Raw genomic sequence first — 48,943 nt, forward strand, 5'->3', positions numbered from 1 at the left:
CTTCCAACGGGGAGAGTTCAGGAATTCGGACGCGTTTATCGCCTTTCTTGGTATGGATTTGCGCGTCAACAAGTCAGGACAGAAGGATGGTCGTCGTAGTTTAAGTAAGCGCGGCGACTCAGAAGCTCGGCGCCTGCTGCATAACGCAGCGATGGCGGCTAGCCGAACAGAGACATGGAAAGCGTTTTATCAAGCACAGAGGGCGCGAGGCTATAGCACCACACAGGCGTTGGTAATACTGGCCCGCAAGCTTGCTCGGGTGGTGTTCGCTCTGCTGAAAGGGCAAAGCGAATATCAGCCAAAAGTTGGTTGAGGGTTGCCCCTCAACCATAGAATCTCCCACAGTTTGATCGCGGGGCGTCAGATAGATAGGGGCCGGCTGTGAGGCCGTCATCGCAGGCAAGCCAACTCCCACAATTTGATCGGGTTGTGTCAGGTCGATAGGCTTCGGCTGCAGGCCGTCATCGCAGGCAAGCCAGCTCCCCCAGGTGATCGCATTTCAACGTGGGAGCGGGCTTGCCCGCGATGGCGTCAGCCCAGGCGACACAAGGCTTAAACCATCCCACCCAGCTTCAGCTCGCTTTTCAGATAGGCATAGTAAATCGGCCCCGCCACCACCCCCGGCAGGCCGAACGCTGCCTCAAACACCAGCATCGCCAACAACAACTCCCATGACTTGGCACTGATCTGCCCGCCGACGATTCGCGCGTTGAGGAAGTACTCGACCTTGTGGATCACGATCAAATACCCCAGTGCCGCCACCGCCACCCAGATCGACAGCGACAGCGCCACGATGGTGATCAGGGTGTTGGAGATCAGGTTGCCAATCACTGGCAGCAGACCGAGCAGGAAGGTCAGCACGATCAGGGTCTTGGTCAACGGCAGGTGAATGCCGCATAACGGCAGCACCACTGCCAGGAACACCGCGGTGAAGGCGGTGTTGAGCGCGGCGATCTTGATCTGGGCGAACACGATATTGCGAAACGCCTGGACCAGCAGGTGCAGGCGGTCGAACAGCGCGGCGGCCAAGGGTTTGCGCTTGGTCAGGTCGGGCACGCGCTGCAAGGCGATGATCGCACCCAGCACCATGCCGATCAGCAAGGTGACGAACATGTGGGCGGCGTCTTTGCCGACCAGTTGCAGTTCGCTCAAGTGCTTGCTTAGCCAATCGCCAATGGCCACGCGAAACTCCGCGGCGCTGGCGGGCAAATAGGCGTCGATGGACGGCGGTAATTGACCGCGCGCGCGGTCGACCACGCCCATGAATTTGTCCAGGGAAGCCCCCGGGTTTTCCGCTTCGTGGAGCAGGAAGCTGATGGCGCCAGCGAAGATCAAGGCCAACACGCTGACGATCAAGGTGCCCAGCAAGGCCACCGCCAGCCAACGCGCGCGCCGGCCTTCGATCAGGCGTTGCAGTTGAGGGGTGAGCATGTTGACCAGTTCATAGACCAACAGGCCGGCCAGCAGGCTGGGCAGCAATTTCAGCGGCAGTACCAGCAGCAACCCGCCGAAAATGATGATGTAGCTGGACAGCAACAACACATGACGCTGAGAAAACGTTGGCATACAGCCTCAAAACAAACGGCGTTGAAGGATGTTGTAGGAGCGAGCTTGCTGTGGCGAGGGAGCTTGCTCCCGCTGGGCTGCGAAGCAGCCCCAAACCATTGAGCCGGTGTGCACCAGGCATACTCGTCTGTTCGGTTTGGGAGCGCTTCGCGCTCCAGCGGGAGCAAGCTCCCTCGCCACACTTGCTCGCTCCTACAAAGGGGCTGTGTGCGAGTGTCGCAGCCTTCTATGGCCCGGGGCTATTATTTCTTCAGGCAGGTGCTCATGAATGTCTTGCGCGCATCACCGGTCAACGCCTTGGTTTTCGCCGACGCATTGCAGTCTTTCATCTTCTGCTGCTGCGGGGTCAGGGTCTTGGCGTCGTTGGCGGCAGGTGCCGACAGGCAGGTCTTCATGAAGGCCTTACGGTCATCGCCCTTGAGCGTCTTGGTGGTGGCCTCGGCATTGCAGGTGGTCATTTTGTTCTGCTGGGCAGTGGCGGCAAAACCCTGGGCACACATCAGCAGGCCCATCATCAACAACGGAATACGCAGCATCTTCATGGAGTTTTCTCCCTGTTACCGTGCCGACGGGCACGGCCTACAGCGCAGTGTAGTCAAAACCTGTTACAACTTCACCGGCCACGAATATTCGCCCGCCGGTATTGCTCCGGCGTGCAGCCGGCGTGGCGTTGGAACATGGCGATAAACGCCGAGGCGGTGCTGTAGCCCAGATCAAACGCCACGTGTTGCACACTGCGATCGCTGTCCAGCGCCTCGATGGCCGCCAGGTAGCGCAGGCGCTGGCGCCATTCGCCAAAGCTCATGCCCAGCTCGCGCACAAACTGGCGCGCCAGGGTGCGCTCGCTCACATGCACCTGCTCGGCCCATTGCGCCAGAGGGCGGTTGTCTCCCGGCTCTGCCTGCATGCCCTCCAAGACCCCAAGCAATCCCGGGTGGCGGGCGTAGGGCAGGAAGCAGTCGTGGACCGGCGCCTGCCTGAGCTGGTCCACCAGCACCTGGGCCAGGCGGATGTCGGCGTCGGTGCGCGGTGCATTGACATCGCGCAGGGCGAAATCCTTGAGGATCGCCTTGAGAATGTCGCTGATCGCCAGCGTGCAAGGCTGCTGTGGCAACTGCTCGCACAGCTGCGGCGCCAGCCCTACGGAGTGGTAGACAATCGCCTCGGCATTGTAGGAGCTGTGCTCAGTATGCGGCGGCACCCACACCGCGTATTGCGGTGGCGACATGAAGCGATTGCCCGCCACTTCCATGCGCATCACACCGCTGGCCGAGTAATCCAGCGAGCCCCATGTGTGCTGGTGGGGGGTGCATTCGGTGTCCGGGGCAAAATCGGAATACCGAAAGTACACCGGGCTTGGCAGGCGGGCGAAATCGGGCAGGCGTACGGTGTGTCGGGACATATTGTCTGGATTCAACGCTCAGTTGTCTGGATCGCAGTATAGGCTTCGATCCAGACAGAGGATAATCCTGCCTCGTCAACACACTGGGTTTCTTTTCAATGCAATACGCGTATCCGCTGCTGGCTATCTTTATCTGGGCCGGCAACACCGTGGTCAACAAATTGGCCGTGGGCTCGATCTTCCCGGCTGAAATCGGCTTTTACCGCTGGCTGTTCGCTGCGTTGCTGTTCACGCCGTTCATGCTCAAACCGGTGGTCGCCCACTGGCCGCAGATCCGTCCCAACCTGGGCAAGATCTTTATCCTCGGCGTGCTCGGCATGGCGGTGTATCAGAGCCTGGCCTATTACGCCGCAACGCTGACCAGCGCCACCAATATGGGCATCATCCTGTCTCTGATGCCGTTGATGGCGCTGACCGCCGCGATCATCAGCCTTGGCCAACGCCTGACCTTCGGTGCGCTGACCGGCGCGGTGCTGTCGTTCGCAGGCGTGGTCGTGGTGGTGTCGGCCGGCAGCCTGGGCGCGTTGCTGCAACATGGGGTCAACCTGGGCGACGGCATGATGCTGGTGGCAACATTGGCTTATGCGGTCTACAGCACCCTGCTGAAAAAATGGCAGCTGCGCCTGCCGCCGTTGGTGCTGCTGTATTTGCAGGTGCTGGTCGCGGTGATGGTGCTGCTGCCGCTGTATCTGTTCTCGGCCAAGGCCGGTTTGGGCTGGGCGAATATTCCGCTGGTGCTATATGCCTGCCTGCTGGCTTCGATGCTGGCACCGCTGGCGTGGATGCACTCGGTCAAGACCCTGGGGCCAAGCCGTACCACACTGTTTTTCAACCTGCTGCCTTTGATTACCGCGCTGATTGCGGCGGTGGTGTTGAAGGAAGAGTTGGCGCGGTATCACCTGGTGGGTGGCTTGCTGACCCTGGGTGGAGTGATCCTGTCGGAGCGCTGGACCACACCGGTCAGACGCCCTCAGGACACATCCTGTTAAATCCGATAAAACTTTTCGCCTGGCCCGGGACTCACAACCAATAGCGATCACGCCGGCAGAGCGTGGCGTACAACCGGATTAGCCCCAGGAGATTGAAATGACTCAAGCACAACTGACTGACGTTGCGACCCTGCGCAGCCGCGCCCGCCAGAACGTCGAAAACGGTGCCGTGACCGAAGGCTACGACGCCGACCGTCAGGAAATCATCCGACTGCTCAACGAGTCGCTGGCCACTGAACTGGTCTGCGTGTTGCGCTACAAGCGTCACTACTTCATGGCCAACGGCCTCAAGGCCAGCGTGGCTGCCGATGAGTTCCTGGAACATGCGACCCAGGAAGCCGAGCACGCCGACAAACTGGCCGAGCGTATCGTGCAACTGGGCGGCGAGCCGGAGTTCAACCCCGACCTGCTGTCGAAAAACTCCCATGCGCAATACGTGGCGGGCAACACCTTGAAGGAAATGGTCTACGAAGACCTGGTGGCCGAGCGGATCGCGGTAGACAGCTACCGCGAGATCATCCAGTACATCGGTGACAAAGACCCGACTACCCGTCGCATCTTCGAAGACATCCTGGCTCAGGAAGAAGAACACGCCGACGATATGGCGGATATTCTGCAGGATCTGTAATAACTAACACCGCAACATCCCCCTGTGAGCGGGCTTGCTCGCGATAGCGTTGGATCAGTTGATAAATCATTGACTGATACTCCGCTATCGCGGTCAAGCCCGCTCCCACAGTTACTTCACGGTCTTGGGCGCCTTGCCTTCCTTCATCTGTTGCAGCAACGGTGCGCACTCATTGGGCTCGCCACCGCTTGGGGCAACCAAGGCGAGCAAGCCAGCAGCAGGCCCGGCGATCACGCCGAGGGCGACCATGCCCGCACCGCGTAGCGCCAACGGAATGGCTTTCACGCCAGCATTGGGCTTGATGAAAGGTCCATTGACGTAGAGCGGTGAACGCAGGGAGAACAGGCGAAAGCCCTTGGATTCCGGCGTGATGGTCAGGTCCAACTGCTCGGTGGCCATATTCGCGGTGCCGTCGATGTAGATGATCGCGTTCTCGGTATCGAACACAAACAGCCGCGTGGTCGCCAGGCCCGTCTTGATGCCGAAGTCCGCCGCTGCGCAGTTGATCTTCACTTCCTCGTCGCCGAACAGGCGGCCGACCACGTAGTTGCCCACGTTGAGCCCGGCGATTTCCATCAGGCTTCGGCTGATGGCGCCATCGTTGATGAGCATCTTCAGGTCACCGTTGGACGTGCCCAACAGTGCCGCCACCGAGTTGCCGCGCCCGGAAATATCGGCATCGCCGTTGAGTTCACCGAAGCTGGTTTTCATCGGTTCGAAAGTCGGGAACAGCTGCTTGAGCTTGAAGTTGCGCGCCGTCAGCTTGGCGCGGCCCTCCATCGGCGTAGTGCGGCCGTTCAAGCGAATCTGCGCATCGAGCTTCCCACCGGCCACGCCAAAGCGCAGGGGTTCAAGGCTCAGTTGGCCGTCGTTGAGCACCAGGTGGGTGTAGAGGTCGGTAAAGGGCAAGTCGGCACTGTGCACGATACGCTTGCCGGTGAACTCCACATCGGCATCCATCTCGCGCCAGCGTTCGGTGCGGAACTCTTCAACCGGCAGCACTTTGGTCGCCGGTTGCTTGCTTTCACCGCCACGGGCTTTTTGCTCGGCATTGGAATCTGCGCCAATCAGCGGCGCCAGGTCATCCATCAGCAGTTGGTTGGACACCAGCGCGCCGCTGAGCTTGGGCCGTGGCTGGCTGGCAACATAGGCCAGGTCGCCGTGGATGTCGCTGTTGCCAATCTTGCCGTTGAAATTCTCGTAGCGAAAGGAGGCGCCGCTGGCCTCATGCAGTTTGGCGATCAGGTGGCCGTCGGTGGAATAGGCCGGCGAATCCGGCAGGGTCACGCCGGTCAACGGATACAGGTTGCCCAGGCTGCTGCCCGACAGTTTCAGGCGCAGGTCCAGGGCACCGAGGTTCAGCGGGTCGGTCAGGGTGCCGGCCAGGGCGATGCTGGTGTCCGCGATCTTGACTTGGGCTTGCAGCGGGAACGGCTTGGCCGCGTCCTGCAAGGCCAGCAAGCCACCGATCTTGCCCGTGCCCGCGAGTTTCTGGCCGTGGTACTGGCCTTTGACCTTGAGGCCGAACGCGTAGTCCTGGGGCGCCGAGCCTTTTTCCAGGGCTTTTTTGGCATCGGCATCGCCGACGATTTCACCGAAGGGAATCGGCTTGCCCAGCGGGTCGATGATCACATCCAACTGGGTCTTGAGGCTTTGATCGTCAAGGGTCACATGGCCTTTGTCAAAGCCGATGGCGCCAATATCCACCACCCAATTGGACGGTTCGGCGTTGGGGTCCTTGGGGTCGAACTTGAACGTCCAGTTGGCGCGGCCATCAGCCAGGCGCTGCAACTGGGCACTGGGTTCGGTGAGGTCGATGCGCGGGATCACCACACGCTGCACCAGCAAGGCCAGGGGCGAAATGCGCAGCTCAACCTTCTTGAGCGTGACCATCTGCGGTTGTTTCGACCAATCGGGGTTCCCCAGAGTCAGGTCTTCGGCAATCACATGGGGCCACGGCACCCAGGCGCGCCAGCCGCCTTCATCGGGCTCACGCTGCCACACCACGGCGAGGTTGCCGTTGATGGCGAACGGACGATGCAGTTCTTCGGAGACCTTGGCATTGAGGGGCGGCTTGATGCGGTTCCAGTCGAAGAACACCAACACCAGTACCACGATGGCAATCAACAGAACGAAGCTGGCGCAGCTCCAAGCGAGAATTTTACGAGTGCGCGTCATTGCACAGGACTCCTGAATACGACTGGCTGGGCAACAGCCTTTTAAACAGCTTATAGGACTACGACTGGCAAAGTGCCTGGGGGTTTAACGCAACCACGGATTTAACCGAAAAAAGCGATTTTCCTGATCAACCAGACAATTTTCCCCATCGACGACGCACCATTGTTACCCAGGTTCGTGTCGAAAATACCCACATCGGTGCAAAGCCGCGGGCTTGAGAGGCTCGATCTAGAGCCTCCGGCGAGAACAATCAATTCTGTTGATTATTACCATTGTGTTTATGAACTTTTATATCGACTTATCAAGGGTAACATTAGCCCTGTACCCACTTTATCGCCCTCCCTAGGAGCAACCATCATGAAACGCCAATTACTCGCTACCGTTCTGTTATCTGTCCTGGCTTCCAGCGCTTTTGCCCTGCCAGCTGCCGAACAGGCCACCCCGCAGAACAAAGCTCAAGCCGTGCAAACCAGCCAAACCGTGGCTCGCAGCGGTTCGCAAGAAGACGAAAACCGTGATTACGCCAAAGGCGCGGTAGCTGAAAATGGCTACAACCGCCTGCAAGAAAAAGGTCTGGTCGAAGGCGGTGCTGAACAAGCCAACAAACGCGCCTACACCGAAGGCGTTGCTGAAGGCGGTGCCGACCGTCTGCAAGAACTGCATCAAGCACAGAGCTAAGCCTGTGGTGGCCCAGAAAAAAGCCCGATCTGCCGATCGGGCTTTTGCTTTTATATAGAACGCATCACGCCCCGCCCCTGCCAAGTTCGACGCCGGCAAAGCGCTTTTGCTAGAGTGCGTCGCTGTACTTGCCGACAAAGCTCATCCGCTCATGCTGCCCCGCGCCGAACAGAAGCAACAGACCCGCCTCGCCCTGATGGACGCAGCCCGCCATCTGATGGAGTGTGGCCGTGGGTTTGGCAGCCTGAGTTTGCGCGAAGTGGCCAAGACCGCGGGTATCGTGCCCACCGGTTTCTATCGCCATTTCGCCGACATGGACCAACTTGGGCTGGTACTGGTAAGCGAGGTCGGCCAGACCTTTCGCGCCACGATCCGCCTGGTGCGCCACAACGAATTCGTGATGGGCGGCATCATTGATGCCTCGGTGCGCATATTTCTCGATGTGGTTTCGGCTAACCGCTCTCAGTTCCTGTTCCTGGCTCGCGAACAGTACGGCGGCTGCCTGGCCGTGCGCCAAGCCATCGCTGCCCTGCGCGAAGACATCACTCGCGACCTGGCCGCCGACCTGACACTGATGCCCAAACTTCAGCACTTGGATGCCGAAGGTTTGCACGTGATGGCCGACCTGATCGTCAAGAGTGTGTTCGCCACCCTGCCCGATATCATCGACCCACCGGCCCACGCCTTGCCGGCCCACCTTACGCCCCAGGCGAAAATCACCCAGCAGCTGCGCTTTATCTTTATCGGCCTTAAACATTGGCAAGGGCTGGGCAGTACCGAGTAAGTCAATCAACCCGCCGTGTGGAACCGTTTGGCGGTGGTGTAGTGCTTGTTCCAGTAGCTATTGCTCAATGAATCGATACGGATGGTTTTGCCGGTGCGCGGCGAATGGATGAATTTGCCCTGGCCGATATAAAGGCCGACATGGCTGACCTGGCCCCGCCCGTTGCCTTTGAAAAACACTGCATCCCCTGGCTTTAAAGCACTGCGTTTGATGGTTGTCGCCGATGAACGGTGCATGGCGGCAGTGGTGCGGGGTAGCTGGATATTGGCTTGGGTCTTGAACAAGTACACCAGGAAGCTACTGCAATCGAAGCCCTGCTCTGCCGATGTGCCGCCCCACTTATAGGGCGTACCCAGCAACTCATGGGCGCGGTCAATGACATCGTCGATAGAGGCCGGCTTGATGCTTTGCAGCGAAGAGCTGAAGGTGGCGCGGGGTTGAAAATTGGCCTTTGCCGATGAAATAAAGCAGGTCAGGCTGACAAGGCATACACAAAAAATTGATCGAAGCATGATGAACGTCGCGGTGGAATTAAACAGGCCGCATAGCCTAAAGAACCCGCAGGTAATCTCATGAGCTCCAAATCCTGATGACTCGTAGGAAAAATCCTAAAAAACACCAACAAAGAAAAAGATGAAAGAAACTTCATCAAACTGAGCGGCGCCATCAACGCAGAATGCCCTTCCCCGGTGCTATAAACCTCGGCACGCACCAAATTGATACACGCGCGGAAATCATCCGACGCCCTATTGAGCAGCATGCCTGCCTGACTACAGGGAATTCCTACTCGATTCCCTGATTGGCAAGCCCCTTGCTCTAGGTCTTTCATCGCTCACAGTTGGAAGCTCTCTGATGCTGGTGATACACCGCCGAATCGCCCCCCAAGCCCTCTGGGCCGCCGAGTTGCTGCTCAACTTCGAAGCCCGCAGCAAAAGCCGCCTGCGCTGTTTCAGTGCCGACGGTGAAGACGTCGGCCTGTTTTTGGAGCGGGGCCAGCCGCCCTTGCACGATGGTGAATTCCTGCAGGCAGAAGACGGACGCGTCGTACGGGTATGCGCCCGCCCTGAACAACTGCTGCACGTCACCTGCCGCAACGCCTTCGAGCTCACCCGTGCCGCCTATCACCTGGGCAACCGCCACGTGGCCCTGCAAGTCGGTGACGGCTGGCTGCGCCTGCTCGATGACTACGTGCTCAAGGCCATGCTCGAACAACTGGGTGCCGATGCGCAGACCCTCGAGGCGCCGTTTCAACCCGAGCACGGCGCCTATGGCGGCGGCCATCATCATTCACGGCATGGTGATGAAGACTTCAACTACGCGCCCAAGCTGCATCAGTTCGGCGTGCGTCTATGAACCCAGCCTGGGCGCTGCTGCGCCTGGCCAGTCCGCAACTGCCGATTGGCGGCTACAGCTATTCCCAAGGCTTGGAAATGGCGGTGGACAACGGCCGCGTGCAGGATGCCGCGAGCGCCCGGCGCTGGATCAGTGACCAGTTGCAGCTCAACCTGGCGCGTTTCGAAGCCCCGCTGCTGCTCGCCCACTGCCGCGCAGCCGTCGAACAGGACTGGGCCCAATTGGCGCAGTGGTGCGACGAGCATCGCGCCAGCCGTGAGACCCGGGAGCTGTATCAGGAGAGTCGTCAGATGGGCTATTCCCTGCAACAACTGCTCAACGGCTTGCCGGAACTGGACGACAGCGCCCGTGATTTTCTTGCACAACGCGACGAACCGCATCTGGCCCTGGGCTGGGCCTTGGGCGCGCGCGCCTGGCACATTAACCCCGGCGATGCTCTTGCCGCCTGGCTATGGAGCTGGCTGGAAAACCAACTGGCGGTACTGATGAAAACCCTGCCATTGGGCCAGCAAGCGGCCCAGCGGTTGACCAGCGAACTGCTGCCGCTGCTGCAACAAGCACAGCAGGATGCCGAACGCATTAACCCTAACCATTTGGGCAGCGCCGCTTTTGGCCTGTCCCTGGCGTGCATGGCCCACGAGCGCCAGTACAGCCGCCTGTTCCGTTCCTGATTCTGGAGAAGCACATGAACACACAACCCCTGCGCGTCGGTATCGGCGGCCCGGTAGGCTCGGGCAAGACCGCCCTGACCCTGGCCCTGTGCCTGGCGCTGCGCGATCGCTACAACCTGGCGGTGGTCACCAACGACATCTACACCCGTGAAGACGCCGACTTCCTGGTGCGTAACCAGGCCCTGGCGCCGGAGCGCATCATCGGCGTGGAAACCGGTGGCTGCCCACACACGGCGATTCGCGAAGATGCCTCGATCAACCTGGAGGCCGTGGACCAACTCAACCGCCGCTTTCCCGGCCTGGACCTGATTCTGGTGGAGTCCGGGGGCGACAACCTGTCGGCCACCTTCAGCCCGGAACTGTCGGACCTGACCATCTATGTGATTGATGTCTCTGCGGGCGACAAACTGCCGCGCAAGGGCGGGCCCGGTATTTGCAAATCCGACCTGCTGGTGATCAACAAGATTGACCTGGCCCCGCTGGTGGGTGCCTCGCTGGAACTGATGAACAGCGACACCCAGCGCATGCGCAACGGCAAACCCTTTGTGTTCAGCAACCAGAAGACCGGGGTCGGCCTGGACGACATCGTCGCCTTCATCGAGCGCCAGGGCCTGCTGACCGCCGCCTGATCAACCCATAAGGAACCTGTCCATGAGACTCAACAGACTTTTCGCCGCCGCCGCGCTGCTGCTCGCCCCTGCCTTGGCCTTCGCCCATCCGGGCCATGGCGACAATGGCCTGGTGGCCGGTATCAGCCACCCCTTGGGCGGCCTCGATCACTTGCTGGCCATGCTTGCGGTGGGCCTCTGGGCGGCCCAGCAAAAAGGCGCCGCGCGCTGGGCGCTGCCGTGCACCTTTGTCGGCACCATGCTGATCGGCGGGGTGTTGGGTTTCGAAGGGCTGCAATTGCCGGCGCTGGAAAGCGGGATTGCTGCATCGGTGCTGGCCTTGGGCCTGGCGGTAGCGTTGGCGGTCCGGCCGCCGCTGTTCGTGGCCGTGGGCGCCACGGCGTTGTTTGCGCTGTTTCACGGCGTGGCCCATGGCCTGGAACTGCCGGATATGACCAGCCCTTGGGCGTATGCGGCTGGGTTCGTGGGGGCAACAGCCGTGTTGCACGCTGCGGGTTATGCAGTGGTGCGCTTTTTGCCGGCAGCTGCGGCACCCTTGGTGCGAGTGGCCGGGGCTGCTTCGGCGGCGACTGGGATGTGGTTGCTGGCGGGCTGAGGAAAAGATCGTTCCCACGCTCCGCGTGGGAATGCAGCCTAGGACGCTCTGCGTCCCAAAGCATCACGCAGAGCGTCATAAAATGCATTCCCACGCAGAGCGTGGGAACGATCAGCCTGCTACCATGCGCGCCTACACCCCTGCCGTGACGACGCCAGCCAATGCCCATCGCTTCCCCCTCTTCCCTGACGCCTGTGCTCACGCACTTCCATGACCTGATCGTGCCCCTCTGGCAAGGCCCGGGCTGGAATGCCGACCTGGCACTGCCCTTTGAGGCACTGGATGCCGATCACCAGCCACTGCCCCCACAGCGCTATCGCGCCATGGCTTGCGCCCGGCAGTTGTACCTGTTCGCCAGCCTGATTGGCGAACCCGGCGCGGCTTTCGCCGAAGAACGTGCGGCTGCGCTGTTTCGCTCCCTGCAACGGCACTTTCATGATGCCGAACACGGTGGCTGGTTCTACAGCATCGACCCCGCCGGCCAGCCGCTGGACGAGCGCAAAGACCTCTACACCCACGCCTTCATTATCTTTGCCTGCGCCCATTACTGGGCCAAGGTGCGTGAGCCGTTGGTCGAGTCGGTACTCAACGCTGCCCTGGAAGTCGTCGCCCAACGCTTTGCCACCGGTGACGGCTTGTACGAGGCCGTACTGGAGCGCAACTGGGCCTCGCTCGACTCCGGCCCGTTGCAAAACCCGTTGATGCACCTGGCTGAAGGCTTCCTCGCCACCCTCGCGGTGCGTGAGGACACCCAGGTACAAGCGGCCCTGCTGGCACTGGCGACGGCCATGCAGCAACGCTTCATCGACCGCGAGCACGGCGTGATGATGGAGAAACCTTTGGGCGCTGTGGATAACTGGTTTGAGCCGGGGCACCAGTTCGAATGGTTCTTTTTGCTGGAATCTTCAGCTGTGCTGCGCGGCACTGCGCTGCATGAGTCGCTGACACGGGCATTTGCCTATGCCGAGCAAAAGGGTGTGGATAAGTTAAGCGGTGCGGTCAGCGGCATGCTGGCGCTGGATGGCACGGTGCGCGACGGTACCCAACGGATCTGGGCTCAGGCGGAGTACCTGCGGGCACTGACCTTGCGGCCAGGCAGCGAGGCGATGCTGCAGCGTCAATTGCAGGCGCTGCAACAGCGCTTTTTGCATGCCAAGGGTTGGCATGAATGCCTGGATGCCGAGGGTAAGGTGAGCCGACGGGATATGCCGTCGACTACGCCCTATCATTTGGCGACTTGCTATCAGGGTTTGGTCCAGTATCTGGGCTGACCTGCAGGGCTCCATCGCAGGCAAGCCAGCTCCCACAGTTGATTGTGTTCGCACATTTAAATGTGGGAGCCGGCTTGCCTGCGATAGCCTCACCTCGCTCTAACAGACTTTAGGCAATCCACTTGCGGTCGCCCGTAAAACTGATCGTCAACCACCGCGCCGCATCCGCCGCCCCCAGCCCTGTGGATATCTCTTCACGCAGCCCATCGAGGGTGGCGACGTTATCCACCGGGTAATCCGCTGGCAGCACCACATGAATCTCGATAAACCGCGCCCGCCCGTGCTTCTGCACATAGGACACGTAGTCGTCGAAACCATGCTTGGCCTGCGCCGCGTCCATCACCTCGCGGACCTTGTCGTCCAAGTGATCCGGCGCGATCCCCAACACTTCGCGCAGCGCCGGGCGCAGGATCTTGAACGCCGGCGCCAGCATGCTCAGGGCCAGCAGGATCAGGATCAACGGGTCCACGTAGACCGCCCACTCGCCATAGCCCTGGGACTTGAGCAACAGCGCCGCCAGGAAGCTGATCAGCAAGCCCACCGACAGCATCGCGTCCACCAGCCAGCTGATGTTGTCGAACTGGATCAATGACGATTTGAGTGTGCGATTGCGGTAGCGCACATAAAAGAAGTACGCGAACTCCACAACGGTAAATACCGCCGCATAAATGATCACCAGCCCCAACTCGATTTCGCGCCCGCCATTGATAATGCCGAACACCCCATTGAGGAACGCGTAGATGGCGATCAGCAGCAGGAAACTGCCTTCTATCAGCAGCACCATCGGCTCCAGGTGCCAATAGCCGAATTGGAAACGCTCGTTGCTTTTCTTGGCGATCAGCTTGGCCGTGATCAGCATCAGCACCTTGATGGCGGTGGCGATCAGCGAGAAAAAGCCGTCGAACAGAATGGATTGGGCGCCGGATATCACACCCGTGACAATCCCTGCGATCGCGACTGCGAACATCAGGATAGTCGATTGTTTGAGCAGTGCCTGCTCACCTCGGTTACTCACATTGCCTCCTGTCAAAACCTTTAAACCGCTGGGTGCGGTGGGGTTTTCAGGCGGGCAGTGTACCTTATGCCGCATTTTGACCGATTTGCCGCCACTGATCGTTCCCACGCTCCGCGTGGGAATGCATCGCATGACGCTCTGCGTCACCAGCAGAAAGCGGGGCGCAGAGCGCCCCCGGCGGCATTACCACGCGGAGCGTGGGAACGATCAGCGTGTGTGGCGCAGGCGCTTAGCCCTTGGCCCCACGCTCAATCGCAAACCCAGCCCAGGTCTGGCTCACCGGCATCAGCTCCAGGCGGTTGATGTTCACGTGCGCCGGGGTGTTCATCACCCAGAAAATCGTATCGGCAATGTCCTGCGGCTGGATCGGCTCTGCACCTGCGTAGGTGGCGTCATAACGCGCCTGGTCACCGCCGAAGCGCACCAGGGAGAACTCGCTTTCACACAAGCCCGGCTCGATATTGGTCACGCGCACGCCGGTGCCTTGCAAGTCGCAGCGCAGGTTCAACGAGAACTGCTTCACGAACGCCTTGGAGCCGCCATACACATGGCTGCCGGGGTACGGGTAGTTACCGGCGATGGAACCCAGGTTGATGATCCCCGCACCGCGGCCATGGGCAATCAGGCGCGGCAACAGCAGGTTAGTGGTGGTCAGCAGGCCCTTGATGTTGGTATCGACCATGGTTTCCCAATCGTCGAGGTCGCACTTGGGCGCAGGGTCGGTGCCCACGGCCAGGCCGGCGTTGTTGATCAGGCCGCGCAGCGTGGCGAACGACGCCGGCAGGTTGGCGATGGCCTCCTCCATGCCTTTGCGGTCGCGCACATCCACCACCAGGCCATGCACTTCGGTCTGCTTGGAAAGCTCTTCGACCAAGGCGTTCAAGCGCTCGGCACGACGACCAGTGAGCACCAGTTTCCAACCGGCCTCGGCAAAGCGACGGGCACAGGCTTCGCCGAAACCTGAAGTAGCGCCAGTGATAAACAGCGTGTCGGACATGGTGTTCTCCTTGCGGGCATCGGGGAAAAAAACAGCCAGCAGAATGCCCTTACGCCGCGTTTGCGGCAACCGCTGTGCACACACACGCATGCCTGGCTGATCATTTTTTAACCAATCCTCGCAAAGCCGTATAAACCGTAGCTTGCAGCCATATACGCGCAGGTTATCCACAACTGCGCCCACAGTCTTTGGGGGCAAGTGCAAACGGCTCAAAGCCGCTGTGTACAAGGGTTGCAGGCGGTTTTATAAAGTTTTTTGCTTGACCTGGGCGAGCGCCTATGTAGCCGCTGACAAATGCAGAAAAACACAACGATGGCTCCAGGCCAGTCATTCCGGCCCCTGCGCAAGTCTTTCCAGAGTTTAGTCACAGACTTATCCACAGGCTGGAAGGACTTATTTCGTTCATATACCTGTGTCTTTAAACAGGTTGACAAACCCTTGAGACGGTCGCGAAAAATACCCTGATCGAAAAACAACCAACACGCTACAAGCCACGTGGTTAAAGGCTTTCAGCCAGCTACTCCCACGTTACCCACAGCCGGTTCCACAGTGGATGGGGACAAGTCAAAACTGTGACAAAACAGGGATTTGCGGCGGCTATATGTCGCGCTTTTGAGGTGGGCTGGATTTGTTTTCCACAATTTGGTGGAGGGCTTGTTGACACCGCAAAAACAAATGTGGGAACCGGCTTTGGGTGGGCGCTGGCTTGCCTGCGATGCGGCCACCTCGGTATGTCAGCTAAACCGAGGTGATGCTATCGCGGGCAAGCCCGGCTCCCACATAAGGCCCGGTTCCCACAGGGTTGATGCGCCTGGATCTTGGGTCAGTGACCGCCCAGGTAGGCGTTGCGCACTTCCTCGTTCACCAGCAACTCCTTGCCGGTGCCTGTCAGGCGAATCTCACCATTGACCATCACATACGCCCGGTCCGACAGGCGCAGCGCATGGTTGGCGTTCTGTTCCACCAGGAAAATGGTCATCCCGGTGGACGCCAGCTCGCGCAGGGTGGAAAAGATCTGCTTCACCACAATCGGCGCCAACCCCAGGCTTGGCTCATCGAGCAGCAACAGCTTGGGCCGGCTCATCAGCGCACGGGCGATGGCGAGCATTTGTTGCTCACCACCGGACATGGTCATCGCCCGCTGGTTGCGTCGCTCCTTGAGCCTGGGGAACAGCTCGAACATGCGTTGCATGTCCTCGCTGGCGAACTTGTCGCCAATGGGGATGGTGCCCATCAGCAGGTTTTCCTCGACGGTCATGTCGGGGAACACCCGCCGCCCTTCCGGCGACTGCGCAATGCCGTTGGAAGCGATGTAGTGGGACGACTTGTGAGTAATGTCGACGCCGTTGTAGAGGATCTGCCCCGACTCGGCCCGAGGCTGACCGAAGATCGACATCAGCAACGTGGACTTACCCGCGCCATTGGAGCCGATCAGGCTGACGGTTTCGCCTTCGTTGATGTGCAGCGAGACTTTTTTCAGGGCCTGGATCGGGCCGTAGAACACGTCCAGGTCCTTCATTTCGAGGATAGGTGCGCTCATACCAGCTCCTCTTCGTCCGCGCCCAGGTAGGCGGCGATCACTTTCGGGTCGTTGCGGATCGCGTCCGGGCCGCCTTCGGCAATCACGTTGCCGTGGTCCAGCACTACAATGTGGTCGGAAATACTCATCACCATGCCCATGTCGTGTTCGATCAGCACCACCGTGAGGTCGTGTTCGTCGCGCAGCAGGCGAATCATCGCGCTGAGGGCTTCGGTTTCCTGCGGGTTGAGGCCCGCTGCCGGTTCGTCCAGGCAGATGATCTGCGGCCGCGTGCACATGGCGCGGGCGATCTCCAGGCGGCGCTGCTGGCCGTAGGAGAGCTCGCCGGCCAGACGGTTGGCGCAGTCCACCAGGTCGACCACTTCCAGCCAGTAGAACGCGCAGTCCAGCGCATCGCTTTCGGCCTTGCGGTAGCCCTTGGTGTTGAGGATGCCGGCAAGCATGTTGCGGTTGACCCACATGTGCTGGGCCACCAGCAGGTTTTCCAGCACCGACATTTCCTTGAACAGGCGAATGTTCTGGAAGGTGCGGGCCAGGCCGGCACGGTTCACCAGGTGGGTGCCGCCGAACATCTTGTAGTAAACGCGGCTGAGGAAGCTTTTGGGCGACACGAAGTCGGTGGCCTCAAAGCGCTCGCCGAGCAGTTGGATCACGTTGGTTTGCTTGCCGCGCACGTTGAGCTCGATCTTGCCGCCACTGGCTTTGTAGAAGCCGGTGAGGCAGTTGAACACCGTGGTCTTGCCGGCGCCGTTGGGGCCGATCAGGGCGAAGATCGAGTTGCGTTCAACCTTGAGGCTTACATCGCTCAAGGCTTTGATACCACCGAAGTGCATCATCAGGTGTTCGACAGACAGCACGACTTCCTTGCTCATGGCGCTACCCCTTTGCGTGGCGTCACACCGGTACGGCTAATCCGAATCAAGCCACGCGGTCGCCAGATCATCATCACCACCATCAACACCCCAAACAGCAGCACGCGGTACTCGGAAAAACTACGCAGCAGTTCCGGCGCCACGGTCAACACGAACGCTGCGATCACCACGCCAACCGTCGAGCCCATGCCGCCCAACACCACAATGGCGAGGATCAACGCCGACTCGAAGAAGGTAAACGACGACGGGTTGACGAAGCCCTGGTAGCTGGCAAAGAACACCCCGGCCAAACCGGCGGTGGACGCGCCGATGGTGAAGGCTGAGAGTTTGACCAGCACATGGTTCAGGCCCATGGAACGGCAGGCGATTTCATCTTCGCGCAGGGCTTCCCAGGCGCGGCCGACCGGCATGCGCGTCAGGCGATGCTTGATGTACAGCACGGCCAGCACCACCAGAAACAGCACGATGTAGATGAACATGAACTTGATGTTGGGGTTGTAATCGATGCCGAAAAACTCGTGAAACGGAATGCCGCCATCCTTCGCACGCTTGCCGAACTCCAGGCCCAGAAAGGTCGGTGACGGCACGGGCATACCGTTGGGGCCACCGGTGAAGGACAGCCAGTTGTTGAGCACCAGGCGAATGATTTCACCAAAACCCAGGGTCACGATGGCCAGGTAGTCACCGTGCATTCGCAGCACCGGGAAGCCGAGTATGCAACCCGCCAACGCCGCCGCGATGGCCGCCAGTGGCAGGACCGTCCAGAAGCCCAGGCCCAGGTATTGATAACCCAGCGCCAGGCCGTAGGCACCGATGGCGTAGAAGGCCACATAACCCAGGTCGAGCAGGCCCGCCAGGCCCACCACGATGTTCAGGCCCAGGCCGAGCAACACGTAGATCAGCCCCAGGATCACCACGGTGAGCAGGTATTTGTTGGCGAAGATCGGAAACACGATGGCGATCACGATCAGCGCCGGGATGATCCAGCGCAGCCGCGACTTGTAATCCGGTGGCAGCACGTGCACGCCGGAGCCGCTGCTCTCGAACCCCTGCAGGATCTTCACGCCCTTGGGTGTTTGCAGGAACAGGCTGAGGGCAAAGCGCCCGGCCATCACGATGGCGACCAGCACGGCAACCCGCGCAGGTTCCAGGTTGAAGCTGTAGCCGTCGAGCACCACGCCGACAATCGGGCCGAACACGATCAGCGAAATCAGCCCCGCGAGTACCGTATCGACCACACTTTTCTTGATATCAATGGATTTGGCAGCAGACATGTTTACACCTTCGCCACGAGTGGGCGACCAAGCAGGCCCTGGGGACGGAAAATCAGAATCACCACCAGCAGGGAGAAACTGAACACGTCTTTGTAGTCAGAGTTGATCAACCCCGCGAACAGCGACTCGGAGATACCGAGGATGATCCCGCCCAGCATCGCCCCAGGCAGGGAGCCGATGCCGCCGAGTACCGCCGCGGTAAACGCCTTGATGCCGATGATGAAGCCGGCATAGAAGTCGAAGGTGCCGTAGTTGAGGGTGATGAGCACGCCGGCCAGGGCGGCCATGGCGGCACCGATGACAAACACGTAGGAGATCACGCGGTCGGTGTTGATGCCCAGGATCGAGGCCATCTTGCGGTCTTGCTGGGTAGCGCGGCACATGCGGCCGAGCTTGGTGTATTTGATGATGTAGGTGAGCAAGGCCATGCCGGCAAAAGCGGCGACCAGGATGAACACTTTGGTGTAGGTCAGTTGCACGAACCCGGTGCCGATATCGACGCGCCAGGCGCCGGCCAGCAGGGTGGGAATGCCTTGTTGCTTGGCGCCCTGGGCGATCTGCGCGTAGTTCTGCAGGATCAGGGAGATACCGATGGCGCTGATCAGCGGTGCCAGGCGGGTGGAGTTACGCAGGGGTTTGTAGGCGACACGCTCAATCACCCAACCGTACACGCCGGTGACGACCACGGTGAAGATCAAGGTACCGAGAATGAGCAGCGGGAAGGATTCGATGCCGAAGTAAGCCAGCAGTGCCAGACTGATCGCCGCGAGGTAAGCGGAAATCATATAAACCTCGCCGTGGGCGAAGTTGATCATGCCAATGATGCCATAGACCATTGTGTAGCCGATGGCGATCAGGCCATAGACCGACCCGAGGGTCAGGCCGTTGACCAGTTGCTGCAGGAAAATACCATCCATAACGCAATCTCACGCGGTGAGCACCTGCACACCGGTGGGTGTGCGGCGCTTCTGGAGGAAAAGACAGGTTTGTTGCAATGGAGCAGGCAACCACGCCCTCTGTGGGAGCTGGCTTATGTGGCGAGGGAGCTTGCTCCCGCTGGGCTGCGAAGCAGCCCCAAACTGGGCAATCGAGATACATCAGATGTATTTCGGTAAGCGGTTGGGAGTGCTACGCACTCCAGCGGGAGCAAGCTCCCTCGCCACAGCAAGCCCCCCTAACCTTAGGCCCGTGGTGCTTGTACTTACTTCTGCTTTTCCAACTGATGGTATTTGCCGTCTTTGTCCCACTGGTAAACCACGTAGTCAGAGACTTTCAGGTCGCCCTTGGTATCCCAGGCTTTTTCGCCCATGACGGTTTTAACCGGGTTGGCCTTGAGCCACTTGGCAGCGTCTTCGCCCTTGTTGGACTTGGCACCGTTGAAGCCGGCGGCCAGGGCCTGGATCGAAGCGTAGGCGTACAGGGTGTAGCCTTCAGGCTCGGTGCCGTTCTTGCGAAACTCTTCCACCACGGTCTTGCTGTCTGGCAGCAGGCGCGGGTCGGCGCCGAAGGTCATGTACACGCCATCGACGTACTGCGCACCACCTGCGGTGGACACCAGCTCGTCGGTGACCACGCCGTCATCGGACATGAACTTGACGTCTTTCAAGCCCGCTTCGCGGATCTGGCGCACCAGTGGGCCGGCTTCCGGATGCAGGCCGCCGAAGTACACGACGTCGGCGCCCAGGGAGCGGATCTTGGTGACCAGGGCGCTGAAGTCTTTCTCACCTCGGGTCAGGCCCTCTTCCAGCACCGGCTTGACGCCGCGCTTGGTCAACTGGGCGGCGGTGGCGTCGGCCAGGCCTTTGCCGTAGGTGTCCTTGTCGTTGATCACCGCGACTTTCTTGCCCTTGAGCACATCGACGATGTAGTCGCCGGCGACGATGCCTTGCTGGTCGTCACGCCCGCACATGCGGAACATGGCGCCCAGGCCGCGTTCGGTCACTTGTGGGTTGGTGGAGCCTGGGGTGATGGCGATGATGCCTGCTTCGTCGTAAACCTCAGACGCCGGGATGGTATTGGATGAGCAGAAGTGCCCGACCACACCGATCACTTTGTCCTGGTCGGCCAGGCGGTTGGCCACGGCCACGGCCTGCTTGGGCTCGCAGGCGTCATCGCCCGCCACCAGCTTGATCTGCTCACCGTTGATGCCGCCGGCCTTGTTGATAACGTCGGCTGCCGCCTGGGCACCCTTCATGTACTGCTCACCGAAAGCGGCGTTGGCACCCGTCATCGGGCCCGCCACACCAATTTTCACATCAGCTTGAACAAACGTAGAAACACCCAGCGCCGCAGCAACGGCGAGGGCCAGAAAACCTTTCTTGTAAAACGTCTGGGACATGAGTGGTGCTCCGATATTTTTGATTTTTGGCACGACAACTTGCATTCAAACCTTTCACCGAAAGCTCAGAGCAAGCCGCGTGCCATTACTTTTTTATTCTTCAAAAAGACACGGTGTCATTGTTATTCCAGGCGTTTCGACGCCTTTTGCCAGGACGTGCAACCGTCTAGCGTCTAGAGGTGCAACCAACACTTCAAAAAAGTACAACCCTGGCAGGTCGCACCTGCAACCACAGGCATAAACGACAGTTCCTGCAGCTGTAACAATGTGCGTAACGGAACTGCACATTTACAGTGCGTGATTGCTACGACTTGCACCAATACAGATGGGTAGCCTGCTAAGAAAACGCAGGCTTTTGAGGGGTATTTCGCTGATCAGATCACGATCCTCAGGCATTGCCCGGCGTGATAGAGCGAGAAGCCGGCTTCATACAGGCAGCTGCGCAAGCCCACCGCGGCCAAGGGTTGCATGGGCGTAAAAGGGATCGGCAAGGCTTGGGTGTCCTGGTGACACAGGTAGTCGGCAAACGCCTTGCCCACCACGCTGCCGGTGGTCACCCCGCGTCCGTTATAACCGGTAACCGCCACCAGGCCGGGGGCCGGTTCGAACAGGCGCATCAAGTGGTCGGGAGTGAATGCGATGCAGCCGGTCCAGGTGTATTCCCACTGCACCGGTTTGAGGTACGGGAAGTAGTGTTGCTGCACCCGATCGGCCCACGCCTTGAGGAACCACGCCGGTTTCTGGTTGCCGTTACCCAGGCTGCCCAGCAACAGGCGGCCATCGGCATCGCGGCGAATGCTGCTCAGGACCTGGCGCGTGTCCCACGAACCCTGGCCGCCGGGGAGGATCTGCTTGGCCGCGTCATCGGTCAGCGGCGCCGAGGCCACCTGATAGTAATAGCCGGGGAAGAAGTTACGCCGCAGTTCGGTCCATTCGCCTTCGGTGTAGGCGTTGGAGGCGATCACCACCTGGGCGGCCTGTACCGCGCCCTCGGCGGTCTGCACCGACCAATCGGCCCCTTGGCGCTCAAGCTGGGTGACCGGCGAATGATCGAACAATTGCCCGCCCAACGCTGCGGCGGCATTCGCCAACCCAGTGGTGTAGGCCATGGGGTTCAAGGTGCCGGCGCGCCGATCCAGCAACGCGGCGGCGATTTTCCGGGTACCGGTGGCTTGCTCGCAGGCCTGGCCGGTGAGTAACTCAACCGGTGCGCCCCGGCGTTTCCACTGCTCCTCACGGCTGCGCAAATCCGCCTCGCCACGGGCGTTGTGCGCCATGTGCAAGGTGCCTTCACGGCGCAATTGGCAGTCGATGTTGTACTTGTCGATCAGGCTGAACACCAGGGACGGCGCCGCACCCAACATGCGGTTGAGTTGGCTGCCCACCGCCGTGCCGAAACCGGCCTCGATCTCGTCCGGTGGAATCCACAGGCCGGCGTTGACCAGCCCGACGTTGCGCCCCGAACCACCGTGGCCGGTGCGATGGGCTTCCAGTACGACGACGCTTTTACCCTGTTCCAGCAAATGAATGGCCGCCGACAAACCGGTGATTCCGGCGCCGATCACGCACACATCCACCTTGACAGCGCCCTTGAGCGCGGCTCGGTCGGGGCGGCCTGGAGTGAGGTGTTCCCATAAACATGTTTCGCGCAGTGCCATTGCCAGACTCCGGGATGAATTCACCACCGCTCGTTCCCGCGCTCTGCGTGGGAATGTAGCCTTGGACGCTCCGCGTCCGCATTGTCGTGACGCAGAGCGTCACAGGATGCGTTCCCACGCAGAGCGTGGGAACGATCAGTATCACCTGTGGGGGCTGGCTTGCCTGCTCCCACATTGATCTCACTCCGACCTGAGGCTCAGTCGAACGTGATGCCTTGTGCCAGAGGCAGCTCCAGCGAGTAGTTCACGGTATTGGTCTGCCTGCGCATATACCCGCGCCACGCATCCGAGCCCGATTCACGCCCGCCGCCGGTTTCTTTTTCACCCCCGAACGCGCCACCGATCTCCGCGCCGCTCGGGCCGATGTTGACGTTGGCAATGCCACAGTCGCTGCCCACCGCCGACATGAACTGCTCGGCTTCACGCACGTCAGTGGTGAAGATGCAGGATGACAAGCCTTGTGGCACGGCGTTGTTCAGGCGCAGGGCTTCGGCGAAGTCGGTGTAGCCGACCACGTAAAGAATCGGCGCGAAGGTTTCGCTGCACACTACGTCGCTTTGCTCGGGCATTTCCACGATGGCTGGCGATACGTAGTAGGCGTTGGGGAATTTGTCTTGCAGTTGGCGCTTGCCGCCGAACACTTTGCCGCCTTCGCTCAAGGCTTGCTCAAGGGCGTCCTGCATGTTGTCGAAACTGTGCTTGTCGATCAGCGGGCCGATCAGGTTGCCTTCCAGTGGGTGGCCGATGCGCACTTTGGAATAGGCGGCCTTGAGGCGGGTGACGATTTCTTCCTTGACCGACTCATGGGCGATCAGCCGGCGCAGGGTGGTGCAGCGTTGGCCGGCTGTGCCCACTGCGCTGAACAGGATAGCGCGTACGGCCATGTCCAGGTCGGCGCTTGGGCCGAGGATCATCGCGTTGTTGCCGCCCAGCTCAAGGATGCTGCGGGCGAAACGTGCGGCGACTTTGGGTGCCACTTCACGGCCCATACGCGTGCTGCCGGTGGCGCTGATCAGGACGACGCGCGGGTCATCCACCAGCGCAGCGCCGGCGTCGCGGCCGCCGATGATCACTTGGCTGAGGTACTCGGGGGCACCGTCGAATTTTTTCAGTACGCGCTCGAACAAGGCCTGGCAGGCCAGTGCGGTGAGCGGGGTCTTTTCCGACGGTTTCCAGATCACCGCGTTGCCGCACACCAAGGCCAGCGCAGTGTTCCACGCCCACACAGCCACCGGGAAGTTGAAGGCGCTGATCACGCCGACCACGCCCAGCGGGTGCCAGGTTTCACGCATATGGTGGCCTGGGCGCTCGGAGGCGATGGTCAAGCCGTACAACTGGCGCGACAGGCCGACGGCGAAGTCGCAGATGTCGATCATTTCCTGCACTTCACCCAAACCTTCCTGGGTGATCTTGCCGGCCTCCCAGGAAACGAGTTCGCCCAGGTCGGCCTTGTACTCGCGCAATACGTCGCCGAACTGGCGCACCAGCTCGCCACGTCGCGGCGCCGGCACTTTGCGCCAGGCTTCGAATGCATGCTCGGCGCGACTGACCTGTTGCTCCACCTCGGCGGCACCTTCCCAATGGACACTGCCGATACGGCTGCCATCAATCGGTGAATGCACAGGTTGTTTCCCAGCCTGGTACAGCGCCGGGTTTACCCCGAGACGATCAAGCAATGCGGCAACCATGGGTCACTCCTTCAAATCTGCGTAGAAAAATCGCGCCGCTGCTTGCACGGCGATCCTGAGCCTATTTGTAGCTGGCCCAAGACTTGCCAACAAACGACGATTAGGCGAGATATCATTCCCTTTATTCATGCAAAGAATAAAAAGAGGCATGCCGTGCTGAACAAAAGATATTTGCCCTCGATCACCGCCCTGCAGTGTTTCGAAGCGGCCACCCGCCACCTGAGCTTCACCCGCGCCGCCGAGGAACTGAACCTCACCCAAAGCGCGGTGAGCAAACAAGTAGCGCAGCTGGAAGAGCTGTTACAACACTTGCTGTTTCGCCGCGTGCGCCGCCGCTTGCAGATGACCCCGGCGGGCGACCTGTACCTGGTGGAAGTGCGCAAGATCCTCACCCAAGTGGAAATGTCCACCCACTACCTGCGCTCCTACGGCGGTGAAACCGAAGTGCTGCGCGTGTCCACGCCCTACACTTTTGGCGCACGCTGGCTGGTACCGCGCCTCAAGGGTTGGCGTTTGCGCCACCCGCAGATCCACCTGGACCTGTGCAACGAACAGGACCCGGACGAGTTACTGCAAGGCAAGGCCGACATGGCGTTCTATTTCGGCCAGGGCGCACGCCCCGGCACCGAGAGCCTGAAATTGTTCAGTGAAGAGCTGGTACCGGTGTGTTCGCCCGACAGCCTGCCCGCCCAGCCCTTCACCGACCCCACACAACTGAGTGAACTGGTGCTACTGCAAAACGCTTCGAGGCCCCAGGGCTGGCATGACTGGTTCGCCAGCCAGGGTTTCCATACCGAGCACAGCTACCATGGGCCGCGGTTCGACACGTTTTATATGTGTATTCGTGCGGCGCAGGTGGGATGCGGCGTGGCGCTGTTGCCGCGTTTTCTGGTGGAGGAGGAATTGGCCGAGGGCAAGTTGGTGATCCCCTGGCAACATGCGATGCCAAGCCAGGATGCTTACTACCTGGCGTATCCCGAGCATTCGGCGGAGGTGCCCAAGGTGCGCGAGTTTGTGAAGTGGATGATGGAGCAGGTGCTTTAGCGCCTGGAGAATCGCCATCGCAGGCAAGCCAGCTCCCACCGTTTGGAATGCACTCCAAATGTGGGAGCTGGCTTGCCTGCGATGGCGCCAGTGGCCTTAGTGAAAAAATCACTGGCAAAACCCCACAAGTCTATGCGCCACTAACCCCCTTCCTCAATTGTGCGTAAAGGCCGGCCTCCATCGCCGACCCGTCTGGAGATTCCCGTTATGAGCGAGAGTGTGTTTGCCGATCGCATCGTGCAGAACCTGCTCGACACCGACTTCTACAAGCTGACCATGATGCAGGCGGTGCTGCACAACTACCCGAACGTGGAAGTTGAATGGGAGTTTCGTTGCCGTAACAGTGAAGACCTGCGCCCTTACCTGGCGGAGATTCGTTACCAGATCGAGCGCCTCGCCGAGCTGAGCCTGAGCCCCGATCAACTGGGGTTCCTGGAACGCATCAGCTTTATGAAGCCGGATTTTCTGCGCTTCCTCGGGCTGTTTCGCTTCAACCTGCGGTATGTGCAAACCGGCATCGAGAACGGCGAGTTGTTTATCCGCCTGCGCGGGCCGTGGCTGCATGTGATCCTGTTTGAAGTGCCGATGCTGGCCATCGTCAGCGAGGTGCGTAACCGCTACCGCTACCAGACCGTGATCCTTGAACAGGCCCGCGAGCAGCTGTATCGCAAGTTCGACTGGTTGACCGCCAACGCCAGCAGCGATGAGCTGTCGGAGCTGCAAGTGGCAGACTTCGGCACGCGCCGGCGTTTTTCCTACCGGGTACAGGAGGAAGTGGTCAGCGTGCTCAAGCACGATTTCCCTGGGCGCTTTGTCGGCACCAGCAACGTGCACCTGGCGCGCGAATTCGATATGAAGCCGCTGGGCACCATGGCCCATGAGTGGATCATGGCCCACCAGCAACTCGGCCCGCGCCTGATCGACAGCCAGATCGCCGCCCTTGATTGCTGGGTGCGCGAGTACCGTGGCCTGCTGGGTATCGCCCTCACCGATTGCATCACTACCGACGCCTTCCTCGGCGACTTCGACTTGTACTTCGCCAAGCTGTTCGACGGCCTGCGCCATGACTCCGGTGATCCGATCCAGTGGGCAGAAAAAGCCATCGCTCACTACCACAAGCTGGGCATCGAACCGATGAGCAAGACCCTGGTGTTCTCCGACAGTCTGACATTGCCCAAAGCCTTGGAAATATTCCGGGCGTTGCGCGGTCGCATTAATGTGAGCTTTGGCATCGGCACCAACCTGACCTGTGATATTCCAGGGGTGGAACCGATGAGCATCGTGCTTAAAATGACAGCCTGCAATGGCCAGCCCGTCGCGAAGATCTCCGATGAAGCGGGCAAGACCCATTGCACCGACCCGAATTTTGTCGCCTATTTGCGTCACGTTTTCAAAGTACCTGCCCTATACAGCAAGGAGTGAATCATGCAAGCCGTACAGCGTGAGATTGCACAACAGCTCAAGGTGCAAGCCCCGTTCAAGGACCAGGCCGCACTCGAAGCCGAGGTTGCCCGGCGCGTGGCCTTTATCCAGGACTGCCTGCGCAATTCCGGGCTCAAGACCCTGGTGCTCGGCATCAGTGGTGGTGTCGACTCCCTGACCGCAGGCCTCTTGGCCCAACGTGCGGTGCAGGAACTGCGCGCCAGCACCGGCGATGAGGCGTACCGCTTTATCGCCGTGCGCCTGCCCTACGAAACCCAGTTCGACGAGCACGACGCCCAGGCCTCGGTGGACTTTATCGAGCCGGATGAACGTCACACCGTGAACATCGGCCCAGCGGTTAAAGCCCTGGCCAATGAAGTGGCCGCCTTTGAAGGCAAGGCCGCGGCGTCCCGTGACTTCGTGCTGGGCAACACCAAGGCGCGCATGCGTATGGTGGCGCAGTACACCATCGCTGGCGCGGCCGGTGGCCTGGTGATCGGCACCGACCATGCGGCGGAAGCGGTGATGGGCTTCTATACCAAGTTCGGTGATGGCGCGTGCGATCTGGCACCGTTGAGCGGGCTGGTGAAGCATCAGGTGCGGGCCATTGCCCGTCACTTTGGTGCGCCGGAATCGCTGGTGGAGAAGGTGCCGACCGCTGACCTCGAAGACCTGTCGCCGGGCAAGCCGGACGAGGCGTCACATGGGGTGACCTATGCCGAGATCGATGCGTTCCTGCAGGGGGAGCCGGTGCGTGAGGAGGCGTTCAGGATTATCTGCGAGACCTATCGCAAGACTGAGCACAAGCGGGTGATGCCGTTTGCGCCTTGAGGTGAACCCGATGGTTTTGCATTGATTGTCAGATCGCCATCGCAGGCAAGCCAGCTCCCACACTTGACCGGATTCCAACATGGGAATGCGGTCGAATGTGGGAGCCGTCTTGCCTGCGATGAACGGTAACGCGGTCTTACTTCAGGACCACAGCACCTTTCATCATCGAGATGTGGCCTGGGAACGAGCAGAAGAAGCTGTATTTCTCATCGGCCTTCAGCTTGGAGACGTCGAAGGTCACCGAGTCTTTCTCGCCGGCACCGATGATCTTGGTGTGGGCGATGATGCGCTCATCACCGGCTTTCAGGTAATCCTTGTCGATCCCCGCAGCCATGCCGTCGGTTGCTACCGGTTGCATATTGGCTTCGGTAGTCAGCACCCAGTTATGGCCCATCACGTTCTTGGGCAGGTTACCCGAGTGAGTCAGCTCAACGGTGAACTGCTTGCAGCTCTTGTCGATGGTGATTTCTTTAGTGTTGAACGACATTTGGTCGGTGGAGTCGACAGTGACCTTGCACTCTGCAGCAAGCAACTGGCCGCTCGCCAGAGTCAGCAGGGAAACAGCAACGAGTTTGGCAAACATGTGAATCTCCAAGGCAGGGTTTTAAAAACGCGGATTGCGGTAAGGGTGCCTCAATCAGGCTTGAGTTCTTATGATCTGAATCAACAGATTGTATACAACTTTAGGCTATCAGCTTCATCAACACAATCAACCAGCCAAACTGCCGCACCCTGATTATGATCGGCCCATCACTCACGGGAGTTCATGCCATGCACCTCAATCACCTGTTCAACGGCCTCCTGGCTGCCTACGCCTGCGGTAAGTGAAAGCAAACGCCCCCCCGAAGCTGCTACCATGACGACCCGAGGCAGCTGCGCGCCGCCCACCCTCACCTTCGACCCTAGAGGATCGCCCATGGCCAAACCTAATTACTCCTTCGCCAAACGTCAGAGAGACTTGGCCAAGGAACAGAAGAAAGAGGAAAAGCTGCAACGCAAGAAAGCCGCTGCTGAGGAAGAAGCCGGCGCGCTGAACCCGGATGCCGAAGGTGAAGCGGCACCTGACGAGACCGAAACCCCGAAAGCCCCAACTGAATGATCGTTCCCACGCTCCGCGTGGGAATGCAGCCCCGGACGCTCCGCGTCCCGCACCAGGCTTGAAGCCAGCGCAAGGGTGACGCAGAGCGTCACAGGAGGCATTCCCACGCAGAGCGTGGGAATGATCGTTTTTCACTCCAGCGGCATCACCGTCACCCGCACCTCCGGGTCGTGGCTGCCTCCCCCCAGAATCACCCCACGCAACGGCGACACATCGGAGAAATCCCGGCCCCAGGCCAGGGTAATGTGCTCCAGCGCCGGCTGTACATTGTTGGTCGGGTCAAAATCCACCCAGCCTGATACCGGGCAAAACACCGAGACCCACGCATGGGACGCATCCGCGCCAATCAGCCGTGGCTGGCCGGGCGGTGGCTGGGTCAGCAGGTAGCCGCTGATATAGCGCGCCGCCAGGCCCCGCGAACGCAGGCAGGCAAGCATCAGGTGAGCGAAGTCCTGGCACACGCCGCGACGGCGCTCCAGCACTTCAACCAGCGGCGTGGCGACCTGGGTGGCTTCGGCATCGAAGGTAAATTCGCTGAAGATCTTCTCCATCAATGCCTGCGTGCCCAGCAGTAAAGGCTCGCCGGGCGGGAAGCAGCTTTCGGAGAACTCGACGAAGGTTTTCTTCAGATGGACATAGGGCGACTCGAAGCGATAACGACAGGCTTCGATCAGTTCGGCGCTCAATGCCTGGCTGCTGTAAGTCAGGCTGTCGCGGGTGTGGTCCCAGGGCGGCGACCGCTGGAAGTCCAGAGCGGGTCGCGCCAGCACTTCCACGGTGAGCCCGGCGTTCACCAGCAATTCATCATGGGGCCGTTCGAACGCCAGGCGAGTGATCGGGTTGCCGAATACGTCCAGTTCGTCGCGGCGCGAGGTGGGTTCCGGGCTGATATCCAACTGCTGCCAGGTGCACTTCTGCCAGGCGCACGGCCTTGGCCAGAGGTGCGCCAGTTGCTGGGCCAGGGACACCGGGCTGTCATAGTGGTAATGGGTATCGTGGAAAATCTGGTAGCGCGCGCTCATTACACCGACACCGTTTGCTGGCTGACATCATCCACGTGGGCAAAATGGCGCAGCGCCAGGCGATCCGACACTTGCCCGCTTTCATCGGCCACCGCTTGCAACAGGTCGGCCAGGCCGTCCAGCGCGGCACGCACGCTGGTTTCGCCAAACAGGCCGTTCTCCAGACAGCCCAGGTCAAAACGCGCCAGGCACTCGACCAAAGGCGCCAGCCCGGTTTCACGGGGCACGCCAAAATCATCATTGAGACGGCGCAGGGTGCGGCTCACCAACTTGAGCTGGAACAGCACCGCATGGGGGTTCTGCTCGTCGAGCAGCAGCAGGTCGAGCACCGGGATCAACTGCGGCACCGCCAGGTAGCGCGAGCGGTAGGTGATACTGCTGTTGCCCAGCTCCAGCAACCATTCCAGCCCGGCCTGATCGAACACCGCCACGCCACGCAGGAATGCCGCAAGGCTGCTGCTCAGAAATTGCAGACGCTCGATGCGCCGGCCCATCATCAAGAAGCGCCAGCCTTCATCGCGGGTCATGTCGTCGAGGGCAAAACCGGACAGTGCCGCCAGGGACATCACCAGGCGATTGAGAAAGTCGAGCAGCTCGCCAAAGTCTGCAGTGTCGCTTTCCAGTTCCATGGCTTCGCGTTGCAGCTCCACCAGGGCCTGCCAGTTTTCCCTGGACAACTTGCCGCGCACCTGGGACGCCGCCCACTGCAGACGCTGCAGGTTGGCGCGCAGACTTGAAGGCCAGTCATCACCCAGCAAGGCGGCGAGCAGGCGCTCAGGCAGCTCGCCCTCCTCCGGCAACAGGCGCAGGCTTTCGCCCAGTTCGACGGCGGCCTGCAACGCCAGCGGATCGTCGCCGTCGACATACCGCGCCAGCACAATGCGCAGCCAGCGCGCACTGTCGTCGCAGCGCTCGCAGTAACGACCGAACCAGAACAGGTTTTCCACCACGCGCGAGGGCAGATAGGGATCGCGGCGCACCAGGTCATAGGCGCCAATGGTGCGTTGGGCGCGCCACTGCTCGCCACCCGGCACGCGTTCGCCGAGTACCCAGGTGTCCTTGCTCGCCCCGCCGCGCTGCATCGACACCACCTCGGCATCGGCGTCGGCCGCCACGCGAGTCAGGCCGCCGGGCAGTACCCGATAACCGTCTTCACTGGCCACGGCGTACACACGCATACCAATGGCACGGTGTTGCAGGTGGTCATCCACGGTGTGCCATACCGGCGCCTGAGACAGTTGCGCCAGCTCTTGGGCGACATAGGCATAGGGCCGCGCACGCATGCGTTCAGCCAGGGCCTGGCGCTGTTCGTCGTCAAGGTCGCGACCAAACACCGGGGCGAAACTTTGTGAGGGAAATGCCGGCTTGATCAGCAGCTCCGGGAGTTTTTCCAAGGCTTCGGCAAGCACCGGCGCTTCGCCGCACCACCAGGTGGCAATCGACGGCAGGATCAAGGCTTCACCGAACAAAAACTCGTTGATCTTGGGCAAAAAGCCCAGCAACCCCGGGGACTCCAGCACGCCGCTGCCCAAGGCATTGGCCACCAGCACATTGCCTTGGCGTACGGCGTCGAGCAGGCCCGGCACGCCGAGCGCGGAGTCGGTGCGCAGCTCCAGCGGGTCGCAGAAATCATCATCAAGGCGACGCATGATCGCGTGCACCCGGCGCAGGCCGCTAAGGGTTTTCAGGAACACGGTGCTGTCGCGCACGGTGAGGTCGCCGCCCTCTACCAAGGGGTAGCCGAGCTGGCGCGCCAGGTACAGGTGTTCGAAATAGCTTTCGTTGAAACGCCCCGGCGTGAGCAGCACGATCAGTGGCGGCTGGTCATCGCCAGGGGCCTGACGCGCCAGGGTTTCCTGCAGCGTGCGAAAGAAACCGGTGAGGTGCTGCACCTGCATATCCCGGTACAGGTCCGGGAAGGCGCGGGACACGATGGTGCGGTTTTCCAGGGCGTAGCCGGCGCCCGATGGGGCTTGGGTACGGTCGGCGGTGACCCACCAGCGGCCGTCCGGCGTGCGCGCCAGGTCGACCGCGTACAGATGCAGGAACGCACCGGCGGGCGGCTGGATGCCCTGGCACGGCCACAGAAAATTGTTATGCCCGAACACCAGTTCGGCCGGCAGCAAGCCTTCCTTGATCAGGCGCTGCGGGCCATACAGGTCGGCCAGCACCGCATTGAGCAGGCGCGCACGCTGGGCGATGCCGGCCGACAGTTGCTGCCACTCCTCGGCGGCCAGCACATGGGGCAACAGGTCCAGCTCCCAGGGGCGGTCGGCGCCCTTCGGGTCGGCGTAGACGTTATAGGTGACGCCGTTTTCCTGGATCTGACGCGTCAACAACGCCTGGCGCTGGGCCAGTTGTGCGGGCGTGCTGCGTTGCAGGTGATCGAACAAGCCTCGCCAATGGGCACGCACCGCGCCGCTGGCGTCCAGCAGTTCGTGATAGGTGCCCGCGGTGAGCGGGTAACGGTCGAGCAAGTCGGACATGGAACGCTCGGCAGAGGCAAGGGAAGTCAGGTTAACTCAAATTCACTACGATCCAATGTGGGAGCTGGCTTGTTGTGGCGAGGGAGCTTGCTCCCGCTCGACTGCGCAGCAGTCGCCTGCTATTGGGGGCGCTTCGCACCCCAGCGGGAGCAAGCTCCCTCGCCACAAAAGCCCTCCCACACTTGGATCATGTTCATTCCTTATTTTTTGTGAAGCGCCGCAAATCCAGGGTCATTGGCAACTCATCGTTTACCGTTACAGTCGGCACTGGCAGCTTGCCCGGGCTATGCCCCAAGCGGAAAAACCGCGCCATGCGCCGGCTCTCCGCCTCATTGGCGTTCACCGGCAGGCTATCGTAATTGCGCCCGCCCGGGTGCGCCACATGGTATTGGCAGCCACCCAACGAACGCTGCATCCAAGTGTCGAGCAGGTCAAATACCAGCGGCGCATGCACGGGGATGGTCGGTTGCAAGCAGTTGGCCGGTTGCCAGGCGCGGTAACGCACGCCCGCCACGAACTCGCCGACGCGGCCGGTTGGTTGCAGCGGCACCGGCACGCCATTGCAGGTCAGCAGGTAGCGTTGCGGTGGCAACCCGCTCAACTTCACTTGCAGGCGCTCCAGGGACGAATCCACATACCGCACCGTGCCACCCACTGCGCCCTCCTCGCCCAGCACATGCCAAGGCTCCAAGGCCTGGCGCAGTTCCAGTTCGATACCGCTGACGGCGTAGTCGCCCACCTTGGGGAAACGAAACTCCAGATGCGCCGCGAACCATTCGGCACGCAGCGGGTAGCCGGCCGCGTTCAGCTCGACGATCACGTCGGCAAAGTCCTGCTCGATAAAGTGCGGCAACAGGAAACGGTCATGCAGTTCAGTGCCCCAGCGCGCCAGCTTCGGCGGCGCATAGGGCTCGCGCCAGAACCGCGCGACCAGCGCCCGCAGCAACAACTGCTGGGTCAGGCTCATGCGCGCATGGGGGGGCATTTCAAAGGCGCGCAGTTCCAGCAGCCCCAGGCGGCCAGTGGCGCCGTCGGGTGAGTAAAGTTTGTCGATACAGAATTCGGCGCGATGGGTATTACCCGTCACGTCGATCAGCAGGTTGCGCAACAGGCGATCCACCAACCACGGCGGGCACTCCTCGCCCGGTGCAGGCATCTGCGCGAAGGCGATTTCCAGTTCATACAGCGCATCGTTGCGCGCCTCATCTACCCTGGGCGCCTGGGAGGTGGGGCCGATAAACAGTCCGGAGAACAAATAGGACAACGACGGGTGGTTGTGCCAGTAGCTGATCAGGCTGCGCAGCAGGTCCGGTCGGCGCAGGAAGGGCGAATCCTTGGGCGTCGCACCGCCCAGTACGAAGTGGTTACCGCCACCGGTGCCGGTATGGCGCCCATCGATCATGAACTTCTCGGTGGTCAGGCGGGTTTGCCGGGCCTCTTCGTAGAGGAATTCGGTGCGTTCTACCAACTCGTCCCAGGTGGCGGACGGCTGTACGTTGACCTCGATGACACCGGGATCTGGCGTGACCCGGAAATTGCTCAGGCGCGTATCCGCTGGCGGCTCGTAGCCCTCCAGCAGTACCGGGCAATGCAGCTCTTCGGCGGTGGCCTCAATGGCAGTCACCAGCTCCAGGTAATCCTCGATGCGCTCCAGCGGCGGCATAAACAGGTACAGGCGGCCTTCCCGTGCTTCGGCGCACAGCGCGGTACGGGTCAGCCAGTCGGCGGACTCGTCGACCTTGGGCACACGCTCGTCGTCCGGGGCCGGCTCGCCATGGCTGCGCAATTGCGCCGCAGTGGGAAGCTCGGGCTGGTCCTGGTTCGGGTCGGTGGGGTGTATGAACGGATACTCAGCCGCCGTCACCCAGGGCTGGGAAGCCAAGGGCAGCCGGTAACCCAGCGGCGAATCACCCGGCACCAACCGGCAATGGTTGTCGCGCAGGTACCAACGCCCACTCTGCCAGCGGTCATTGGCCGCAGTACGTGCCAGCGGCAGCACCTGGCCGATGACTTTATCCAGGCCCTGGCTGAACACTTTGCGCAGGCGCTCACGCTCCAGGTCGTCGCTCAGGCGCGGGTCCTGGGCGGTGACGTTCTGGGGCAGCGCCCCTTCGCGCCACAGGTAGTAGAAATTGTCCTCGAACGCCGGGAACACAAAGCGCGCCGGCAGTTTCAGGCGCTCGGCGACGCTGGCCAGGAAACGCCCGGCCATCACCCCATCGGCGCCGTAGTCTTCTTGCTCATCGGCGATCAGTGCGCTGTTGTGCCAGATCGGCACGCCGTCGCGGCGCCAGTAGCAATTGAGCGACCAGCGCGGCAGTTGCTCGCCGGGGTACCACTTGCCTTGGCCGAAATGCACCAGGCCCTTGGGCGCATAGTGCTGGCGCAGGCGCTGGAACAGCTCGGCCGACAGGCGACGCTTGTCCGGGCCCAGGGCTGCGGTGTTCCATTCGCCGCCGTCTGGGTCGTCGATAGAGACGAAGGTCGGCTCGCCGCCCATGGTCAGGCGTACGTCGTCCTTGAGCAGGTCGCCGTCGATCTGCCGGCCCAGGGCCTGGATCGCCAACCATTGTTCTTCGGTGTAGGGCTTGGTCACCCGTGGCGCTTCCCAGATGCGCTCCACCGACATCTCATGGGTGAACTCGCATTCGCACGGCTCAACCAACCCACTGATGGGCGCGGCAGACGATGGATCGGGGCTGCAGGCCAAGGGGATATGCCCTTCACCGGCGAACAACCCGGACGTGGCATCCAGGCCAATCCAGCCAGCGCCGGGCAGATACACTTCGCACCAGGCGTGCAGGTCGGTGAAGTCCACCTCGGTACCGGACGGGCCGTCGAGGGCTTTGACGTCAGCGGTGAGCTGTATCAGGTAACCAGAGACAAATCGAGCCGCCAACCCGAGGTTGCGCAGCAATTGCACCAACAACCAGGCCGAGTCGCGGCAGGAGCCGGACGCGTTTTCCAGGGTAAATTCCGGGGTTTGCACACCCGGCTCCATGCGAATCAGGTAACCGATATCGGCGGCCAGGCGCTGGTTGAGGCCGACCAGGAAATCCACAGCAGGCAGCGGCGTGCGATCGATACCGGCCAGGTAAGCGGCAAACCTTGGCGTCAGCGGCAGGGTTTCCAAGTACGGCGCCAGCTCGCGCTGCTCATCGGCGGCGTAGCTGAACGGGATTTTTTCGGCGTAGGGCTCGAGGAAAAAATCGAACGGATTGAACACCGCCATCTCGGCGACCAGGTCGACCTCAATGCGCAACTCGTCAGTCTTTTCCGGGAACACCAGGCGCGCCAGATAATTGCCCTGGGGGTCTTGCTGCCAGTTGATGAAATGCTGCTCGGGCAACACCTTCAGCGCGTAGGACAGTATTCGCGTACGGCTATGGGCTGCCGGGCGTAGCCGAACGATCTGTGGGCCGAGTTCGACAGCACGGTCGTAGCGGTAATGCGTAACGTGGTGCAACGCGACATGAATCGACACGGCGGCCTCCTGCGAGCCAGGGCATAAGCACAACGCGCGCAAGACTTATGCCACAGCAGCAGTCATTGCACTAAAACGTCAGGCCCGGTGCAGTACAGCACCAAAACGGCGCCAACGTTGTGGCTATGGTGCAGGCGCTGCACACATTTGTAGCGCCGGGCTGAGGGCAGGTGGTGAATCTACCCAATCAATGGTGTTTGTGTTGGGCAATCATGGCCTGGCGCAGGCAGCGGACTTCGACCAGTTTCTGGCGCATTTCACGGTGGCGTTTGCTGTTGAACAGCAATAGCCCAATTAATGGAAACACCAGGCTCAAGGCATATACCACCCCGTTCGGTTGATCATTGAGTGTTGGCAATACACCCAGAAAGCATACCCCCAGCAGCAACACTAGCGGCCAAATCCATTGGGGACGCCCGCGTGCGATCATGAAATTGCAGTGCACAATGACTAGCGTGAGTGCGATACCCGCCAGGAAGGAGTATTTGGCATTATCTGCCATGGACAGGCTTGGCATATAGCTATCGAAGAACACCGGAACCGCAAACACGAGGGTGAAAATGCAGACGAATATCGCCCCCATAAAGACGGGGAAATACGTCGACAGAAAACTGCGAATGCTAGGCAGCTCGTTCATTGTTCGGCCTCCTCATACAGACCTATGGCAATTGTGCGTACGTTCCCTGACACCGCACTACCGGTAAAACCGATGGCTGCGCCCAACGCGTCCTTGATCTGCGTGACCGTTGCATGCTTGACCTCGGTGGGCGTGAACCGCTTAGGCAACTCGCCCGACAACTGCTTTAACTTGATCATCTTGGACGTCAAGCGTGGGTCGTTGATGCTCAGCAGCTCTTTGGTCAACTTGGCGCGCTCCTGTCGATTCAGGCCCCTGAGCACCTCTCTCACACTTTTCCCGGTAGAGGCCTTATTCAGCCGCACCAGCTTGACCGTTGCCAATGCCGATGAACCCACCCCAACCAACGACGCCGCATCCAGGGCAATCATGGTGTATTGGTACCACTCCTCACTGTCGAGCTGATCATTGCGCGCGGGGTTGCGGATCTCATTGACGGTGCGATAGCCGCTGGCAAAGCACTGCACAGAACTGGCTGCCGCGGCCGTATAGCCGAGCGCCACGACCACCGAACTGGCCCCCGCCGAAAACGGAACTGCGACGGAACCACTGAGCACCACGATCCAACCGATAACCGCGCCGGCACACGATAGCGTGGTATTGACCGCTTCGCCCACCAAGCGGGACTCACGCGGATTGTCTTGCACCTGCTGAGCGAATTGCGTTGGCGCGATGTACTTCTGCGCCTCACGCAGGATCAAACGCTTGGGTGCGATGCTGCAGATGGGCTGAAATTCGCGCAGGGTGACAACGTTGAAATCGGCATCGATATACACAACACCTGCACCGACAATGGCGGGGGCTGCATCGATGGCGGCGAACAGCCGTGGCAGGTTGATCAGGCTCTCGATACGCTGGCGCGCCATAAATTGAGAGCGGTTGGAATCCATGCCGATGTTGAACAAGGAGCTGCCCATAAGTGTTCTTCCTTGAAATTGAAAGTGCCCAAACCGGCCTCATCGCAGGCAAGCCAGCGCCCACACTTGAAATGCATTCCCCTGTGGGAGCTGGCTTGCCTGCGATAGCAATCTGATGAGCGCCCCCCTAACAAACAGGCCACCTACCGCCAATAAACCTATCTAATCAACGGGTCTTGCGTTGCGCAATCGCCGCCCGACGCAGGTGACGTATTTCGAGTAATCGCTGACGCATTTCACGATGGCGCTTGCTGTTGAGCAGCAGCAAACCCAGCAGCGGAAACAGCACCGCCGAGCCGTACACCAGGGTATTGAGGCCGTATTGAATCATCGGCAAAACGAACAGCAGGCAACACACCAGATAGCCCGCCACCAGCCGGGTCGCCCAGGGGTACCCGCGTGCAATCATCACATTACCAAACACCAGTACCGCTACCAGCACCAGTATTGCAGCCCCGGAGTAGTTGGCCTTGAGCGCCGGTTCAACCCCGCGCAAATAGGTTACGCCCGCCGTGGAGACAGCCACCGAACCAGAGAAAATCGCCATGAAGATGGTGCCCATGAACACCGGAAAATAACGCGCAAGGAAACTGCGCCTATCGGGAAACCCCTTCATTCCGTCAGTTCCTCATACAGGCCAATGGCAAGCGTCGACGCCGAGCCAACGTGACCGGTTCGATAGCTGCCCCAGATACCCAACATGCCGCCCAAGGCGTCCTTGAGCTGGGTGAGCGTGGCATGACGAATTTCCGTGGAGCTGTAGCGCTTGGGCAACGTGCCGGCGCGCTGCTGCAACTTGAGCAACTTGGGGGTCAGGCTTGGGTCTTTGAGACTGAGCAATTCCTGGGTCAACTTCTTGCGCTCCTGGCGATTCAAGCCCTTGAGCAATTCATACCAGCTCTTGCCCAACGCAGCGGCTTTTTTGGCCTTGAGCAGCCTTAATGTGGTGAAAGCTCCCGTTCCGATCCCGACCAACGACGCGGCATCGAGAATCGGTGACACCGCGCCATACCACTGGGCGTCGTCCATGCGGTCGTTGGCATCTGGGTCAAGGATCTCGTTATAGGTCCGGGCCACGCCAAACCCGCACTGAGCGCTGCTGGCCAGCGCCGCCGTGACACCGATACCCACCACAAAAGCACTGGCACCGGCGGTGAACGGTACGGCGACGCTGCCACTGAACACCACGATCCAGCCGATCACCGCCGCCCCACAGGAAAGCCCCATGTCAAAGGCCTCCTTCTGGAGGCGCCCTTCACGGGGGTCGGTCTTCACCTGCTCGACAAACTGCGCCGGCGAGATGTACTTCTGCGCCTCGCGCAAAATGACGCGCTTGGGTTTGATGCTGCAGATGGGTTTGAATTCGCGCAGGGTGATCACGTTGAAGTCGGCGTCGATGTACACCACGCCAGCGCCGACGATGCTGGGGTCGGCGTCAATGACGGCGAACAGCCGCGGCAGGTTGATCTGGCTCTCAATGCGCTGGCGCGCCATGAATTGGGAGCGGTTGGAGTCCATGCCGATGTTGAGCAAGGGGTTGCCCATAAGTGTTCTTCCTTGAAATCGAGAGTGCCCAGACCGGCCTCATCGCAGGCAAGCCAGCTCCCACGCTTGAAATACATTCTCTTGTGGGAGCTGGCTTGCCTGCGATAGCAATCTAATGGGCGCCACCTTACCAAACAGACTCACCACCGACCAGAAAGCAAAACGCCAGCACGAGGCTGGCGTTTTGCATTTCAGACGTCGATCACCGCGGTACAACCGGCTTGCGCGTAGGCTTGCCGCCCTTGCCCTTGGCCGCATCGCTGCGCTCTTTGGCCGCCTGCTTATTGCGCGCCTGGGCCGCAGCCTTGGCTTGCTCGCGCTTGTCCCACGGGTTGCTGCCGTCGCTGCCACGGGGTGGCAGGCCGGTGTGCTGGGTGAGAATCCTGGTGGTGGTTTCCTTGGCGACCTTATGGCTGCCGGCCGGCGTCGAGTTCTTGCGCCGGGCGCTCTGGTAGCTGTCGGTGGACGGCTGGTGCAGCGGGATCAACTGGTCCTTGCCCGACCCGATCAGGTCGGCACGGCCCATGCGGGTCAATGCTTCACGCAGCATCGGCCAGCCCTTCGGGTCGTGGTAACGCAGGAACGCCTTGTGCAGGCGGCGCTGCTCCTCGCTCTTGACGATGGTCACCGCGTCGCTCTTGTAGGTGACCTTGCGCAACGGGTTTTTGCCCGAGTGGTACATCGCGGTGGCGGTGGCCATCGGCGACGGGTAGAACGCCTGCACCTGGTCGGCACGGAAGCCGTTGCCCTTGAGCCACAGGGCCAGGTTCATCATGTCTTCATCGGTGGTACCCGGGTGGGCGGCGATGAAGTACGGGATCAGGTACTGCTCCTTGCCCGCTTCCTTGGTGTACTTCTCGAACATGCGCTTGAACTTGTCATAGCTGCCAATGCCCGGCTTCATCATCTGGTTGAGCGGACCTTCCTCGGTGTGTTCCGGGGCGATCTTGAGGTAACCACCGACGTGGTGGGTGACCAGCTCTTTGACGTATTCCGGCGACTCGACGGCCAGGTCGTAGCGCAGGCCGGAAGCGATCAGGATCTTCTTCACACCCGGCAACGCACGGGCGCTGCGGTACAGCTGGATCAACGACGAGTGGTCGGTGTTCAGGTTAGGGCAGATGCCAGGGAACACGCACGACGGCTTGCGGCACGCGGATTCGATTTCCGGGCTCTTGCAGGCGATGCGGTACATGTTCGCCGTCGGGCCGCCGAGGTCGGAGATCACGCCGGTGAAGCCCGGCACTTTGTCGCGGATCTCTTCGATCTCGCGAATGATCGACTCTTCGGAACGGTTCTGGATGATGCGGCCTTCGTGCTCGGTGATCGAGCAGAAGGTGCAGCCGCCGAAGCAGCCACGCATGATATTCACCGAGAAACGGATCATGTCGTAGGCCGGGATCTTCTCCTTGCCATACGCCGGGTGCGGTACGCGGGCATAAGGCATGCCGAACACGTAGTCCATTTCTTCGGTAGTCATCGGAATGGGCGGCGGGTTGAACCACACGTCAACTTCACCGTGCTTCTGCACCAGGGCGCGGGCGTTGCCTGGGTTGGTTTCCAGGTGCAACACGCGGTTGGCGTGGGCATAGAGCACCGCGTCGCCGCGGACTTTTTCCACCGATGGCAGGCGGATCACGGTCTTGTCACGGGTCATGCGCGGGCTGGCCAGGATCTGCACAACCTTGGCTTCTTCCGGATCATCCACCGGCCCCTTTTCCTGCTCGATGGCGCAGGCCTGGGTGTCCTGGGTGTTGACGTACGGGTTGATGATCTTGTCGATCTTGCCCGGACGGTCGATGCGCGTGGAATCCACTTCGTACCAACCGGCCGGCGTATCACGGCGGATGAACGCGGTACCGCGCACATCGGTGATGTCTTCGATCTTGTGGCCCCACGACAAACGCTGGGCAACTTCGACGATGGCCCGCTCGGCGTTGCCGTACAGCAGGATATCGGCGGTGGCGTCGATCAGGATCGAGTTGCGCACGCGGTCCTGCCAGTAGTCGTAGTGGGCGATACGACGCAGGGAAGCTTCGATGCCGCCAAGCACGATCGGCACGTTCTTGTAGGCTTCCTTGCAACGCTGGCTGTACACCAGGCTTGCACGGTCGGGACGTTTGCCGGCCATGCCGCCAGGGGTATAGGCGTCGTCGGAGCGGATTTTCTTGTCGGCGGTGTAGCGGTTGATCATCGAGTCCATGTTGCCGGCCGCGACGCCGAAGAACAGGTTCGGCTCGCCGAGCCTCATGAAGTCGTCTTTGGACTGCCAGTTCGGTTGCGCGATGATCCCGACGCGAAAGCCCTGGGACTCCAGCAGCCGGCCGATGATCGCCATGCCGAACGATGGGTGGTCAACATAGGCATCACCGGTGACGATGATAATGTCGCACGAATCCCAGCCAAGCTGATCCATCTCCTCCCTGCTCATCGGCAGGAATGGCGCAGGACCGAAACATTCGGCCCAGTACTTGGGATAGTCAAATAACGGCTTGGCTGTTTGCATGACGGTGACCGGTGTGAAGATGAAAAATCGCGGGCGCGGAATATAGCACAAATTTTGACCAATTCCGACGGTAGTAGTCGGAATTGTGGTGGCCCCATCGCAGGCAAGCCAGCTCCCACAGGGGAATGCATTCCAAATGTGGGAGCTGGCTTGCCTGCGATGAGGCCCTTACAGGCGCTTGAAACTACTCGTCGTCGTCGAAGTTGTAGCTACCCGGCGCCAGGTTCTCGAAACGCGTGTACTTGCCGATGAACGCCAACCGGATAAACCCGATCGGGCCGTTCCGCTGCTTGCCGATGATGATTTCGGCAATGCCCTTGTGTTCCGTCTCGGGGTGGTACACCTCGTCGCGGTACACGAACATGATCACGTCGGCGTCCTGCTCGATCGCTCCGGATTCCCGCAAGTCGGAGTTCACCGGACGCTTGTTGGGACGTTGTTCCAGGGAACGGTTGAGCTGGGACAACGCCACCACCGGGCAGTTGAATTCCTTGGCCAGGGCCTTCAAGGAACGAGAGATTTCAGAAATCTCGTTGGTACGGTTGTCGCCACTGGAACCGGGGATCTGCATCAACTGCAGGTAGTCGATCATGATCAGGGCGATGTCGCCATGCTCACGCACCAGGCGCCGGGTACGCGCGCGCATTTCGGACGGGCTGATACCGGCAGTGTCATCGATGAACAGCTTGCGGTCGTTGAGCAGGTTGACCGCTGAGGTCAGGCGCGGCCAGTCGTCGTCTTCAAGCTGGCCGGAACGTACCTTGGTCTGGTCGATACGCCCCAGCGACGAGAGCATACGCATGATCAGCGATTCACCTGGCATCTCAAGGGAGTACACCAGTACCGCCTTGTCGCTACGCAGAACGGCGTTTTCCACCAGGTTCATCGCAAAGGTGGTCTTACCCATGGACGGACGACCGGCGACGATGATCAAGTCGGACGGCTGCAGGCCGCTGGTCTTTTCGTCGAGGTCGGTGTAACCGGTGGAAATACCGGTAATCGCGGCATCGGTGTTGAACAGGGTGTCGATGCGGTCGATGGCTTTGGTCAGCAGGTCGTTGACGCTGACCGGGCCGCCGGTTTTCGGACGGGCCTCGGCGATCTGGAAGATCTGGCGCTCGGCTTCGTCAAGGATCTCGGCAGCGGTGCGGCCTTCGGGGTTGAAGGCGCTGTCGGCGATTTCGGTGCTGATGCCGATCAACTGGCGCAACGTGGCGCGCTCGCGGACGATCTGGGCATAGGCCTTGATGTTGGCGACGGACGGCGTGTTTTTTGCCAGCTCACCGAGGTAGCCCAGACCACCCACTTGGGAGGTCTGGCCTTCCTTGTCCAACTGCTCGGCCAGGGTTACCACGTCGATCGGTGAGTTCTGGTCGGCCAGCTTGGCGATGGCGCGGAAGATCAGGCGGTGGTCATGACGATAGAAGTCACCGTCCGAGACTTGATCCAGCACGCGTTCCCAGGCGTTGTTGTCCAGCATCAAGCCACCGAGCACGGCCTGTTCGGCCTCGATGGAATGCGGCGGCACCTTCAGGGCAGCGGTTTGCAGATCGTATTGCTCAGGAGCGGAGATTTCGTTCATGGCCACTTGGAATTTGGGGTGTGTAGAAAAACAAAAGGCACGACCTGTAAACAGGATCGTGCCCGATGTTAACCGGCTGGCACGCGAGGTGCCAGTCAGTTAGGTGCGACTTAAGCTGCTACCACGACAACGCGTACGGTGGCTTCAACTTCGGCGTGCAGGTGCACGGCTACGTCGAATTCGCCTACGTTGCGGATGGTGCCGTTCGGCAGACGAACTTCGCTCTTCTGCACTTCAACGCCGGAGGCGGTCAGGGCATCAGCGATGTCGTGGGTACCGATCGAACCGAACAGCTTGCCTTCGTCACCAGCGGTGGCAGTGATAGTCACTTCCAGCTCAGCCAGTTGGGCAGCGCGAGTTTCGGCCGACGCTTTTTTGTCTGCTGCGGCTTTTTCCAGCTCAGCACGACGCTCTTCAAACGCAGCCAGGTTGGCAGCGGTTGCAGCGGTGGCTTTGCCGTATGGCAGCAGGTAGTTACGACCGTAGCCGGCCTTAACGTTCACTTTGTCGCCCAGGTTGCCCAGGTTGGCGACTTTTTCCAGAAGGATCAGTTGCATGTGAAAATCCTCTAACTTTTAACCTTCACCGTTCGCGTTATCGGCGTCTTTCGACGCCAGACGACCGCGAAAATCAATCAGGCTGTCAACAATGGCCAAGACCACGAGTAACGGATAGATCAGCTGCATGAACAGCAACAGCGTGACGTACAACCCCACCAGCCAAAACCTGGCCAGTCGCTTTTGCGCGGCAAGCCCATGAATCAGGGCCAGCCCGGCAAACACCAGCGGTACGCTGCAAATCGGCGCCAGCAAGGCCATCTGTGGGCCGAAGTTCGGCCCGACAACCATGCACGCCAGCAGCAACATCGCCGGCCCCGCTGGGATTCTGATACTGCGAAACTCGCGACCAAAACCACCCGGGTTGTACAACAACGCCTGCCAATAACGCCCAAGAATCAGGCTCAGCACGCTGACGACCTGCAACAAAGCCGCAATCAGGCCGGTCAGGACCGGGGCAATCAGTGACGCAAACCGCGCTCGCTCATCTACCGACAAATGCTGGTAGAGATCCCCGAGGGCCAACGGCAGGATCTTGACGATCTCCTGCGCCAGCGCCTCGATCTGCGGGCGGAAAGCCGCGCCAAGCATCACTGAGTACACCAACCCCAATGCCACGCTGACCAGCAGCGTGCGGACCCAGGACTCACTTGCGCGCAAAACCAACGCAAGGCTCGATGACCCCAGCAGTACCAGAAGTACCCGTGGATCACCCATTTGCAGCCACCAGATCAAGGCCGGCAACAAACCCAGGGCAAGAACGCCAAGGGCGTCCTTCAAACCGCGCCGCAGTAGCACAAGGCAACCTGCGGCAGCACCCAACCAATAAAGCAACGGCAATGCCGCACATCCAGCCACTACCAGAGTGGCCTGCACGCGACCGCGCATGATGAACTCAGCTAAGGCGCGCATGCATTCAATCCCTTACTACTTGTCGACTGCCCGGTCTCAGCGGCCGTGGCTGTCGGTGTAGGCCAGCAGGGCCAGGAAGCGGGCGCGCTTGATAGCGGTGGCCAGCTGACGCTGATAACGTGCTTTGGTACCGGTGATACGGCTTGGAACGATTTTGCCGGTCTCGGATACGTAGGCTTTCAGAGTGTTGAGATCTTTGTAATCGATCTCTTTCACGTCTTCAGCGGTGAAGCGGCAGAATTTACGACGACGGAAGAAACGTGCCATTTGATAGGCTCCTTAAAAGGTCCGTGGATTACTCGTCAGCGTTATCGCTGTTGTCGCTGTCATCACTATCAGCGCTATCAGCGCCTTCGTGCTCAGGACGGTCGCGACGCTCACGGCGCTCACTGCGGTTTTCTTCAGCCTTGAGCATCTCGGATTGGCCAGTAACGGCTTCTTCGCGACGGATGACCAGGTTACGGATCACAGCATCGTTGTAGCGGAAGTTGTCTTCCAGCTCGGCCAGGGCCTTGCCAGTGCACTCAACGTTCAGCATCACGTAGTGAGCCTTGTGAACATTGTTGATTGCGTAGGCCAGTTGACGACGGCCCCAATCTTCCAGACGGTGGATTTTGCCGCCGTCTTCTTCGATCAGCTTGGTGTAACGCTCAACCATGCCGCCGACTTGCTCGCTTTGATCCGGGTGGACCAAAAAGATGATTTCGTAATGACGCATGAATGCTCCTTACGGGTTGTAGCCTGCCGCTCAAAAACGGTCAGACAAGGAGTGAATGACACTTATGGATCTTGCCGCAGGGGAGGCACATCGGTGCCTGCCAGGAAGGCAAGGGGCGCAATTGTAGAGAAGGGGGAGAAGCGGCGCAAGGCAATTGGTGATTATTTGAACAACCCCAAGCACCACAAACACAAATGTAGGAGCGAGCTTGCTCGCGAAAAACTCACAGACACCGCGCTCATTCAGGAAGCCCGCGTTATCGTTGACGTTTTTCGCGAGCAAGCTCGCTCCTACATCAGGATTGGGGCAAGCCCCACATGGTGATTACTTCTTGGGCTTGGCCTTAGCCTTGGCACCACGCTGACGCTGGGCTTCAAATAGGCACACGCCCGTCGCCACCGACACATTGAGGCTGCTGACACTACCGGCCATCGGCAGGTGCACCAGATAATCGCAATGCTCACGGGTCAGGCGGCGCATGCCTTTGCCTTCGGCGCCCATGATCAGGATGGTAGGGCCGGTAAGGTCCTGGTCATAAATGCTGACCTCAGCCTCCCCCGCCGTGCCCACGACCCACAGGCCGCGCTGCTGGAGCTTCTCCAGGGTACGCGCCAGGTTGGTCACGGCCACCAGCGGAATCACTTCCGCCGCACCGCAGGCGACTTTACGCACCACCGGCGTCAGGGTCGCCGACTTGTCCTTGGGCACGATCACTGCCAGCGCACCGGCAGCATCCGCCGAACGCAGACAGGCGCCGAGGTTGTGCGGGTCGGTCACGCCGTCCAGCACCAAGAGCAACGGTGCACCTTCGGTACGGTCGAGCAGCTCGTCGAGCATCGCCTCGCCCCACACCTGGCTCGGACTGACGTCAGCCACCACACCTTGGTGAACGCCTTCGACCCACACGTCCATTTCACGACGCTCGGCCTGGCCGATGGCAACCTTATTCTGCGTGGCCAACTCGACCAGCGCCTGTACGCGCGGCTCGCTGCGACCTTCGGCCAACCACACCTGCTTGACGCGCTTGGGATGGTGACGCAGCAGTGCTTCTACGGCGTGCACGCCGTAGATTTTTTCCAGACTCATGACTTGGCCTTAGGTTTGCGCGACCCGCCGCTTTTTGCGGGAGCCGAACCCGCTTTTGGCGGGCCTTTACGGTGTTTACTTGGCTTGCTCGACGGCTTTTCCGCCCCGTGGGACTTTCCCCCAGACGCCGCTTTACCACCGCTTTTGGCTTCGTTGAGCAACTGCTGCTTCAACTCGCGGCTCTTGCGCAGCTCGGCGTTTTTCGCCGCCGCGTCGCTTGGGCGGTAGGCTTCAGGGGCCTTGTCCTTGGCGGAAGAACGACGACCAGCCTTGGCAGGTGCAGGCTCGGCCGTGGTTTTTGCGGTGGCCGCTTTGCCTTTGGACGCAGGCGCTGTGGTTTCACCACGCTTTTTACGACCCGCAGGCTCAGCCGGCTTGTCAGGCATGCCGAAGTCGATCTTGCGCTCGTCGAGGTCGACACGCATGACCTGCACTTCAACGGTATCGCCCAAGCGGAAGCTACGACCGGTGCGCTCGCCCGCCAGGCGGTGGTGCACAGGATCGAAGTGGTAGTAGTCACCCGGCAAGGCGGTGACGTGCACCAGGCCCTCGACGTAGATGTCGGTCAGCTCGACGAACAGGCCAAAGCCGGTCACGGCGGTGATGACACCCGGGAACGACTCGCCCACGCGATCCTTCATGAACTCGCACTTGAGCCAGTTCACCACGTCGCGGGTGGCTTCGTCGGCGCGGCGTTCGCTCATGGAGCACTGCTCGCCCAGTTGTTCCAGGGCCGCTTCGTCGTACGGGTAGATCCGTGCTTTCGGAATGGTCATGGCACCGGCGCGCTTGACGTGCGGGGTGTTCTGCTTGGAATGGATCACGCTGCGGATCGCCCGGTGCGTGAGCAAGTCCGGGTAACGCCGAATTGGCGAAGTGAAGTGGGTGTACGCCTCGTAATTCAGGCCGAAGTGGCCCTGGTTATCGGCGCTGTACACCGCCTGGCTCAGCGAGCGCAGCATCACGGTCTGGATCACGTGGTAATCCGGACGGTCCTTGATGCTGGCCAGCAGGGCCTGGTAATCCTTCGGCGTCGGGCCGTCCTTGCCTTTGTGCAGGGACAGGCCGAGTTCGCCGAGGAAGGCGCGAAGTTTTTCCAGGCGCTCCGGCGGCGGGCCGTCGTGCACACGGTACAACGCAGGAATTTCGTGCTTCTTGAGGAACTCGGCAGTGGCCACGTTGGCCGCCAGCATGCACTCCTCGATCAGCTTGTGCGCGTCGTTACGGGTGGTCGGGGTGATCGCCGCAATCTTGCGCTCGGAGCCGAAGACAATGCGGGTTTCCTGGGTTTCGAAATCGATCGCGCCGCGGGTATGACGGGCACCCAGCAACACCTTGTACAGCGAGTACAGCTGCTTGAGGTGCGGCACCACGCCAGCGTACTCGGTGCGCAGGGCCTTGGCTTCGCTGGTCTTCGGCGTTTCCAGGATGGTGCTGACCTTGTTGTAGGTCAGGCGTGCCTGGGAGTGGATCACCGCTTCGTAGAACTGGTAGTCGGTCATTTCGCCGGTTTTGGAGATGGTCATCTCGCACACCATGGCCAAACGGTCGACTTTCGGGTTCAGGGAGCACAGGCCGTTGGACAGCTGCTCGGGCAGCATCGGGATCACGCGCTCTGGGAAGTACACGGAGTTGCCGCGCACCTGGGCTTCGTTATCCAGGGCCGAACCGATCTTCACGTAGCTGGACACGTCGGCAATCGCGACGTACAACTTCCAGCCGCCGGAGAACAGGCGCAGCTTGCCAGGCTTGGCTTCGCAGTAGACCGCATCGTCGAAGTCGCGGGCATCTTCACCGTCAATCGTGACAAACGGCAGATGACGCAGGTCGATGCGTTTTTCTTTGTCTTTCTCTTCGACTTCCGGCTTGAGCTTGGCGGCTTCCTTGAGCACGGCCTCAGGCCAGACGTGAGGGATATCGTAGGTGCGCAAGGCAACGTCGATTTCCATGCCCGGCGCCATGTAGTTGCCGACCACTTCAACGATATCGCCCTGGGGCTGGAAGCGCGCCGTTGGCCAGTGGGTGATTTTCACCTCGACGAACTGGCCGACCTTGGCGGCGCCATTACGGCCCGGGGTGATCAGCACTTCCTGCTGGACCTTCGGGTTATCCGGCACAACGAAGCCGATGCCGCCTTCTTCGAAGTAACGGCCGACGATGGATTCGTGGGCGCGGGACACCACTTCGACGATCACGCCTTCACGCCGACCACGGCGGTCGAGGCCAGAAACCCGCGCCAGGGCACGGTCGCCATCGAACACCAGACGCATTTGCGCCGGGCTCATGAACAGGTCGTCGCTGCCATCGTCCGGGATCAGGAAGCCGAAGCCGTCACGGTGGCCGGCAATGCGACCCAGGATCAGGTCCAGCTTGTCGACCGGCGCGTAAGTGCCACGACGGGTGTAGATCAATTGAGCATCGCGCTCCATCGCACGCAGACGGCGGCGCAGGGCTTCGAGCTGGTCTTCGGTGGTCAGACCGAATTCTTCAACCAGTTGCTCACGGCTAGCAGGCGAACCACGATCGGCGAGGTGCGCCAGGATCAGTTCGCGGCTAGGAATAGGGTTTTCATATTTTTCCGCTTCACGAGCGGCCTCGGGATCGAGGGACTGCCAATCGGCCATTAGAGAGTTTTCACCTTGTCTATATGCGGGTTAGTTTGGCATACGCGTATTGAAACGGGAAATTTCAGGTATCAACAAGCGTTTAAAAGCCCTTTGCGGCCCCCGGAGCGCACCTTGCACGACCACTGGCGAAATTTTCCAGGCTTTTTTCATGGCAGGGGTTTACAGCTCAAATATCGCTCCGTATAGTGCGCGCCATCGACGACGGCAACGTTGTCAGATAATGCCCAGGTGGTGAAATTGGTAGACACGCCAGCTTCAGGTGCTGGTGATCGCAAGGTCGTGGAAGTTCGAGTCTTCTCCTGGGCACCAAATTCAGATCAAACCCGCGAAAGCGGGTTTTTT

The 48,943-nt window shown here is 60.6% G+C and carries 44 protein-coding genes and 1 tRNA gene; 15 read left to right on the forward strand and 30 right to left on the reverse strand.

Features of this window, described 5'->3' with window-relative positions; translation table 11 throughout:
• Positions 1 to 313, forward strand: a 313-nt coding sequence (locus GIW79_RS21570) for a transposase (RefSeq protein WP_236455282.1), incomplete at its 5' end; no start/stop codon positions are given.
• Positions 314 to 552: 239 nt separating this feature from the next.
• Here GIW79_RS21570 and GIW79_RS21575 read toward each other — a convergent pair.
• The 3 genes from GIW79_RS21575 to GIW79_RS21585 form a co-directional block, all read right to left on the reverse strand.
• The gene (locus tag GIW79_RS21575) at positions 553 to 1,566 is read right to left on the reverse strand and encodes an AI-2E family transporter (protein WP_003188124.1); all 1,014 of its coding nucleotides are present in this window, start codon (positions 1,564 to 1,566) and stop codon (positions 553 to 555) included.
• A gap of 242 nt (positions 1,567 to 1,808) precedes the next feature.
• On the reverse strand, positions 1,809 to 2,108 hold the full coding sequence (locus GIW79_RS21580; RefSeq protein WP_072445911.1) for a PsiF family protein: 300 nt from the start codon (positions 2,106 to 2,108) through the stop codon (positions 1,809 to 1,811).
• A gap of 71 nt (positions 2,109 to 2,179) precedes the next feature.
• Positions 2,180 to 2,968, reverse strand: a complete 789-nt coding sequence (locus GIW79_RS21585; protein WP_034125676.1) for an AraC family transcriptional regulator — start codon at positions 2,966 to 2,968, stop codon at positions 2,180 to 2,182.
• A 98-nt stretch (positions 2,969 to 3,066) separates the two neighbouring features.
• Here GIW79_RS21585 and GIW79_RS21590 point away from each other — a divergent pair, with 98 nt between their 5' ends.
• Together GIW79_RS21590 and GIW79_RS21595 are read left to right on the forward strand one after the other, a co-directional pair.
• Entirely contained in the window at positions 3,067 to 3,957 is an 891-nt protein-coding gene (locus tag GIW79_RS21590; RefSeq protein WP_014716699.1) for a DMT family transporter, read from the forward strand.
• A 97-nt stretch (positions 3,958 to 4,054) separates the two neighbouring features.
• Positions 4,055 to 4,585 (forward strand): ferritin-like domain-containing protein, encoded by a 531-nt coding sequence (locus tag GIW79_RS21595; RefSeq protein WP_014716698.1) that lies wholly within the window; start codon positions 4,055 to 4,057, stop codon positions 4,583 to 4,585.
• A 111-nt stretch (positions 4,586 to 4,696) separates the two neighbouring features.
• On the opposite strand, the gene GIW79_RS21600 is transcribed toward GIW79_RS21595, so the two are convergent.
• Positions 4,697 to 6,763: an AsmA family protein gene (locus tag GIW79_RS21600; protein ID WP_034125673.1), complete on the reverse strand. Its 2,067-nt coding sequence runs from the start codon at positions 6,761 to 6,763 to the stop codon at positions 4,697 to 4,699.
• 357 nt (positions 6,764 to 7,120) lie between these two features.
• Between GIW79_RS21600 and GIW79_RS21605 the strand changes: the two genes are divergently transcribed.
• A complete protein-coding gene (locus GIW79_RS21605; RefSeq protein ID WP_003188116.1) occupies positions 7,121 to 7,441 on the forward strand; it encodes a hypothetical protein in 321 nt (106 codons plus the stop codon).
• A 151-nt stretch (positions 7,442 to 7,592) separates the two neighbouring features.
• Positions 7,593 to 8,225: a TetR family transcriptional regulator gene (locus GIW79_RS21610; RefSeq protein WP_003188114.1), complete on the forward strand. Its 633-nt coding sequence runs from the start codon at positions 7,593 to 7,595 to the stop codon at positions 8,223 to 8,225.
• A 5-nt stretch (positions 8,226 to 8,230) separates the two neighbouring features.
• Here the strand turns inward: GIW79_RS21610 and GIW79_RS21615 are convergent, their stop codons facing one another.
• A complete protein-coding gene (locus GIW79_RS21615; RefSeq protein ID WP_034125672.1) occupies positions 8,231 to 8,737 on the reverse strand; it encodes a C40 family peptidase in 507 nt (168 codons plus the stop codon).
• A 340-nt stretch (positions 8,738 to 9,077) separates the two neighbouring features.
• Here GIW79_RS21615 and ureE point away from each other — a divergent pair, with 340 nt between their 5' ends.
• From ureE to GIW79_RS21640, 5 genes are all read left to right on the forward strand, one after another.
• Positions 9,078 to 9,578, forward strand: a complete 501-nt coding sequence (gene ureE, locus GIW79_RS21620; RefSeq protein WP_054896372.1) for an urease accessory protein UreE — start codon at positions 9,078 to 9,080, stop codon at positions 9,576 to 9,578.
• A complete protein-coding gene (locus GIW79_RS21625; RefSeq protein WP_072445904.1) occupies positions 9,575 to 10,249 on the forward strand; it encodes an urease accessory protein UreF in 675 nt (224 codons plus the stop codon). Before ureE ends, GIW79_RS21625 begins: the two co-directional genes overlap by 4 nt.
• 14 nt (positions 10,250 to 10,263) lie before the next feature.
• Positions 10,264 to 10,878, forward strand: coding sequence for an urease accessory protein UreG (gene ureG / locus GIW79_RS21630; RefSeq protein WP_003188109.1), 615 nt, complete (start codon positions 10,264 to 10,266; stop codon positions 10,876 to 10,878).
• 22 nt (positions 10,879 to 10,900) lie between these two features.
• The gene (locus GIW79_RS21635; protein ID WP_057977783.1) at positions 10,901 to 11,473 is read left to right on the forward strand and encodes a HupE/UreJ family protein; all 573 of its coding nucleotides are present in this window, start codon (positions 10,901 to 10,903) and stop codon (positions 11,471 to 11,473) included.
• Positions 11,474 to 11,634: 161 nt separating this feature from the next.
• Complete coding sequence (locus tag GIW79_RS21640) at positions 11,635 to 12,744, forward strand: AGE family epimerase/isomerase (RefSeq protein ID WP_089042130.1); 1,110 nt, start codon at positions 11,635 to 11,637, stop codon at positions 12,742 to 12,744.
• Between the two features lie 109 nt (positions 12,745 to 12,853).
• On the opposite strand, the gene GIW79_RS21645 is transcribed toward GIW79_RS21640, so the two are convergent.
• The 9 genes from GIW79_RS21645 to amaB all read right to left on the reverse strand — a co-directional run bounded on the left by GIW79_RS21645 (position 12,854) and on the right by amaB (position 24,126).
• Positions 12,854 to 13,759, reverse strand: a complete 906-nt coding sequence (locus GIW79_RS21645) for a cation diffusion facilitator family transporter (RefSeq protein WP_003188105.1) — start codon at positions 13,757 to 13,759, stop codon at positions 12,854 to 12,856.
• A 229-nt stretch (positions 13,760 to 13,988) separates the two neighbouring features.
• Positions 13,989 to 14,756: an SDR family oxidoreductase gene (locus tag GIW79_RS21650; RefSeq protein ID WP_034125868.1), complete on the reverse strand. Its 768-nt coding sequence runs from the start codon at positions 14,754 to 14,756 to the stop codon at positions 13,989 to 13,991.
• Positions 14,757 to 15,579: 823 nt separating this feature from the next.
• Positions 15,580 to 16,296 carry an ABC transporter ATP-binding protein gene (locus GIW79_RS21655; protein ID WP_005784287.1) on the reverse strand — a complete coding sequence of 239 codons (717 nt, stop codon included), beginning with the start codon at positions 16,294 to 16,296 and terminating at the stop codon, positions 15,580 to 15,582.
• On the reverse strand, positions 16,293 to 17,168 hold the full coding sequence (locus tag GIW79_RS21660; RefSeq protein ID WP_005784285.1) for an ABC transporter ATP-binding protein: 876 nt from the start codon (positions 17,166 to 17,168) through the stop codon (positions 16,293 to 16,295). The genes GIW79_RS21655 and GIW79_RS21660 overlap by 4 nt, the downstream gene beginning before the upstream one ends.
• Positions 17,165 to 18,442, reverse strand: coding sequence for a high-affinity branched-chain amino acid ABC transporter permease LivM (gene livM, locus GIW79_RS21665; RefSeq protein WP_003188100.1), 1,278 nt, complete (start codon positions 18,440 to 18,442; stop codon positions 17,165 to 17,167). Before livM ends, GIW79_RS21660 begins: the two co-directional genes overlap by 4 nt.
• A 2-nt stretch (positions 18,443 to 18,444) precedes the next feature.
• Positions 18,445 to 19,359, reverse strand: a complete 915-nt coding sequence (locus GIW79_RS21670) for an ABC transporter permease subunit (RefSeq protein WP_034125666.1) — start codon at positions 19,357 to 19,359, stop codon at positions 18,445 to 18,447.
• A gap of 284 nt (positions 19,360 to 19,643) precedes the next feature.
• Entirely contained in the window at positions 19,644 to 20,780 is a 1,137-nt protein-coding gene (locus GIW79_RS21675) for a branched-chain amino acid ABC transporter substrate-binding protein (RefSeq protein ID WP_034125665.1), read from the reverse strand.
• Between the two features lie 374 nt (positions 20,781 to 21,154).
• Positions 21,155 to 22,438 carry an L-pipecolate oxidase gene (amaA, locus tag GIW79_RS21680; RefSeq protein ID WP_054918839.1) on the reverse strand — a complete coding sequence of 428 codons (1,284 nt, stop codon included), beginning with the start codon at positions 22,436 to 22,438 and terminating at the stop codon, positions 21,155 to 21,157.
• Between the two features lie 197 nt (positions 22,439 to 22,635).
• Positions 22,636 to 24,126, reverse strand: a complete 1,491-nt coding sequence (gene amaB, locus GIW79_RS21685) for an L-piperidine-6-carboxylate dehydrogenase (RefSeq protein ID WP_236455283.1) — start codon at positions 24,124 to 24,126, stop codon at positions 22,636 to 22,638.
• Positions 24,127 to 24,279: 153 nt separating this feature from the next.
• On the opposite strand from amaB, the gene GIW79_RS21690 reads away from it, so the two are divergent.
• The 3 genes from GIW79_RS21690 to nadE all read left to right on the forward strand — a co-directional run bounded on the left by GIW79_RS21690 (position 24,280) and on the right by nadE (position 27,423).
• Positions 24,280 to 25,170: a LysR family transcriptional regulator gene (locus tag GIW79_RS21690; RefSeq protein WP_034125663.1), complete on the forward strand. Its 891-nt coding sequence runs from the start codon at positions 24,280 to 24,282 to the stop codon at positions 25,168 to 25,170.
• A gap of 207 nt (positions 25,171 to 25,377) precedes the next feature.
• Positions 25,378 to 26,592, forward strand: a complete 1,215-nt coding sequence (gene pncB, locus GIW79_RS21695; RefSeq protein WP_236456370.1) for a nicotinate phosphoribosyltransferase — start codon at positions 25,378 to 25,380, stop codon at positions 26,590 to 26,592.
• A gap of 3 nt (positions 26,593 to 26,595) precedes the next feature.
• Positions 26,596 to 27,423 (forward strand): ammonia-dependent NAD(+) synthetase, encoded by an 828-nt coding sequence (gene nadE, locus GIW79_RS21700; RefSeq protein WP_014716685.1) that lies wholly within the window; start codon positions 26,596 to 26,598, stop codon positions 27,421 to 27,423.
• A gap of 136 nt (positions 27,424 to 27,559) precedes the next feature.
• Here nadE and azu read toward each other — a convergent pair whose 3' ends face one another.
• Positions 27,560 to 28,006 carry an azurin gene (gene azu / locus GIW79_RS21705; protein WP_003188091.1) on the reverse strand — a complete coding sequence of 149 codons (447 nt, stop codon included), beginning with the start codon at positions 28,004 to 28,006 and terminating at the stop codon, positions 27,560 to 27,562.
• A gap of 333 nt (positions 28,007 to 28,339) precedes the next feature.
• Between azu and GIW79_RS21710 the strand changes: the two genes are divergently transcribed.
• Positions 28,340 to 28,522, forward strand: a complete 183-nt coding sequence (locus GIW79_RS21710; RefSeq protein WP_034125662.1) for a hypothetical protein — start codon at positions 28,340 to 28,342, stop codon at positions 28,520 to 28,522.
• A gap of 131 nt (positions 28,523 to 28,653) precedes the next feature.
• Here the strand turns inward: GIW79_RS21710 and GIW79_RS21715 are convergent, their stop codons facing one another.
• The 15 genes from GIW79_RS21715 to rnr form a co-directional block, all read right to left on the reverse strand.
• Positions 28,654 to 29,544, reverse strand: a complete 891-nt coding sequence (locus tag GIW79_RS21715) for a transglutaminase family protein (protein WP_020301622.1) — start codon at positions 29,542 to 29,544, stop codon at positions 28,654 to 28,656.
• Complete coding sequence (locus tag GIW79_RS21720; RefSeq protein ID WP_236456368.1) at positions 29,544 to 32,030, reverse strand: circularly permuted type 2 ATP-grasp protein; 2,487 nt, start codon at positions 32,028 to 32,030, stop codon at positions 29,544 to 29,546. The genes GIW79_RS21715 and GIW79_RS21720 overlap by 1 nt, the downstream gene beginning before the upstream one ends.
• A 193-nt stretch (positions 32,031 to 32,223) precedes the next feature.
• A complete protein-coding gene (locus GIW79_RS21725) occupies positions 32,224 to 35,514 on the reverse strand; it encodes a transglutaminase family protein (protein WP_236452548.1) in 3,291 nt (1,096 codons plus the stop codon).
• 187 nt (positions 35,515 to 35,701) lie between these two features.
• A complete protein-coding gene (locus GIW79_RS21730; protein ID WP_034125658.1) occupies positions 35,702 to 36,151 on the reverse strand; it encodes a hypothetical protein in 450 nt (149 codons plus the stop codon).
• Positions 36,148 to 37,068, reverse strand: coding sequence for an NAD synthetase (locus tag GIW79_RS21735; RefSeq protein WP_089042125.1), 921 nt, complete (start codon positions 37,066 to 37,068; stop codon positions 36,148 to 36,150). The genes GIW79_RS21730 and GIW79_RS21735 overlap by 4 nt, the downstream gene beginning before the upstream one ends.
• Positions 37,069 to 37,234: 166 nt before the next feature.
• A complete protein-coding gene (locus GIW79_RS21740; RefSeq protein ID WP_034125656.1) occupies positions 37,235 to 37,684 on the reverse strand; it encodes a hypothetical protein in 450 nt (149 codons plus the stop codon).
• Positions 37,681 to 38,613: a hypothetical protein gene (locus tag GIW79_RS21745; protein ID WP_014716676.1), complete on the reverse strand. Its 933-nt coding sequence runs from the start codon at positions 38,611 to 38,613 to the stop codon at positions 37,681 to 37,683. The genes GIW79_RS21740 and GIW79_RS21745 overlap by 4 nt, the downstream gene beginning before the upstream one ends.
• Before the next feature lie 202 nt (positions 38,614 to 38,815).
• Positions 38,816 to 41,119: a YgiQ family radical SAM protein gene (locus GIW79_RS21750; RefSeq protein WP_054896277.1), complete on the reverse strand. Its 2,304-nt coding sequence runs from the start codon at positions 41,117 to 41,119 to the stop codon at positions 38,816 to 38,818.
• A gap of 184 nt (positions 41,120 to 41,303) precedes the next feature.
• Positions 41,304 to 42,701 (reverse strand): replicative DNA helicase, encoded by a 1,398-nt coding sequence (gene dnaB / locus GIW79_RS21755; protein ID WP_003188079.1) that lies wholly within the window; start codon positions 42,699 to 42,701, stop codon positions 41,304 to 41,306.
• 110 nt (positions 42,702 to 42,811) lie between these two features.
• The gene (rplI, locus tag GIW79_RS21760) at positions 42,812 to 43,258 is read right to left on the reverse strand and encodes a 50S ribosomal protein L9 (protein WP_003171376.1); all 447 of its coding nucleotides are present in this window, start codon (positions 43,256 to 43,258) and stop codon (positions 42,812 to 42,814) included.
• Between the two features lie 18 nt (positions 43,259 to 43,276).
• Positions 43,277 to 44,170 carry a hypothetical protein gene (locus GIW79_RS21765; protein ID WP_034125655.1) on the reverse strand — a complete coding sequence of 298 codons (894 nt, stop codon included), beginning with the start codon at positions 44,168 to 44,170 and terminating at the stop codon, positions 43,277 to 43,279.
• A 36-nt stretch (positions 44,171 to 44,206) separates the two neighbouring features.
• The gene (rpsR, locus tag GIW79_RS21770) at positions 44,207 to 44,437 is read right to left on the reverse strand and encodes a 30S ribosomal protein S18 (RefSeq protein WP_002551829.1); all 231 of its coding nucleotides are present in this window, start codon (positions 44,435 to 44,437) and stop codon (positions 44,207 to 44,209) included.
• A 28-nt stretch (positions 44,438 to 44,465) separates the two neighbouring features.
• A complete protein-coding gene (gene rpsF / locus GIW79_RS21775) occupies positions 44,466 to 44,888 on the reverse strand; it encodes a 30S ribosomal protein S6 (RefSeq protein ID WP_003236224.1) in 423 nt (140 codons plus the stop codon).
• A gap of 324 nt (positions 44,889 to 45,212) precedes the next feature.
• Positions 45,213 to 45,974: a 23S rRNA (guanosine(2251)-2'-O)-methyltransferase RlmB gene (gene rlmB / locus GIW79_RS21780; protein WP_003188074.1), complete on the reverse strand. Its 762-nt coding sequence runs from the start codon at positions 45,972 to 45,974 to the stop codon at positions 45,213 to 45,215.
• Complete coding sequence (gene rnr / locus GIW79_RS21785; RefSeq protein WP_060764587.1) at positions 45,971 to 48,598, reverse strand: ribonuclease R; 2,628 nt, start codon at positions 48,596 to 48,598, stop codon at positions 45,971 to 45,973. The genes rlmB and rnr overlap by 4 nt, the downstream gene beginning before the upstream one ends.
• Before the next feature lie 225 nt (positions 48,599 to 48,823).
• Between rnr and GIW79_RS21790 the strand changes: the two genes are divergently transcribed.
• Positions 48,824 to 48,910: transfer RNA gene (locus GIW79_RS21790), tRNA-Leu, on the forward strand.
• Positions 48,911 to 48,943: the final 33 nt, after the last annotated feature.

The organism is Pseudomonas sp. PA-7-1E (assembly GCF_021605325.1).
Lineage (GTDB): Bacteria > Pseudomonadota > Gammaproteobacteria > Pseudomonadales > Pseudomonadaceae > Aquipseudomonas > Aquipseudomonas fluorescens_BV.

Bases quoted from the DNA above. Each gene is read 5' to 3' on its own strand.
- GIW79_RS21715 (WP_020301622.1), bottom strand. From the start codon at position 29,544: ATGAGCGCGCGCTACCAGATTTTCCACGATACCCATTACCACTATGAC.
- GIW79_RS21575 (WP_003188124.1), bottom strand. From the start codon at position 1,566: ATGCCAACGTTTTCTCAGCGTCATGTGTTGTTGCTGTCCAGCTACATC.
- pncB (WP_236456370.1), top strand. From the start codon at position 25,378: ATGAGCGAGAGTGTGTTTGCCGATCGCATCGTGCAGAACCTGCTCGAC.
- GIW79_RS21740 (WP_034125656.1), bottom strand. From the start codon at position 37,684: ATGAAGGGGTTTCCCGATAGGCGCAGTTTCCTTGCGCGTTATTTTCCG.
- GIW79_RS21660 (WP_005784285.1), bottom strand. From the start codon at position 17,168: ATGAGCAAGGAAGTCGTGCTGTCTGTCGAACACCTGATGATGCACTTC.
- rlmB (WP_003188074.1), bottom strand. From the start codon at position 45,974: ATGAGTCTGGAAAAAATCTACGGCGTGCACGCCGTAGAAGCACTGCTG.
- GIW79_RS21610 (WP_003188114.1), top strand. From the start codon at position 7,593: ATGCTGCCCCGCGCCGAACAGAAGCAACAGACCCGCCTCGCCCTGATG.
- GIW79_RS21675 (WP_034125665.1), bottom strand. From the start codon at position 20,780: ATGTCCCAGACGTTTTACAAGAAAGGTTTTCTGGCCCTCGCCGTTGCT.
- GIW79_RS21710 (WP_034125662.1), top strand. From the start codon at position 28,340: ATGGCCAAACCTAATTACTCCTTCGCCAAACGTCAGAGAGACTTGGCC.
- rplI (WP_003171376.1), bottom strand. From the start codon at position 43,258: ATGCAACTGATCCTTCTGGAAAAAGTCGCCAACCTGGGCAACCTGGGC.
- azu (WP_003188091.1), bottom strand. From the start codon at position 28,006: ATGTTTGCCAAACTCGTTGCTGTTTCCCTGCTGACTCTGGCGAGCGGC.
- GIW79_RS21730 (WP_034125658.1), bottom strand. From the start codon at position 36,151: ATGAACGAGCTGCCTAGCATTCGCAGTTTTCTGTCGACGTATTTCCCC.
- GIW79_RS21750 (WP_054896277.1), bottom strand. From the start codon at position 41,119: ATGCAAACAGCCAAGCCGTTATTTGACTATCCCAAGTACTGGGCCGAA.
- livM (WP_003188100.1), bottom strand. From the start codon at position 18,442: ATGTCTGCTGCCAAATCCATTGATATCAAGAAAAGTGTGGTCGATACG.
- ureE (WP_054896372.1), top strand. From the start codon at position 9,078: ATGCTGGTGATACACCGCCGAATCGCCCCCCAAGCCCTCTGGGCCGCC.
- amaA (WP_054918839.1), bottom strand. From the start codon at position 22,438: ATGGCACTGCGCGAAACATGTTTATGGGAACACCTCACTCCAGGCCGC.
- GIW79_RS21670 (WP_034125666.1), bottom strand. From the start codon at position 19,359: ATGGATGGTATTTTCCTGCAGCAACTGGTCAACGGCCTGACCCTCGGG.
- GIW79_RS21625 (WP_072445904.1), top strand. From the start codon at position 9,575: ATGAACCCAGCCTGGGCGCTGCTGCGCCTGGCCAGTCCGCAACTGCCG.
- GIW79_RS21635 (WP_057977783.1), top strand. From the start codon at position 10,901: ATGAGACTCAACAGACTTTTCGCCGCCGCCGCGCTGCTGCTCGCCCCT.
- GIW79_RS21655 (WP_005784287.1), bottom strand. From the start codon at position 16,296: ATGAGCGCACCTATCCTCGAAATGAAGGACCTGGACGTGTTCTACGGC.
- GIW79_RS21595 (WP_014716698.1), top strand. From the start codon at position 4,055: ATGACTCAAGCACAACTGACTGACGTTGCGACCCTGCGCAGCCGCGCC.
- GIW79_RS21585 (WP_034125676.1), bottom strand. From the start codon at position 2,968: ATGTCCCGACACACCGTACGCCTGCCCGATTTCGCCCGCCTGCCAAGC.
- rpsF (WP_003236224.1), bottom strand. From the start codon at position 44,888: ATGCGTCATTACGAAATCATCTTTTTGGTCCACCCGGATCAAAGCGAG.
- dnaB (WP_003188079.1), bottom strand. From the start codon at position 42,701: ATGAACGAAATCTCCGCTCCTGAGCAATACGATCTGCAAACCGCTGCC.
- GIW79_RS21745 (WP_014716676.1), bottom strand. From the start codon at position 38,613: ATGGGCAACCCCTTGCTCAACATCGGCATGGACTCCAACCGCTCCCAA.
- GIW79_RS21765 (WP_034125655.1), bottom strand. From the start codon at position 44,170: ATGCGCGCCTTAGCTGAGTTCATCATGCGCGGTCGCGTGCAGGCCACT.
- GIW79_RS21735 (WP_089042125.1), bottom strand. From the start codon at position 37,068: ATGGGCAGCTCCTTGTTCAACATCGGCATGGATTCCAACCGCTCTCAA.
- GIW79_RS21600 (WP_034125673.1), bottom strand. From the start codon at position 6,763: ATGACGCGCACTCGTAAAATTCTCGCTTGGAGCTGCGCCAGCTTCGTT.
- nadE (WP_014716685.1), top strand. From the start codon at position 26,596: ATGCAAGCCGTACAGCGTGAGATTGCACAACAGCTCAAGGTGCAAGCC.
- amaB (WP_236455283.1), bottom strand. From the start codon at position 24,126: ATGGTTGCCGCATTGCTTGATCGTCTCGGGGTAAACCCGGCGCTGTAC.
- GIW79_RS21590 (WP_014716699.1), top strand. From the start codon at position 3,067: ATGCAATACGCGTATCCGCTGCTGGCTATCTTTATCTGGGCCGGCAAC.
- GIW79_RS21615 (WP_034125672.1), bottom strand. From the start codon at position 8,737: ATGCTTCGATCAATTTTTTGTGTATGCCTTGTCAGCCTGACCTGCTTT.
- GIW79_RS21650 (WP_034125868.1), bottom strand. From the start codon at position 14,756: ATGTCCGACACGCTGTTTATCACTGGCGCTACTTCAGGTTTCGGCGAA.
- GIW79_RS21640 (WP_089042130.1), top strand. From the start codon at position 11,635: ATGCCCATCGCTTCCCCCTCTTCCCTGACGCCTGTGCTCACGCACTTC.
- GIW79_RS21580 (WP_072445911.1), bottom strand. From the start codon at position 2,108: ATGAAGATGCTGCGTATTCCGTTGTTGATGATGGGCCTGCTGATGTGT.
- GIW79_RS21720 (WP_236456368.1), bottom strand. From the start codon at position 32,030: ATGTCCGACTTGCTCGACCGTTACCCGCTCACCGCGGGCACCTATCAC.
- ureG (WP_003188109.1), top strand. From the start codon at position 10,264: ATGAACACACAACCCCTGCGCGTCGGTATCGGCGGCCCGGTAGGCTCG.
- GIW79_RS21605 (WP_003188116.1), top strand. From the start codon at position 7,121: ATGAAACGCCAATTACTCGCTACCGTTCTGTTATCTGTCCTGGCTTCC.
- rpsR (WP_002551829.1), bottom strand. From the start codon at position 44,437: ATGGCACGTTTCTTCCGTCGTCGTAAATTCTGCCGCTTCACCGCTGAA.
- rnr (WP_060764587.1), bottom strand. From the start codon at position 48,598: ATGGCCGATTGGCAGTCCCTCGATCCCGAGGCCGCTCGTGAAGCGGAA.